Annotated in this window: 49 protein-coding genes, 1 tRNA gene and 1 pseudogene (1 of these 51 running past the window's edge); 26 read left to right on the top strand and 25 right to left on the bottom strand. The window is 69.9% G+C overall.

What is annotated here, in order from left to right; all coding sequences use genetic code 11:
- From AAW14_RS29555 to AAW14_RS29545, 3 genes are all read right to left on the bottom strand, one after another.
- A protein-coding gene (locus AAW14_RS29555; protein ID WP_265567229.1) for a hypothetical protein crosses the window boundary here: on the bottom strand, positions 1-846 show its 5' portion. 186 nt of this gene lie to the left of the window's left edge; only the first 846 of its 1,032 coding nucleotides appear in the window; its start codon is at positions 844-846; the stop codon falls past the left edge of the window.
- Positions 847-1,733: 887 nt separating this feature from the next.
- Positions 1,734-2,528, bottom strand: coding sequence for a hypothetical protein (locus AAW14_RS29550; protein ID WP_265567228.1), 795 nt, complete (start codon positions 2,526-2,528; stop codon positions 1,734-1,736).
- 414 nt (positions 2,529-2,942) lie between these two features.
- Positions 2,943-3,014, bottom strand: a tRNA-Val gene (locus tag AAW14_RS29545).
- 211 nt (positions 3,015-3,225) lie between these two features.
- On the opposite strand from AAW14_RS29545, the gene AAW14_RS29540 reads away from it, so the two are divergent.
- A complete protein-coding gene (locus AAW14_RS29540) occupies positions 3,226-4,032 on the top strand; it encodes a DUF4097 family beta strand repeat-containing protein (protein WP_265567226.1) in 807 nt (268 codons plus the stop codon).
- A gap of 572 nt (positions 4,033-4,604) precedes the next feature.
- Positions 4,605-5,963 carry a hypothetical protein gene (locus AAW14_RS29535; protein WP_265567261.1) on the top strand — a complete coding sequence of 453 codons (1,359 nt, stop codon included), beginning with the start codon at positions 4,605-4,607 and terminating at the stop codon, positions 5,961-5,963.
- Between the two features lie 30 nt (positions 5,964-5,993).
- Here AAW14_RS29535 and AAW14_RS29530 read toward each other — a convergent pair whose 3' ends face one another.
- The 3 genes and pseudogenes from AAW14_RS29530 to AAW14_RS29520 form a co-directional block, all read right to left on the bottom strand.
- The gene (locus tag AAW14_RS29530; protein WP_265567260.1) at positions 5,994-7,139 is read right to left on the bottom strand and encodes an amidase domain-containing protein; all 1,146 of its coding nucleotides are present in this window, start codon (positions 7,137-7,139) and stop codon (positions 5,994-5,996) included.
- Between the two features lie 161 nt (positions 7,140-7,300).
- Positions 7,301-8,593: a hypothetical protein gene (locus tag AAW14_RS29525; protein ID WP_265567224.1), complete on the bottom strand. Its 1,293-nt coding sequence runs from the start codon at positions 8,591-8,593 to the stop codon at positions 7,301-7,303.
- A gap of 54 nt (positions 8,594-8,647) precedes the next feature.
- Positions 8,648-10,733 (bottom strand): annotated as a pseudogene (locus AAW14_RS29520) (transglycosylase domain-containing protein).
- A gap of 568 nt (positions 10,734-11,301) precedes the next feature.
- Here AAW14_RS29520 and AAW14_RS29515 point away from each other — a divergent pair.
- Positions 11,302-11,535, top strand: a complete 234-nt coding sequence (locus AAW14_RS29515) for an FmdB family zinc ribbon protein (protein WP_265567223.1) — start codon at positions 11,302-11,304, stop codon at positions 11,533-11,535.
- Positions 11,536-11,696: 161 nt separating this feature from the next.
- Here AAW14_RS29515 and AAW14_RS29510 read toward each other — a convergent pair whose 3' ends face one another.
- From AAW14_RS29510 to AAW14_RS29500, 3 genes are read right to left on the bottom strand one after another with little or no spacing between them, the layout of a single operon-like run.
- Complete coding sequence (locus AAW14_RS29510) at positions 11,697-12,509, bottom strand: HAD family hydrolase (RefSeq protein ID WP_265567220.1); 813 nt, start codon at positions 12,507-12,509, stop codon at positions 11,697-11,699.
- Positions 12,506-15,028, bottom strand: coding sequence for a phosphoribosyltransferase (locus AAW14_RS29505; protein WP_265567218.1), 2,523 nt, complete (start codon positions 15,026-15,028; stop codon positions 12,506-12,508). The genes AAW14_RS29510 and AAW14_RS29505 overlap by 4 nt, the downstream gene beginning before the upstream one ends.
- 39 nt (positions 15,029-15,067) lie before the next feature.
- Complete coding sequence (locus AAW14_RS29500; protein WP_265567216.1) at positions 15,068-16,237, bottom strand: HpcH/HpaI aldolase/citrate lyase family protein; 1,170 nt, start codon at positions 16,235-16,237, stop codon at positions 15,068-15,070.
- Positions 16,238-16,422: 185 nt separating this feature from the next.
- Between AAW14_RS29500 and AAW14_RS29495 the strand changes: the two genes are divergently transcribed.
- The gene (locus tag AAW14_RS29495; RefSeq protein ID WP_265567213.1) at positions 16,423-17,352 is read left to right on the top strand and encodes a TerD family protein; all 930 of its coding nucleotides are present in this window, start codon (positions 16,423-16,425) and stop codon (positions 17,350-17,352) included.
- Between the two features lie 24 nt (positions 17,353-17,376).
- Here AAW14_RS29495 and AAW14_RS29490 read toward each other — a convergent pair whose 3' ends face one another.
- The 6 genes from AAW14_RS29490 to AAW14_RS29465 all read right to left on the bottom strand — a co-directional run bounded on the left by AAW14_RS29490 (position 17,377) and on the right by AAW14_RS29465 (position 22,425).
- Complete coding sequence (locus AAW14_RS29490) at positions 17,377-18,111, bottom strand: TerD family protein (protein WP_265567211.1); 735 nt, start codon at positions 18,109-18,111, stop codon at positions 17,377-17,379.
- Between the two features lie 100 nt (positions 18,112-18,211).
- Entirely contained in the window at positions 18,212-19,360 is a 1,149-nt protein-coding gene (locus AAW14_RS29485; protein ID WP_265567210.1) for a DUF475 domain-containing protein, read from the bottom strand.
- Between the two features lie 173 nt (positions 19,361-19,533).
- Entirely contained in the window at positions 19,534-20,109 is a 576-nt protein-coding gene (locus AAW14_RS29480) for a TerD family protein (RefSeq protein ID WP_265567207.1), read from the bottom strand.
- Positions 20,110-20,601: 492 nt separating this feature from the next.
- Complete coding sequence (locus AAW14_RS29475; protein WP_265567206.1) at positions 20,602-21,177, bottom strand: TerD family protein; 576 nt, start codon at positions 21,175-21,177, stop codon at positions 20,602-20,604.
- Between the two features lie 113 nt (positions 21,178-21,290).
- Positions 21,291-21,749: a peroxiredoxin gene (locus AAW14_RS29470; protein WP_265567204.1), complete on the bottom strand. Its 459-nt coding sequence runs from the start codon at positions 21,747-21,749 to the stop codon at positions 21,291-21,293.
- 238 nt (positions 21,750-21,987) lie between these two features.
- Complete coding sequence (locus tag AAW14_RS29465) at positions 21,988-22,425, bottom strand: DUF3052 domain-containing protein (RefSeq protein ID WP_234512879.1); 438 nt, start codon at positions 22,423-22,425, stop codon at positions 21,988-21,990.
- A 426-nt stretch (positions 22,426-22,851) separates the two neighbouring features.
- On the opposite strand from AAW14_RS29465, the gene aceE reads away from it, so the two are divergent.
- Positions 22,852-25,599 (top strand): pyruvate dehydrogenase (acetyl-transferring), homodimeric type, encoded by a 2,748-nt coding sequence (aceE, locus tag AAW14_RS29460; protein WP_265567202.1) that lies wholly within the window; start codon positions 22,852-22,854, stop codon positions 25,597-25,599.
- A gap of 136 nt (positions 25,600-25,735) precedes the next feature.
- Here aceE and AAW14_RS29455 read toward each other — a convergent pair whose 3' ends face one another.
- Positions 25,736-26,035, bottom strand: a complete 300-nt coding sequence (locus AAW14_RS29455; RefSeq protein ID WP_265567201.1) for a small hydrophobic protein — start codon at positions 26,033-26,035, stop codon at positions 25,736-25,738.
- Positions 26,036-26,286: 251 nt separating this feature from the next.
- Positions 26,287-27,915 (bottom strand): MFS transporter, encoded by a 1,629-nt coding sequence (locus AAW14_RS29450; RefSeq protein WP_265567200.1) that lies wholly within the window; start codon positions 27,913-27,915, stop codon positions 26,287-26,289.
- Positions 27,916-28,027: 112 nt separating this feature from the next.
- Here AAW14_RS29450 and AAW14_RS29445 point away from each other — a divergent pair, with 112 nt between their 5' ends.
- From AAW14_RS29445 to AAW14_RS29435, 3 genes are all read left to right on the top strand, one after another.
- Positions 28,028-28,669, top strand: a complete 642-nt coding sequence (locus tag AAW14_RS29445) for a TetR family transcriptional regulator (RefSeq protein ID WP_265567199.1) — start codon at positions 28,028-28,030, stop codon at positions 28,667-28,669.
- A 230-nt stretch (positions 28,670-28,899) separates the two neighbouring features.
- Positions 28,900-30,117, top strand: coding sequence for an alpha/beta hydrolase (locus tag AAW14_RS29440; RefSeq protein WP_265567198.1), 1,218 nt, complete (start codon positions 28,900-28,902; stop codon positions 30,115-30,117).
- A gap of 66 nt (positions 30,118-30,183) precedes the next feature.
- The gene (locus AAW14_RS29435; protein ID WP_265567195.1) at positions 30,184-31,041 is read left to right on the top strand and encodes a DUF4429 domain-containing protein; all 858 of its coding nucleotides are present in this window, start codon (positions 30,184-30,186) and stop codon (positions 31,039-31,041) included.
- 78 nt (positions 31,042-31,119) lie between these two features.
- On the opposite strand, the gene AAW14_RS29430 is transcribed toward AAW14_RS29435, so the two are convergent.
- Positions 31,120-32,136 (bottom strand): aldo/keto reductase, encoded by a 1,017-nt coding sequence (locus AAW14_RS29430; RefSeq protein ID WP_265567193.1) that lies wholly within the window; start codon positions 32,134-32,136, stop codon positions 31,120-31,122.
- On the bottom strand, positions 32,133-32,609 hold the full coding sequence (locus AAW14_RS29425; protein ID WP_265567192.1) for a MerR family transcriptional regulator: 477 nt from the start codon (positions 32,607-32,609) through the stop codon (positions 32,133-32,135). The genes AAW14_RS29430 and AAW14_RS29425 overlap by 4 nt, the downstream gene beginning before the upstream one ends.
- Before the next feature lie 96 nt (positions 32,610-32,705).
- On the opposite strand from AAW14_RS29425, the gene AAW14_RS29420 reads away from it, so the two are divergent.
- The gene (locus AAW14_RS29420; RefSeq protein ID WP_265567189.1) at positions 32,706-33,176 is read left to right on the top strand and encodes a GNAT family N-acetyltransferase; all 471 of its coding nucleotides are present in this window, start codon (positions 32,706-32,708) and stop codon (positions 33,174-33,176) included.
- A 19-nt stretch (positions 33,177-33,195) separates the two neighbouring features.
- Positions 33,196-34,017: a serine hydrolase domain-containing protein gene (locus AAW14_RS29415; RefSeq protein ID WP_265567187.1), complete on the top strand. Its 822-nt coding sequence runs from the start codon at positions 33,196-33,198 to the stop codon at positions 34,015-34,017.
- A 10-nt stretch (positions 34,018-34,027) separates the two neighbouring features.
- Here the strand turns inward: AAW14_RS29415 and AAW14_RS29410 are convergent, their stop codons facing one another.
- Positions 34,028-34,696 (bottom strand): pirin family protein, encoded by a 669-nt coding sequence (locus tag AAW14_RS29410; RefSeq protein WP_265567259.1) that lies wholly within the window; start codon positions 34,694-34,696, stop codon positions 34,028-34,030.
- Positions 34,697-34,779: 83 nt separating this feature from the next.
- Between AAW14_RS29410 and AAW14_RS29405 the strand changes: the two genes are divergently transcribed.
- The 5 genes from AAW14_RS29405 to fabF all read left to right on the top strand — a co-directional run bounded on the left by AAW14_RS29405 (position 34,780) and on the right by fabF (position 39,783).
- The gene (locus AAW14_RS29405) at positions 34,780-35,985 is read left to right on the top strand and encodes a PucR family transcriptional regulator (protein WP_265567185.1); all 1,206 of its coding nucleotides are present in this window, start codon (positions 34,780-34,782) and stop codon (positions 35,983-35,985) included.
- 89 nt (positions 35,986-36,074) lie between these two features.
- Positions 36,075-36,989 (top strand): ACP S-malonyltransferase, encoded by a 915-nt coding sequence (locus tag AAW14_RS29400; protein ID WP_265567183.1) that lies wholly within the window; start codon positions 36,075-36,077, stop codon positions 36,987-36,989.
- Between the two features lie 17 nt (positions 36,990-37,006).
- Entirely contained in the window at positions 37,007-38,038 is a 1,032-nt protein-coding gene (locus tag AAW14_RS29395; RefSeq protein ID WP_265567181.1) for a ketoacyl-ACP synthase III, read from the top strand.
- 103 nt (positions 38,039-38,141) lie between these two features.
- Entirely contained in the window at positions 38,142-38,390 is a 249-nt protein-coding gene (locus AAW14_RS29390; protein ID WP_043440034.1) for an acyl carrier protein, read from the top strand.
- A 121-nt stretch (positions 38,391-38,511) separates the two neighbouring features.
- Positions 38,512-39,783, top strand: a complete 1,272-nt coding sequence (fabF, locus tag AAW14_RS29385; protein ID WP_265567172.1) for a beta-ketoacyl-ACP synthase II — start codon at positions 38,512-38,514, stop codon at positions 39,781-39,783.
- Positions 39,784-39,928: 145 nt separating this feature from the next.
- On the opposite strand, the gene AAW14_RS29380 is transcribed toward fabF, so the two are convergent.
- Entirely contained in the window at positions 39,929-40,423 is a 495-nt protein-coding gene (locus AAW14_RS29380) for a DUF3145 domain-containing protein (RefSeq protein ID WP_265567170.1), read from the bottom strand.
- Positions 40,424-40,664: 241 nt separating this feature from the next.
- On the opposite strand from AAW14_RS29380, the gene AAW14_RS29375 reads away from it, so the two are divergent.
- The 3 genes from AAW14_RS29375 to AAW14_RS29365 all read left to right on the top strand — a co-directional run bounded on the left by AAW14_RS29375 (position 40,665) and on the right by AAW14_RS29365 (position 44,125).
- Complete coding sequence (locus AAW14_RS29375) at positions 40,665-41,561, top strand: SGNH/GDSL hydrolase family protein (RefSeq protein WP_265567168.1); 897 nt, start codon at positions 40,665-40,667, stop codon at positions 41,559-41,561.
- A gap of 10 nt (positions 41,562-41,571) precedes the next feature.
- The gene (locus tag AAW14_RS29370) at positions 41,572-42,543 is read left to right on the top strand and encodes an aldose epimerase family protein (RefSeq protein ID WP_265567167.1); all 972 of its coding nucleotides are present in this window, start codon (positions 41,572-41,574) and stop codon (positions 42,541-42,543) included.
- A 331-nt stretch (positions 42,544-42,874) separates the two neighbouring features.
- Entirely contained in the window at positions 42,875-44,125 is a 1,251-nt protein-coding gene (locus AAW14_RS29365) for a pyroglutamyl peptidase (protein WP_265567165.1), read from the top strand.
- A 131-nt stretch (positions 44,126-44,256) separates the two neighbouring features.
- Here the strand turns inward: AAW14_RS29365 and AAW14_RS29360 are convergent, their stop codons facing one another.
- The 3 genes from AAW14_RS29360 to AAW14_RS29350 all read right to left on the bottom strand — a co-directional run bounded on the left by AAW14_RS29360 (position 44,257) and on the right by AAW14_RS29350 (position 47,143).
- Positions 44,257-45,060, bottom strand: coding sequence for an EI24 domain-containing protein (locus AAW14_RS29360; RefSeq protein WP_265567163.1), 804 nt, complete (start codon positions 45,058-45,060; stop codon positions 44,257-44,259).
- 34 nt (positions 45,061-45,094) lie between these two features.
- A complete protein-coding gene (locus tag AAW14_RS29355; protein WP_265567161.1) occupies positions 45,095-45,958 on the bottom strand; it encodes a hypothetical protein in 864 nt (287 codons plus the stop codon).
- Between the two features lie 162 nt (positions 45,959-46,120).
- Entirely contained in the window at positions 46,121-47,143 is a 1,023-nt protein-coding gene (locus tag AAW14_RS29350; protein WP_265567160.1) for an NADP-dependent oxidoreductase, read from the bottom strand.
- A gap of 104 nt (positions 47,144-47,247) precedes the next feature.
- On the opposite strand from AAW14_RS29350, the gene AAW14_RS29345 reads away from it, so the two are divergent.
- Positions 47,248-47,682: a MarR family winged helix-turn-helix transcriptional regulator gene (locus AAW14_RS29345; protein ID WP_265567158.1), complete on the top strand. Its 435-nt coding sequence runs from the start codon at positions 47,248-47,250 to the stop codon at positions 47,680-47,682.
- A 116-nt stretch (positions 47,683-47,798) separates the two neighbouring features.
- Here AAW14_RS29345 and AAW14_RS29340 read toward each other — a convergent pair whose 3' ends face one another.
- Entirely contained in the window at positions 47,799-48,611 is an 813-nt protein-coding gene (locus tag AAW14_RS29340) for an SCO2400 family protein (RefSeq protein WP_265567156.1), read from the bottom strand.
- A 269-nt stretch (positions 48,612-48,880) separates the two neighbouring features.
- On the opposite strand from AAW14_RS29340, the gene AAW14_RS29335 reads away from it, so the two are divergent.
- The 7 genes from AAW14_RS29335 to AAW14_RS29305 form a co-directional block, all read left to right on the top strand.
- Entirely contained in the window at positions 48,881-50,038 is a 1,158-nt protein-coding gene (locus tag AAW14_RS29335) for a mandelate racemase/muconate lactonizing enzyme family protein (protein ID WP_265567154.1), read from the top strand.
- 28 nt (positions 50,039-50,066) lie between these two features.
- Complete coding sequence (locus AAW14_RS29330; RefSeq protein ID WP_265567153.1) at positions 50,067-51,071, top strand: zinc-dependent alcohol dehydrogenase; 1,005 nt, start codon at positions 50,067-50,069, stop codon at positions 51,069-51,071.
- Between the two features lie 122 nt (positions 51,072-51,193).
- Entirely contained in the window at positions 51,194-52,159 is a 966-nt protein-coding gene (locus AAW14_RS29325) for a hypothetical protein (protein WP_265567151.1), read from the top strand.
- Between the two features lie 48 nt (positions 52,160-52,207).
- Positions 52,208-53,314: a multiple monosaccharide ABC transporter substrate-binding protein gene (gene chvE, locus AAW14_RS29320; protein ID WP_265567149.1), complete on the top strand. Its 1,107-nt coding sequence runs from the start codon at positions 52,208-52,210 to the stop codon at positions 53,312-53,314.
- Between the two features lie 39 nt (positions 53,315-53,353).
- Positions 53,354-54,913: a multiple monosaccharide ABC transporter ATP-binding protein gene (mmsA, locus tag AAW14_RS29315; protein ID WP_265567147.1), complete on the top strand. Its 1,560-nt coding sequence runs from the start codon at positions 53,354-53,356 to the stop codon at positions 54,911-54,913.
- Positions 54,910-56,154: a multiple monosaccharide ABC transporter permease gene (gene mmsB / locus AAW14_RS29310; RefSeq protein ID WP_265567145.1), complete on the top strand. Its 1,245-nt coding sequence runs from the start codon at positions 54,910-54,912 to the stop codon at positions 56,152-56,154. Before mmsA ends, mmsB begins: the two co-directional genes overlap by 4 nt.
- Before the next feature lie 136 nt (positions 56,155-56,290).
- The coding region (locus AAW14_RS29305) for a pyridoxal phosphate-dependent aminotransferase (protein WP_265567143.1) at positions 56,291-57,671 on the top strand (1,381 nt) is incomplete at its 3' end.

Raw genomic sequence — 57,671 nt, 5'->3', positions numbered from 1 at the left:
GCCGTTGCGCCCCGCGATGTTGCGGATCACGGTGGATTCCTTCAGCGTAGTTTTGCCGCGATTGAAGATGCCGGCGCCATCGGTCCCTGCAATGTTGTCGAGGACTTGCGATCGGTACAGCGTCGCTGTTGTACCAGGCGTAACGAGGATGCCTCCGGAGTCTGTTCCCGAGGAGTTCTTGCTCACTGTTGAGTGGTCCAGCGTCAAGTTGGTGGGAACAGAGGTGTCGATGCCGCCAACTTCACCAGAACTGTTGTTGCCCACTGTGGAGTAGAGCAGTTTCAACGTGGTATGGGGGCCATTTTCGAAGCCGCCGCCGATTTCGGTCGCGAAGTTGTTGCTTACTGTGGAGCGGTTCAGTGTCACGGTGCTGCTGTTTTCGTTGTCGAAGCCACCTCCGAATCCGTGCGCGCCAGGGGCGGTGTTATTGCGCACCGTCGAATTGTTCAGCGTCATGATGCCGTGGTTGTTTTCAATGCCGCCCCCGCCGCCGAAGGAGGCAGTGGCCGTGTTGTTGCGCACCGTGGAGTTGTTCAGCGTCACCGTGCCGCCGTTGTTGATGATGCCGCCGCCCGAGGTGGTGCTGTTGGCGCCGTGGGTGATGATCAGGTTGTTCAGCTTGACTCGGAAGGCCCCATTGATCGTAACGGTGGTGCCTGTGTCATGGCCGTCGAGAACTGCACCGTCCACGCCGATCAAGGTCAGATCGGTGTGGATGACGAAGTTGCCGAAGCATACGCCTTTGATCCGCAGCGTCGATCCCGGCTGGGGATTGCTGAGAGCGAGTAGCAGGGCGTTGGGGTTTTTGTTGCAATCAACCAAGATGCCATGGTCGATGGCCGCCACCGATCCTGCCTCAGCCAGGCAAATTGCCCCCGCTGCCACTACTCCTGCTACTACTGCTACGACGGCTTTCCCCCACCGTGGGCGGACTCCCATGACGACTCGCATATACATCCCGTTCTCCCGTGCCGGAGGGACGCGAGCAAGATCGGCGCCCACTCCGTTTCCGTCGGGGATGCACCCGAGGCACAGCCCGCTGAAGGAGCGTGCTCTCAGCCGAGCGACAGGGGTACGGGACAGGCCGCGACATCCATCCAATGGCCGTGAGGAGTGACCGGCGCGGCCTACAAGTGGCAGCCGAAGGGACGAACCGGGCGACCGAGCGGTCAACGGCTGTCAGCTGTGGTCGTCGCCTCGAGCCCTGGGGCGGCCCTGGCTTCACCAGACACAGTCCATGGAACCTCAGGACGATCTCGTGGTAGAGCCGTTCATCCTGTGCCGGCCGTCCCACGCACGTGACGACGCGATTGGTGTCGAGAGCTGTGGCCTCTCGATCGCCGGAGACGTTGCGGATCTCCTCCAGAGTCCACCCTGCCGGTAGCTGCCCGCCTGCCATCCAATGATGAAGACAGCGACGCAGCAGCCGAGTTGCGGCCCACATGCCCACTCCGAGCACCGCTTTGGGAGAGAGGCCGGTGCGTCCTGCCGATGACCTGCTGCTTCCCTGACCGGGCCGGCTGGCACGGATGTGCCTGGTGGCCACCCTTGTTGACCGCGGCCGACCCTGCATCTGGCACGGCCGTGGCACGCGGTGCTCGTCATCGGGACGTGCGGCGACCTTCTGGCCCGTAACTCCATGTGGAACGGTCATCGAAGGTTGGAGAGCCGCCGCCTGGCACTGGGGGTTGCTGGCGCGAGCACCGCTTGACCACGTGGCGTGGAGCTCAGAGTCAATGCTCGCTCTCGTAGCGAGCGACGTTCTTCGAGACCTTCGTGAGCAGCGGCTCCAGACGGTCGGCGAGCCGCTGATAGTCGCGGGCCCGGCCGTCCGACCACTGGGCCAGCCCGACCACCATGGCCCGGCCCTGTCCCGTGAAGGACTGCACCATTCCGCTGTCGGCCGGCAGGGTGCGCAGGCCCGATCCGGGCGGTGGGGCTTGCGCGGCCACCTGGTAGTCATCGAAGGCCATGGACAGCCGGGTCACCAGCTTCACCGTGTCCTGCGGATCCTTCATCGTGAAGACGGCCAGGTTGAACTGGTTGTTCCGCGCGTCCTTGTAGAGCGCGATCTCCTCGCCGACGCATCCCTTGCTTCCGGCGATCATGGCGGCCAGGGTCGGTCCCACTGAATCGGGCTCGGTGCAGGACTTCAACATGGCCGCACCCAGTTTGGTGAAGGCGCCGGTACCGCCTACCACATGAGCCGGGAACGCCTCAGCCGGCGGGATCACCGGCCGCGCCGCGGCAGTGCTCATCGGGGAGACCCTGGGTGCGGGGGCGGAGGCTGTCGACACAGGCGCGGCAGCTTCGTCGGACGAGGAGCTCGTGGGCCTCAGCAGGAGGAAAGCCGCTGCTGCCGCCGCCAATACCGCCGGCGCGGCAACCCACGGCCACACCCGCTTCCGCGCGGGGGCAGGGGCTTCCTTCACAGTGGCGCCCCGGACGAAGTCGTGGTTCAGGACCACGTTCCACTTGTCGTCGTCGAGGCTGTCGTGACCCGGGGGCACATCGTCGTTCATCGGCACGGTGGAACCGTAGTGATCATCGCCTCCGAGCTGAGTACAGCCAGGTCACAGCATGATTGCTATCCGGCTGACCCGGTTTCCCAGCGGCAGCATTTGTCAGTCGTTGATGCGATCCGTTTCCGTCCACCGTCGTTGATGACACAGTGCTGGGGGTCAGGTACAGCTCGATGCGAACTATGGGCTGCCCTGGACGCGACCGTGCGGGCCGCGCTGATCCATCAGCGCCTCGTCAATGGCCGTGACCACCAGATCGCCGACTACGTCGACGGCCGGATCAGGAGAGTGAAACGGCCCCCGCGCGGTCCGTCTGGCACGCAAGTGGCACGACGGCTCCGGGCAGCCGGAAATGATCAAGGCCCAGGCCTCCGGGTTCTCACCCGCCGGCCTGGGCCTTCATCGCGTCCTGAGACTGGGTGGGCGCGGACGGTTTCGAACCGCCGACATCCGCCTTGTAAGGGCGGCGCTCTACCGCTGAGCTACGCGCCCGGGACGAGTCGACAGCCTACATTGCCGGACGGCGTGCCTCGCAAACCCCTGGACCTGTGACCGTGGGAGGAGCGGCCACCGGGGGTTAACCCCACCCGGCATCCGGGAGCGCGCCGGATACTCCCACGGGCCCTGACCGCATACGGTCGGAATTCGCCGGGGGCTTGGGGCTTCCGGCTTTGTGACTTCACGTTCCCAGGGGGAGATCGTCATGGATCGTACGGCTGCGCGTGCCGGACGTACTCGGCGCGGTGGACGCACTCGGTGTGCTCGCGCGGTCGCCGTCACCGGAGTCGTCGCGGCGCTCGTCGCGATGGCCACGGCGTGCGGAGGCGGCGATGCCGCGGACGACCCGCATCCGGACCATCTGTCCTTCGCGCTGCACAGCCGTACGCTCACCGTCGACTCCGATGACTCGGCGCTGGAGATCGTCCCGGCGGATGTGGAGAAGGTCCAGGTCACGCGGTGGTTCAGGGGGACCGTCGTGGTCGGCGGGGACCCCCGGGCGACCTGGAGCGTGAAGGACGACCGGCTCGTGCTGCGGATGCGGTGCTCGGGCCTGCTCGCCGACTGCTCCGCCAGGCACCGGGTCGAGGTGCCGCGCGGGGTCGCCGTCAAGGTGGAGAACAACGACGGCAGCGTGCGTGCGCAGGGTTTCAAGGAGGCGCTGAGCATTCGTACGCGCGACGGTTCGGTGCAGGTGACCGACTCCACGGGGCCGCTGACGCTCGGCAGCGACGACGGATCGATCAGCGCCACGGGGGTGGGTTCACGTCGTGTGCACGCCACGACGCTCGACGGCTCGGTGCACCTGGAACTCGGCGCCGTCCCCGACCTGGTGGAGTCCAGCAGCGAGGACGGCTCCGTCTCGATCGCCCTGCCGCACGCCACCTACCGGGTGAGCACCCACTCCGAGGACGGCCCGGTCCATGTGTCCGTCCCCAGGGACGGCACCAGCTCCCATGTGGTCGACGCACGGACGACGGACGGGTCCGTCACCATACGCACGGCGGGGTAGGTCACCCGGGCGGGGCGGGAACGGTCACGGTCACGGTCACGGTCACGGCGCACCGTGAACCGACCGCCCCGTGTGTTCGTCCTCAACCGGTGGGAGAATGACTCCGGGCAGGGCGGATGACAGCACGGGAGAGGGATGTGACGGCGACACCACCACAGCCGTGCACGCCGTTTGCGCCGTGCGCGCATCGCCGATCGCCGAGCCCCCGGCCCGGCCCCTTGAACGCCTCGCCTCCGGCCCATGCCGGGCGCGACGGCCGGCACGTCACCCAGGAAACGGTCGGCGGCGCCGCGCCGGAAACGCGCGGCGACTCCGCGCCGGAAACGGTCGGCAGCGCCGCGCCGTACACGTGCAGCGACCCCGCCGAGCGGGGCGCCGAAGGGCCGGAGCTCACGGGCCACACCCTGCTCGGCCACACCGCCGGACCGCGGCCGGACCGCGGCCCCGGACGGGACGCCACCACACGCACCCCGGCCCCGGCCCGCTCCCCCCGCACAGCCGCAAACCCGACCCGCTCCGTTCCCCCCGCCGCGACCGGCCACCAGCTCACGCCGGCCGGCGCCGGGACCCCGCTGCCCGCGCCCCGGCGTTCCGGCCGCCGGGGTCGGCCCTCCCCCGCCCGGGACGCGCTCGCTCTCCTCGCGATCCCGCTCGTCGCGGCCCTGGTGCTTCCTGCGGCGTTCGCCGGAGGCGGGACGCGGCGGTGGTTCGGTGGGCGGGCCGAGGGGCAGCGCGCCGAGGCGCAGGCCGCCAAGGACGCCGCCGCGGCCGCGTTCTACGAGCTCGACACCGCGCAGCGCGATCTGAGGATCTCGATCGAGACCATCGCCGCCGTCGACGACTCCCCCGCCGCCGGCCGGGCGGTCGCCGACTTCGAGGCGTTCGGGCGGCGCATCGACGAGGTCAGCCACCGGTACATCGCCGCCGTCGACGCTCAGGACCTCGACCGGGCCGATCTCGAGGCCTCCGCCGCTTCCCGCGCCCGCGCCGAACTCACCGCCGCCAAGGACGAACTGACCCGGGTCAAGCAGGAGCTGGATCGTTTCGCCGCGGGACTCGGGCCACTGCTCGGCAAGGCCGAGACCCGGCTCGCCAGGCTCGCCCCCGCCGTGGAGCGCGCCCGCCAGGCCCTGCGTGCCGCCGGCGACGCCTTGGACGGGGTCCGGTCCCTGGGCCTCAAGGCCGACGACCTGGCGGCCCGGCTGGCCGCGCTGGCCCCGGAGCTGACCAAGCTCAACCAGGGCGCAGGACAGCACGGCGTGGAAGGGACCCTGGAGCGCGCGGAGCGGGTCGCACGGGAGGCGGAGGCCGTGCGCAGCCAGGCCGAGCGGCTGCCGGAGCGGGCCGCCGAGATCGACCACCGGCTGGCGTCCCTGCGCACCCGGGCGCAGGCGCTCACCACCCGTGCGGGACAGGTCTCCCCCGTGCTGAGCGAGCTACGGCGGCGGTTCGCGGCCGCCTGCTGGCAGGACCTCCAGCAGGTGCCCGAGCAGGCCGCCGAGACCGTACGGCAGGCCGAGTCGAAGCTGAAGGAGGCGCAGGCCGCGCGGGACGCCCAGCGCTGGCCGGACGCCACCTCGCAGCTGTCGACCGTACGGGCGCTGCTGAACACGACGGACGAGGCCGTGTCCGCGGCCGGGGACCGGCTGCGGCGGCTCAACGCGGTGCAGAAGGACCCGCAGCAGGAGATCGAGCGTGCGCGGTTCGCGATCCGTGACGCCCAGCGGCTGGCGATGTCGGGGCGTACGACGCCCGATCCGCGGCACGCCGGCCCGCTCGACGAGTCCGTAGCCCGTCTCGACCGGGCGATCGCCACGCTGGAGGGCCGCCACCCCGACTACTGGCACTTCCTTACGGAGACCGAGGCGGTACGGCAGGCGGCGGCCCGGGTGGTCGCGCAGATCCGCCAGGAGCGGGGAGCCGGTCACTGAGTCCCGGCCCCCGCCCGGGAACACATGCGCTCAGGTGCGGTAGGCGTAGTAGGCCGCGGTCGGGTACGACGCGACGATGCTCGCCACCGACCTGTTGTAGGTGTTGGTGGAGTGGTACGTCACGTACGGCACGCCCTGCGGGCTGCGGTAGGTGACGATCATGGAGTGGTCCTTGGAGCCGTCCCTGTTGAAGTCCATCTGCAGCACGTCACCCACGTCCAGCTGGAAGACGTTGGCGAGGCTGGTGACCCGCTTGGAGGACAGGGCGAACCACGAGAACTCGTTGACGCCGACGAACGAGTCCGACTGGATCTCGGAGTTGCCGAACCACTTGTGGAAGTCCGAGGCCGAGCCGGGGACGTGCTTCCAGCCGCCCGCCTTCAGGGTCTGGCTGACGAAGTTGGTGCAGTCGCCGCCGTCCGCCTCCCCGTTGTAGTTCGGGTAGGCCGGGTTGTAGTGGTTCCAGTACTTGGCCGCGTACGCCGCCATGGCCTTGTAGTCGTAGCCGGTGGCGGAGAAGTTCTTCGGCTTGGCCGAAGCGGGCCACGTGGTGGCCGAGCGGGCCGCCTCCGGCGGGCCGTCGTCGGCGGCGGTGTCCGGTGCGGCGACGGCAGGCTTGGCCACCTGGTTCACCGCGAGATAGCCGTCGTCGGTGTCGCGGATACCGGTCAGCTGCCAGTTGCCCTGACGGTCGGCCCGGAACGTCAGCTCGTGGTGGGCCTGGAAGCCGGTGGTCTTCGGCTCGTTGCCGTGGACCTTCGCATACGTCAGCGTCGTGGTCTCGGTGACGTCGACGGTGGCGCGCCGGCCCTTCACCTGCGTGGCGTCCAGCGTGACGCTCGTGCTGCCCGCGCTGTACTTCTCACCCAGCTTCGCGAGGCGGGACTTGCGGCCGCGCAGCTCGGACAGGGCGGAGCTTTCCTGACGCGACTGCGTGCCGGACAGGCGCACCTTGCCGGAGAAGCCGGACGTCAGCTGGTGGTCTCCCTGCTGCCCGCTCCTGGCGCCGTCCACCAGGGCGTTCGTGCGGTCACTGAACACGGCGTCGGCCAGCCGCTGGAAGGTGGCCTTGGTCGCAGGGTCCACCGTCGGGTCGTCGGTGACCGCCGCGCCCGCGCTCCAGTTGGGCAGCAGTGCCGCGCCCGCCACGACCGAGGCGGCCGCCGCCGTGACTATGGTCGCGCGACGCCGCTTACGGCTCAATTTCCTTGATTTCAATGATGTTCCCCTCTACGCCGGTACTCCCGTACCGGGAGACGGCATCTTCGCACGCCATGTGTGGCTCGTGTGAAGGGGGTTGCCGCAAGAGACATCGGAGAAGGTCAGCGGGCGACCCGTCAGTGCACCACGGACGACCAGTCGGGCGACTGCGCCGGATCAAGGGTGCGCAGCTGCGCGAGGGTCGCGGGCTTCTGCACGTCGAGCCAGTCGGCCAGCTCCTTGAAGGACACGCACTGAACACCCTTCTTCGAGCACACATTCTTCACAACCTGGTCGATGGCCTTCATATAGATGCCACCGTTCCAGTCCTCGAAGTGGTTGCCGATGAACAGGGGCGCCCGGCTGCCGTAGTAGACACGGTTGAAACCGGCCATGTAGGAGTCGACGGTCTGCTGCTGCCACAAGGCGTACTTGCCGGGGTCGCCGTGGGTCTCGCCGCCGGACTGGTTGTAGAGGAAGTTGAAGTCCATCGACAGACCCTGGAACTTGCCGTTCTCGTACGGGAGCATCTGCAACGGGAAGTCCCAGATGCCGTTCTTCTTGGCCGGCCATATCTGGAAGTCGCCCGGGGAGCTGGCGTCGTAGCGCCAGCCGTAGCTCGCGAGGGCCTTCAGCAGGTTCGGCTGGCCCTCGAGGCAGGGCGCGCGCCCGCCGGTGACCTCCTTCTTGAAGTCGAAGGGCAGCGGGGCGATGTCCTTGAAGCCGGTGTTGGTCTTCCAGTTCTCCACGAAGGAGTAGAACTGGTCGATCTCGCTCTTCCACTCGTCGACGCTCCAGTCGCCGCCGCCCTTGGCGCCGCAGAAGTGGCCGTTGAAGTGGGTGCCTACCTCGTTGCCCTCGTCGTACGCCTTGCGGAGCTGCTCCAGCGTGTCGCGGATGTGGTCGTCGGTGGCGTAGTCGATCGCCGCGGAGCCCACCGGGTGCTGCGGCGGGTGGTAGAGGTCCTTCTTGCTCTTGGGCAGCAGATAGATGCCCGTGAGGAAGAACGTCATATGGGCGTTGTACTCCTTGGCCATCTCACGGTAGTGCGAGAAGAGCTGGTCGGAGCCCTGGAGCGCGCCGTCCCAGGAGAACACGACGAACTGGGGCGGCTTCTCGCCCGGCTTGAGCGGCTTCGGCTTCAACTCGCCCTTCTGCGGGCCTGTGTACGAGGTGGAGCCGTCGCCGATGATCCTCGTCCTGCCGTCCCACTTCGGCTCCGGGGTCGGCTTGGTGGCGTAGTTCTTGCCCTTCCCGGCGTCATCGGAAGCGGTCGGCGCGGTCTTGTCCGGCCGCGTCAGCGCCAGGAAGGTCGCCGTCACCGAGGCGACGACGAGGAGGGCCGCCAGGGTGACGAACCCGGGGCGGCTGCTCAGCAGGGCAGTGCGGGGAGCGCGGGCACGGCGGCGGCGGCCGTTACTCGTTGTCATGGGCGGCTCGTTCTGCAGGAGGAGGGTGGGTACGTGCGGTGTCGGTCGCCGGCGTCAGCCGAGCGGGCTCATGGCCTTCGACCAGATGCCGTAAGGGACGCCGTTCGCGGCGGTGCCGGCAACTCCCTTGAGCGGCAGTGGGTCGAGGCTCTTGGACAGGTCCATGCGGTAGACGACGACCGCGGTCGACACGGAGGTGGCCGTCCCCACGTACCAGGAGGCGAGGTCGTCCTGCGTGGTGCCGGTCTTCCCGGCCACCTGAGCGGTGGTGGAGACCCCGTTCGGGTGGCCGGTGCGGAAGGACTCCGTGAGCGCCTCGGTGACCTGGCGGGCCACCGTGGCGGCGATGGCCCGCTGGGGCCGGGTGGTGTCCAGGGTGACCGCGGCACCGTTGCGAGTGATGCGGCGCACCGAGTACGGCTCTGTGTGCGTCCCGTCGGCGGCGAACGTGGCGTATCCGCTCGCCATCCGGATCGCACTGGGCGTGGAGTTGCCCAGGGACAGCGCGGGCACCTGCGGCCCCATGCTGGAGGAGAGCAGCCCGGCCGCCTCCGCCGTCTCGCGCACCGTGGCCAGACCGGTGTCCATGCCGAGCTGCATGAACGGCGTGTTCACCGACTGGGCGAGAGCCTGGTGAAGGGTGATCTGCCCGTAGGACCTCTTGCCGTCGTTGTGGGCGGCGACCTTCTTGCCGCTGCGGTCCCAGTAGGGCCCCTCGGGTGTGGTCACGGGGACGCCGTCGTCGCCGTTGTAGACCGAGTCGGGGGTCACCGGGGCGGCGGGCCCGACCCGGGTCTTGTGGACGCCGTGCTCCAGAGCGGCGGCGTAGACGAACGGCAGGGAAGGCCGAACCGGCCGGGACACTGGCCGAGTTGGACTCGTTGTAGCCCTGGGTACGGTGGTCGGGGCCGCCGTAGACGGCAAGGATGCGGCCGTCGGCGGTCACCGAGGCGGCTCCGTAGTGCACGGTCTTCGCCACGCCGGGGTGGCCCTGCGCCGCCTGCTTGCGGGCCTTGGTCACGGCGTCGGTCAGCGCGGTCTCCCGCTTGCGGTCGAAGGTCGTATAGATCTGGTAGCCGCCCAGGTCGAACTCCTTGTCCGAGATGTGCCCGGCCTTCTTGGCGTACTGGGCCGCCAACTCCACCAGGTAGTCACTCTGCTGACCGGTGTCGTACAGCGGGTTCTGCTTGAGCGGCTCGGGGAAGGCCCGGTACTTCGCGCGCTCGGACGGCGACAGCTTGCCGATCTTGACCATCCGGTCGAGGATCCAGGTCCAGCGCTCCACGGCCCGATGGCGGTTGGCGGGGTTGAGCGTGGGGTCGTAGAGCCCGGCGCCCTTCAGCAGGGAGGCGAGGAACGCGGCCTCGCTGGCGTTGAGCTTGCTGACGTCCTTGCCGTAATAGGCCTGGGCCGCGCGCTGAATGCCGTAGGTGCCGCGGCCGAACCAGCTGGTGTTGAGGTAACCCTCGAGGATCTGGTCCTTGCTCATCCTGTTGTCGAGCTTGAGGGCGATCATCGCCTCGGTGAACTTGCGGCTCACCGTCTGGTTCTGCGACAGGTAGACGTTCTTCACGTACTGCTGGGTGATGGTCGAGCCGCCCTGGGTGTCCCCCTCGCCGACCGTGCGCCACAGGGCGCGGGTGATGCCTTTGACGGATATGCCCGGGTCGGTGTAGAAGCTCTCGTTCTCCGCCGCCAGCACGGCCCAGCGCACCTGCTCGGGTATGTCCTTCAGCGGCATCGCCTGCCGCTGCACCCATCCGGTGCGGGCCATGGGCGTGCCGTCGGACCAGAAGTAGACGTTGTCCTGCTGGGTGGCGTACGAGTTCAGGTTCTCCGGTATGTCCGTGGCGGCGTACGCGACGACGAGGAACGCACTGGTGAGACCCATGGAGGTCAGCACGGCCCCCAGCCACTGGCGCCAGGAGGGCATCCAGCGCCGCCAGCCGGTGCGGCCCGGCCGTGGGTACACCGGTTTGAGCCTGTGGGCGTAGGGCGCGATCTTCTGGGCATAGGGCGCGATCTTGTGGGTATACGGTGCCAGGTACGCGGTGACACGCGCGAGGACCGAGGGCGGTGCGGCCTTTTTGCGGCTGCCGCGCCGGCCGGAGACCTTCGGCCGGAACACCCGCAGTTGCATGGTGGCGTCCGGCCTCGGCTGCGTGTCGCCGTCCGGCTCCGGGGGCCCCACGGTCTTCAACTGCATGGTGGTGTCCGGAGGCAGCGGGGCCCCTGCCTTCAACTGCATCGTGGTGTCCGGATCGAAGCGCGTCTCGGCCCGGGCCTCCCCGTCCGCCGGACGCTGCCCGGACTGCTTCGGCGTCGTCCGTCGGCGGTTCGGACGGCCGTCATTCTCGCTAGCCACGGTGGGCTCCGGTGTACATGCGGCCCTGGCGGGGCCGCCCCCCTATTCGCTCTGTTCGCTGCCGTGCCTCGGTCACCACTGCGTCTCCCTCCGCACTCGGTGTTGCGCGCGCGGGTAGTGCAGCTGCCACGCATGTGGCTGCGAGCCCCCCTCACGACGTTGCGGCTCATCGCGACTCACATAAATTATCAGCGGCCTCTGTGGTCTCCCGGGTCAGGAGGGGCACAGAAGTGGCCATGTGAAGAAAATTGAGGAGATCTTAAGGAGGCGCCGGGGTCACCGCATGGGGCGCGGGTTGCCCGCAGTCCTGGGTTCGCCGGTGGACGCCCGTTAGTCTGTGTCCATGCCTCGCTACGAGTACCGCTGCCGTACCTGCGGCGACACCTTCGAACTGAGCCGCCCGATGGCGGAGTCCTCCGCCCCCGCGACCTGCCCGTCGGGCCACGACGACACGGTGAAGCTCCTGTCGACGGTCGCGGTGGGCGGCACGGCATCCACCCCGGCGTCCGCCCCGGCGCCGGCCCCGCGGGCGGGGGGCGGCGGGGGCGGGTGCTGCGGCGGGGGCTGCTGCGGCTGAACCAGGCGGCACGCGCGTACGCAGAACGCTGCAGGCGCGTACGCAGAACGAGGCACGCGCCTACGCAGAACGCCGTACGCGCGACACGCCACACCCGCAGCACGCCACACCCGCCACCCGCCACCCGCCAGTCGCGCCCCCAACCTCTCAGGGCAATACAACTAGGCCTCGCGTGCCGCCTTCAGGAACTCCCGTAGGATCCGTTCCCCGGCCATCACGCCCCGCTCCGGCAGGGCGCTGAGCCCGGGGGCCGTCCAGTCGGTGTCCGCCAGTTCGCCGTGGCCCGGGCGCCAGCCGCGGTCCGCGGCGAGCAGCAGGTCCGCGTCGAGCAAGGAGTCCCCGGCGGCCAGGGTGAGCGCGGCGCCGGTGCGACGGGCGATCTCGCGCACGGCCGCGCTCTTGGTGAGCGGCTTCGGCACGGCGTAGATCTTGCGGCCCTGAAGCGACACGGTCCAGCCGCGGTTCTCCGCCCAGACGGCCAGTTCCTTCACCCATTCCTCGGGCAACAGCTCACGCTCCACCACCAGATAGGCGAAGAGGTCCTCCGCGACCCGGTGCTTGCGCACCCAGGACGGGTCCGCGGTGGCAGCGAGGTGTTCCCTCACCTCGGCCAGCGGCGCGCACTCGTCCGCCAGCCGCGCGAGCACGCCCGCGTGCCAGTCGAGGTCACAGACACCGTCGACGAGCAGATGGCCGCCGTTGGCGCAGATCGCGTACGTCGGCGTGGGGCCCGGCAGGTTGATGCGCTGGTACTGCTTGCGGGTGCGGGTGGTGGTCGGCACGAACACCGCCCGGTCACCGAGGTCGGTGAGCAGCCCGGCCGCGGTCTCGGTCATGTACGACAGCGGCCTGCTCTCGTGGACCTCGACGCACAGCAGCCGTGGCGCCCGCGCGTCCGGCATGGTCAGGGCGAGCGCGGCGGACGAGTAGATGAGCGTACGGTCGAGGTCGCTGGCGACCAGCACGGGGGTCATACGGCCACCGCCCTGCCGTCGGTGCCGGTGGCGCCCCGCGTGTAATGGGGGTGGATCAACCCCACGCAGGTGTACGGGAGGTCGGCGACCTCCTCCACGGGCACGCCGCGCTGCTCGGCCAGCAGGCGTACATGGTCGAGGTCGGCGCCCGCCCCCGAGCTCTCGGCTCCGCTCGAGCAGGGGGCGCCCCCATCGGACCGCGCCAGGATCTTCCAGGGCACCCGGCGCAGCAGGACACGCGTGGTCTCGCCGACGCCCGGTTTGACCAGGTTCACGTCGTGGATGCCGTACTCCTCGCTGATGCGTTCCACCGCCGACCAGCCCTCCCAGGTCGGGGTGCGGTCGCCGGAGAGCAGTTCCTTCGCCTGCGCGCAGGCCGTCTCCTCGACCTCGGCGAAGCGGGCGGACACGGCGTCGAGGAAGGCGGCCGACACATCCGCACCGGCGAGTTCGCGGTAGAACTTCGCGCCGTGGTAGTCGTTCGGGCCGACCAGGTCGGCGCGCAGCACCGTGCGCGAGATCAGCCCGGAGACCGTCGAGTTGAGGCAGGCGGAGGGGATGAGGAAGTCCTCGCGGGTGCCGTACGTCCGTACGCACGATCCCGGGTCGGCGAGCACCGCGATCTCCGGGTCGAAGCCGGTGATGCCGTCGGACGCCTCGAACTCCCTGATGGCTTCGGCGAGTTCGCGGGTGATGGCGCCCTTGCCGGTCCAGCCGTCGACGAAGACTATGTCCGAGGGGTCGTACCGGTCGGCCAGATAGCGCAGAGCGTTGGCGTCGATGCCGCGTCCGCGCACGATGGACACCGCGTAGTGCGGCAGGTCGAGTCCGTGGCGGTGACGGGCCCAGCGGCGCATCAGGACGCCGACCGGGGTGCCGGCGCGGGCGAGCGAGACGAGGACCGGGCGCGGCGACCGCTCGGCGAGAACGGTCTCGGTGACGACGCCGACCGCCTGCGCAAGCCGCTCCGCCGAGGCCTCGAGCGCCGAGTGGAACAGCTCCTGGTACCGCTCGCTCGGCTGGTACTCCACCGGCAGCGACTCGGCGTAGTGCGCGCCGCCGCTCTGGATCGCCTCCTCGCGCTCCTCGGTCGGCGCCTCCAGGGTGACGTCCGAGAGGTCCCGCAGCAGCCAGCCGACCTCCTCGGGCGCGTACGACGAGAAGGCGGGGCCGCGGAGGGGCTCGGGCAGCATGGCGGATCTTTCTCCGGAAAAGGCGGGGACGTGCGGGGGCGCGGGGACGTGGCTGGGGACCACCGCGAGCAGAACGTGCGGGGTGTGGGCGGCGAGCCGGTCCAGCAGGCCGCCGGGGGCGTGCAGTTCGGGCGTGTCGGCCACGGAGTCCACGATCGTGACAACGGCGTCGAAGCCGGCGCCGGCCACGTTGTAGGCATAGCGCTCGCCGGGGCCGTCGGCCGGGTCGTCGTGGGCGGGGAAGACGAGCCGGCTGCGTATGGCGTAACCGGGGTCGTCGACCGCGAGGACCGGCGAGCGGGTGGTCGTGGAGTAGCGGACCTCGGCGGCCACGATCCGCTCCAGCTCGCGGGCGAGCCTGAGCGGCGCGTACATCAACTCCTCGCAGCCGAGCACGAGGACGCGTCCGGCCCCGGCGGGCAGCGCCTCGGCGAGCCGCGTGGCCATGGCGGGCAGCGCCTGCTCGAGCCGGGCCCGGTGTCCGGGCGTGAAGCCGTGCCGTCCGCCGTCGGGCACTCCGTCGGGCCAGCCGAGCGCGACGCGGGTGATGGTCCCGTGCGCCGGGTGGTCGGGGACCGGCGACTCGTGCCGGGCGACCAGTTCCTGCCCCTTCGCAAGGACGTCCTCCGGCAGCCGTACGGTCCCCGCGGCCGCCGTCACCAGGTCGATCCGGGCGCCGATCCGGCGCCCGAAGTCCGTGAGGCGCCCGAGGTCGGCGGCCGAGCGCAGGTCGACCAGCGCGACGACGACGTACCGCTTCCTGGGGTGGCGCCCATGGAGATCGCGGATGGTGTTCATGACCGTGTTGCCGGTCGAGAACTCGTCGTCGACCAGGACCAGCGGGCCGTCTCCCGCCAGCAGCGCCGGGTCCTCCGGGAGCAGCAGGTGGGAGGTGGCGTGGGAGTGGGACTCCTCGAAGCCGCCGGCGCGTGCGACGCCCTCGACGGGCCGGCGGGTGGAGTGGAGGTAGGGCGCGAGACCGAGGCCGTCGGCGACGGAGTGGCCGAGGCCGGTGGCCGTCTCGGCGTACCCGAGGACGACCGCGCGGGCGCCCCCCGAGCTCTCGGCTTCGCTCGAGCTGGGGGGACCCCCACCGTCGGCGCTCAGCAGGTCCCGCACCCGGCGGCCCAGGGCGAACCCGTGGCCGTAGACGACCGAGGGGGACTGCGGGACGTGCTTGCCCAGCACGTTGGAGACGAGCAGATGCGCCCGCTTGGGGTTGCGCCGCAGCGCGAGCCCCAGCAGTTCGGTGAGCTTCTGGTCGCCCACGAGTTCGACTCCGAGTCGCTCGGCGACCCAAGTCCCGGTCCAGACCACGTTCTTCATCGGTTCCTTGTCAGCACGACGGCAGGACGGCTTCGGCCCTCAGCCGGGGAGCCCGGCGGCCAGCAGGTCCACGAAGCCGATGTCCTCGTTCGCCACGCCGAAGACCTCGGCGCGCTGGAGGGTGCGCTCGGCCCAGGCGCGGTGCGGCTTCACCTCGTTCATCTTGTTCGTGTACGCGGAGCGAAGCACGCCCCCGCCGAGGCGTTCGGGCCGCAGGATGTCCTGGGCGTCGCTGAACTCCTCGTGGCTGACCACCGACAGCGCGTGCACCGGCATCACATGCGTGGGGTGGATGCAGGTCTTGCCGAGCAGGCCGTTGGCCCGGTCCAGGGAGATCTCGCGCAGCAGCCCGTCCAGGTCGTGCTCGATGAGCGACTCGCGCAGTTCCTCGACCTCGCCCTCGAGGAAGGGGCTGCGCCGCAGCTGCGGCTTGAACATCCGCTCCTGGACCCGGAAGTACTCCCATACGGGTCCGGTCACCGTGAAGCCGGTGCCGTCGGCACGCCCGAGGACGTTGACGACGTCGGCGATCACCGAGGCGACGATCTGGACGTCGTAGGCGGTCATGTCGGGTGCCCGGCGCAGGCCGTACGAGGAGCAGAAGTCGGTGACGCCGAGACGCAGCGCGAGGACGCGGTCACGGTACTTGTCGACCGCGCGGAAGATGCCCTCCAGGGTCTCCCGGCGCGTCTCCAGGTAGAGCAGGTCGGGCGACTCCAGCACGGGCATGGCGAACAGCCTGCGCCCGCTCGCGGCCTCGGCCGCGGTCAGCGCCTCGAGGAAGGGGACCCCCCGCTCCTCGGTGAACTTCGGCAGCACGAAGCCGGACAGCAGCCGCACGGCCGGGCCGAGCCGGGCCACGAGGTCCGGGATCTGTCCCGGGAGGCGTACACGGACGAAGAGCAGTGGAAGCTCGATGTCCGTGGGGAGGGACGCGAGGTCGGTGAACTGCCGGACCAGGTTCTCCTCGGCGTCCACGACGTCCGCGTCGTCGATGGAGTCCTCCAGGCACAGCACCATGGAGACCACCCCGCGGCCCGCCTGCTTGACCACGTCGTCGGCGAGACGCGGCCGGGTCGCCGGGCTGTACAGGGTGGCGCCGAGGGCCGCCGCGAGCACGCGGGCCGGGGAGTCGGCGGTGAAGGCGGCCGGCTCCCGGTGGAAGAGGCGCTGCCGCTCCTCGGGGGCGACGTGCCCGAAATGACGCATGAGACTCCCGCGTGATGCTGGACGACCCGAAATGATGTGGCCGGTAATAGTACGTAGAACTCCGTGTCATGGGTTCCCATCCGGCATGAAGTTCCGGTAACCCAGCTGTGTCGGCGGCAGGTCGGGGCCACGCCGCCAGCCGCCCCGCGTTGTCGTGACCAGGACCGAGAAGGCAGGATGACGCCATGACGCACGCGATGGTGAAGGGGTCGAACGTACCGCTCGAGGCCACAGCGGTACGGGCGGTGCTGCGCTGGTCCCCCGGGCAGGGTGTCCCGGAGGTCGACGCCTCGGCACTGCTCCTCGGCCCTGGCGGGCGTGTGCGGTCCGACGAGGACTTCGTCTTCTACAACCAGCCGCGGCATCCCTGCGGGAAGGTCCGGCTGCTCGGCAAGAAGCGGGAAGCGGACGGGCTGGCCGACACGATCCAGACGGACCTGGCGGGGATCGAGCCCGACGTGGGCCGGATCCTGCTGGTCGCCTCGGCGGACGACGTCACCTTCGACCGGGTACGGTCGCTCCGCATCCTGCTGTACGACGCGGCTGTCGCGGAGGGGGAGCCGCTGGCGTACTTCGACATCAAGCCGGAGACGGGTGCGGAGACGGCGCTGATCTGCGGGGAGCTGTACCGGCGCGGCGAGGGCTGGAAGTTCCGGGCGCTCGGCGAGGGCTACTCGAACGGGCTGAAGGGCCTGGCAAACGACTTCGGCATCTCGGTGGACGACGCGGAAGCCCCGTCGGCCGGTGCGGGAGAGGGTCCGGTCCCCTTGACGGGTACGGCGTCGGTCGCCACGGCGGGCACGGCACCCGTGCCCGGGGCGGTCACTGCGTCGGTGCCCGCCCCGCCGGAGGTGTCGGCACCGCTGCCGCCGGAGCAGCCGGTGCCGCGGCAGCCGGCGTACGGCTATCCGCCGGAGCCCGCGCAGCCGGCGGCAGCCACCGCGCAGCCCGCGTACGGGTATCCGCAGCCGGCGAGCCGGCCGGCGTACGGCTATCCGCAGCCGGGGACGGCCGGGGCGCCCGCACCGGCTTACGGCTACCCGCCCACGGCCGCCCCGGCGGCGGACCCGAACTTCAGACTGCCGCCGCAGGGGCCGCAGTTCATCGGGCGGTAGTCCGGCCCGGCGGGGCCGCGAGGGTCAGGCCTTCGTCTTGTAACCCCGGCCCCACTGCAGGCCCCACCCGTAGAGCCGGTCCAGTTCCGCCTGGAAGCCGTAGACGAACTTCACCTCGCGGCGGACCACGAGCTCGCCCTTGATGTTCTTCTCGATCATGACCACCGCGCAGGAGCGGGCCTGCGGATGACGTTCGTCGAGGCCGATCTCGATGCGCGGGCCGTTGCTGGGGTAGAGCGTGACCACGGCGTGCGTACGGTCGAACGCCGGCGTCTGGTCGTAGATGTAGACGAAGATCAGCAGCCGCTTGAAGTCGTCCCGGTGGTCGAGGTTGACGAAGATGGTCTCGCCGGAGCCGGAGCCGAACCGGTCGTCCCCGCTGAGCTTGATGTAGGGCGGGTCGTTGAGCTCTCCGAAGAAGCTGCCCAACGGCTGCACCACGCCCTTGGTGCCGTCGCTCAGCTCGTACATGCATCCCAGGTCGAGGTCCACGTTGACCATGCTCTGGGTGTGCGCCTGGACGACCTCAGGGGTGAACAGCCGCAGCGGGCGGCGCAGCAGACTGCCCCGTTCGGGTCCGCCGATGTCCGAGGTCCGCATCCGCCACGACAGGTTGATGCGCAGATTGCCGGTCGCCGCGCCCTGCTTGGTGAGTGACACCCGCTGGTGCCGCTTGTTCAGCTCGATCGAGTTGGTCGCCGCGCTGCCCGAGTCGAACTCCGTCGCGCGCCCGCGCCACACGCTTTCCCAAAAGCCCATGCCCGCCCCCTGTACATACGGTTCAACAGCCGCGGGGCGGCCGCCGGGGACGAGTCCTCGGCGGCCGCCCCGAACAGAGCGTTCCTCACCCCGGTGTCCGTCACACCCTGGACGAGACCTCAGTCTTCTCGTCCGAGCTCGTGCCTTTTCCCTCGGCCTGTGCGAGTGCCCGGTTGCGGCGCACCGAGGACCAGAAGGACCAGGCGATCAGGATCACGCCGACGAGGCCGGTGATCACCTCGTTGATCTCGTACTGAATGGTGACGAGGAGGATCACGGCGAGCGCGCCGATCGCGTAGTGCGCGCCGTGCTCCAGGTAGACGTAGTCGTCGAGGGTGCCCTGGCGGACCAGGTAGACCGTCAGGGATCGGACGTACATCGCGCCGATGCCGAGGCCGAGCGCCATCAGGACGATGTCGTTGGTGATGGCGAAGGCGCCGATCACACCGTCGAAGGAGAAGGACGCGTCCAGGACCTCCAGGTAGAGGAACATGAAGAACGCCGCCTTGCCGGCGAGGGCGACCGCCGAGCGCTGCTTGCCGCTGCGCCTGGCCTCTTCCTCCTGCTCCAGCTCGCGCTCCTCCTCTTCCTCCAGCCGGTCCTCGAAGAAGCCGGAGAGACCGCCGACGACCATGTACGTGACCAGGCCGGCGATACCGGAGATCAGAACCGTCTGCGCCTTGTCGACGTGCGCGCCGCCGTGCTGGTGGGCGTGGGCGGCGAAGGTCATGGAGGCGATCAGCAGGACGATCAGCGAGATGCAGACCGACAGCATGTCGACCTTGCCGAGCTTGGCGAGCGGGCGCTCGATCCAGCGCAGCCACTGGATGTCCCGGTCCTCGAAGATGAAGTCCAGGAAGATCATCAGCAGGAACATGCCGCCGAAGGCCGCGATCGCCGGGTGGGCGTCGGTGACGAGCTGCTGGTACTGGTCCTTGTCGGTCAGCGCCAGGTTGACCGCGTCTATCGGGCTCTTCTTCGCGGTGACAGCGACGATCACGACGGGGAAGACCAGTCGCATACCGAAGACCGCGATCAGCACGCCCACCGTGAGGAAGATTTTCTGCCAGAAGGCATTCATCTTCTTCAGGATTCCGGCGTTCACCACCGCGTTGTCGAAGGACAGCGAGATCTCGAGGACGGACAGGATCGCCACGATACCGAAGGCGGTCCACCCCCCATAGAGGACCGCTAGGGCCAAGCCGAACGCGGTGACCACGAACGACCAGCCGAAGGTTTTCAGAAGCACTGGCTACCCAATCCGTATGTGTACGGGGCTCCCCGTCGCCGTATCCGGCTTTACTCAACGTTGACCACGAGTCTAGAGGGATACCTCTCCCGCCGGGACACACAGGTTGGTCACGACGGGAGAGCCACTGTGGTTCCCGTGTCCTGAGGGGTCCGCCACCGCCACACCCGGATTTACGAAACGTTGACCCCGAAGTCCAGGGCGATCCCGCGGAGACCGGACGCGTACCCCTGTCCCACCGCGCGGAACTTCCACTCGCCGCCGTAGCGGTAGACCTCGCCGAAGATCATGGCCGTTTCGGTGGAGGCGTCCTCGCTGAGGTCGTAACGCGCCAGCTCCTGGCCGTCGGCCTGGTTGACGACCCTGATGAAGGCGTTGCTGACCTGCCCGAACGTCTGGCCTCGCTCATCGGCCAGATGGATGGAGACCGGAAAGACGATCTTGTCGCACTGGGGCGGCACCTTCTCGAGGTCGACCAGGATCGACTCGTCGTCGCCCTCGCCCTCACCCGTGAGGTTGTCGCCGGTGTGCTCGACCGAGCCGTCCGGGCTCTTGAGCTGGTTGTAGAAGACGAACCATTCGTCACCGAGGACGCGGCCCCCGCTGCACAGCAGCGCGCTGGCGTCCAGGTCGAAGGGGGCTCCGGTGGTGGAGCGCGCGTCCCAGCCGAGCCCGATCATCACATGCGTGAGGTTGGGTGCGGCCTTGGAGAGGGAGACGTTGCCTCCCTTGGCGAGCGTGACGCCCATGATGCTGGTCCTCCCCGAGATACGACGTCGTCCCGGGAGCGGAGACCCCCGGTGGCGGGGGCTTGCCCCCATGGCCGGGGGCTTGTCCCCCGGTGGTCCGGAGCTTGTCCTCCGGTGGTCGGGGTTTGTCCCCGCGTGGCCGGGCGCGGAAACCCAGCGGACCCGGGGGCGCGCCCCCCGGCGATCCGAGAGCGGCAAGCCCCGGTGGGCCGGGGCGTAACTCCCGGCGGCCGGCGGTGCGGTCCTCAACGGCCGCAGGCGCGTCCCTCCAGTTCTCGGGCGCGTCCTTCCGGCTCCCGCCCAGGTCCGCCCGGACGGCATCCCCGCCGTCCCGAGGACCGAGGCCTCTGGATCCCTCTGGATCCCTCTGGATCCCTCTGGATCCCTCTGGACGTCAACGTCCCGGCGGACCTCGGTGGCCCCGTGCGTCCGGCGCCGCGCTCGAGGGCGAGTGCGGCGCCGGACGGTGACGAGCCGTGTCTGCTGCTCGGCTCAGACGTTCACGCCGAAGTCCTGCGCGATGCCGCGCAGCCCCGAGGCGTAACCCTGGCCGATCGCGCGGAACTTCCACTCGCTGCCGTGCCGGTACAGCTCACCGAAGACCATGGCGGTCTCGGTGGAGGCGTCCTCGCTCAGGTCGTAGCGCGCGATCTCCTGCTGATTGGCCTGGTTGACCACACGGATGAAAGCGTTGCGCACCTGGCCGAAGGACTGCTGACGGTTCTCGGCGTCGTAGATCGAAACCGGGAAGACGATCTTTTCGACGTCGGCCGGCACCGCGGCGAGGTTGACCTTGATCGCCTCGTCGTCGCCCTCGCCCTCACCCGTGAGGTTGTCGCCGGTGTGCTCGACCGACCCGTCCGGGCTCTTGAGGTTGTTGAAGAACACGAAGTTCTGGTCGCTGCCGACCTTCCCCGACGTGTTCAGCAGCAGGGCGCTGGCGTCCAGGTCGAAGTCGGTGCCGGTCGTGGTGCGGACGTCCCAGCCCAGACCGACGAGGACAGCGGTCAGGCCCGGGGCCTCCTTGGTCAGCGATACGTTGCCGCCCTTGCTGAGGCTGACTCCCACGAGTCCTCCCATTGATGTCCGGGGGCGGGGAGCCCCGTCGTGCGTTGGTATCGGATCAACGTGTCGATCCTAGTGACGGGTTCCCGCGCCCTGCAGGCCTTGGGGCCGAAGAATCACAGGGTGTCGAGCGCCTTCACGTACTCGTTCAGGTCACGCGCGTCCGGCAGGCCGTTGACGACGGTCCACCGCACCACGCCCTCCTTGTCGATGATGAAGGTCCCGCGCACCGCGCAACCCTTGTCCTCGTCGAAGACGCCGTACGCGCGCGAAGTGTTGCCGTGCGGCCAGAAGTCGGACAGCAGGGGGTACTCCAGGCCCTCCTGCTCCGCGAAGACGCGCAGGGTGTGGATGGAGTCGTTGGAAACGGCGAGCAGCTGGGTGTCGTCGTTGACGAACTTCGGCAGGTTGTCGCGCAGCGCGCACAGCTCGCCGGTGCACACGCCGGTGAAGGCGAACGGGTAGAAGAGCAGCACCACGTTCTTGCGGCCGCGGAAGTCCGACAGCTGCACGGTCGCGCCGTGGTTGTCCTTGAGCTCGAAGTCGGGGGCCTTGTCGCCGACCTGGATCGCCATGGGTCCTGCATCCTTCCGGTGGAGCTGTTCGGGTGGGACCACCCTACGCAGCGATCACGGCAAGCCGATGGACGGGCTGGACAAGTCGGCGGAGCCGAGCACGAACCAGCCCGTCCTGGGGGTCCCCCGCTCATGGGGGTGCGGTTTGAGACAAGGCCGTCAGGCCGATGGCGGAGGCCCGGGGGCGGCCGGCCTCGGGGACGGCCGCCCCGGTCGTGGGGCACCGCTCAGCGGACGGTCACCGCTTCGACTTCGCGGCCTTCGGCGTCACCAGACGCGACCCGCTCCAGTCCTTGCCCACGCTGACACTCTTGGACGCCGACAGACCCGCCGTCGTCGCGGCTTCAGAGATGTCGCTCGGCTCCACATAGCCCGTACGGCCGGTCTTCGGCGTGAGGAGCAGGATCGAACCGCCTTCTTCGATGTACGTGATGGCGTCCACCAGCACATCCGTCAGGTCGCCGTCCTCGTCGCGGAACCACAGCACCACGGCATCGGCGACGTCGTCGTACTCCTCGTCCACGAGCTCGCTGCCGATGACTTCCTCGATGGCCTCGCGGAGCTCCTGGTCGACGTCGTCGTCGTAGCCGATCTCCTGGACCACCTGCTCGGGCTGGAACCCCAGCCTCGCGGCAGGGTTCGTCCGCTCCTCCGCGTGGTCCGCGGTCGCGCTCACGGGTTGCCTCCTGATCATGTCTTGGTGAGTATCTCAGCCACGCGCGTACGCGAAGCATTGGCCGTAGTCCACACGGGCGGGACGGATCGCGCAAGTACCCGGCGGTTCAGACCGCCGAAACGGTGACGATCCTGGCCGTGTCGTCGCAACTCCAGGCACGGTATCGCGCCGGAGGGTGATCCACACCACACCGTTCTGCCCGGTTTGCGCATTCTGGAATCCTTCGGGGGTACGAGAGTCGAATGACTTTGCGGGACGCGTCACGGGCTGGGCGTATCGTTACGTTTTGGCCGGGCCCGTCCCCCGAAGACCCCTCCGCCCTCGTGGTTACCTCACGGTAGAGATGACGTTTCGCTTCCCCGAGGTACACGATGGGGATCGGTGCAGGCACATGGAAAAGTGGCCCTCTGACAGGTAAGGAACAGCGTGGCTTCCGGATCCGATCGCAATCCGATCATCATTGGCGGCCTTCCGAGTCAGGTTCCTGACTTCGACCCCGAGGAAACCCAGGAGTGGCTCGACTCCCTCGACGCCGCCGTGGACGAGCGCGGCCGTGAGCGGGCCCGCTACCTGATGCTGCGTCTGATCGAGCGGGCCCGTGAGCGGCGCGTGGCCGTGCCCGAGATGCGCAGCACGGACTACGTGAACACCATCGCGACCAAGGACGAGCCGTTCTTCCCCGGCAACGAGGAGATCGAGCGCAAGATCCTGAACGCCACGCGGTGGAACGCCGCCGTCATGGTCTCCCGCGCACAGCGGCCCGGCATCGGGGTCGGCGGTCACATCGCCACCTTCGCCTCCTCCGCCTCGCTGTACGACGTGGGCTTCAACCACTTCTTCCGCGGCAAGGACGAGGGCGACGGCGGCGACCAGGTCTTCTTCCAGGGCCACGCCTCGCCGGGCATCTACGCGCGCGCGTACCTGCTGGACCGGCTGTCCGAACAGCAGATGGACGGATTCCGCCAGGAGAAGTCCAAGGCCCCCTTCGGCCTGTCCAGCTACCCGCATCCGCGGTCCATGCCGGACTTCTGGGAGTTCCCGACGGTCTCCATGGGCCTCGGCCCGATCGGCGCGATCTACCAGGCGCGCATGAACCGCTACATGGAGGCGCGCGGCATCGCGGACACCTCCCGGTCGCATGTGTGGGCGTTCCTCGGCGACGGTGAGATGGACGAGCCGGAGTCGCTCGGTCAGCTGACCCTCGCCGCCCGCGAGGGGCTCGACAACCTGACCTTCGTGGTCAACTGCAACCTTCAGCGCCTGGACGGTCCGGTCCGGGGCAACGGCAAGATCATCCAGGAGCTGGAGTCCGTATTCCGGGGCGCCGGCTGGAACGTGATCAAGCTGATCTGGGACCGCTCCTGGGACCCGCTGCTGGCGCAGGACCGCGACGGGCTCCTGGTCAACAAGATGAACACCACGCCGGACGGCCAGTTCCAGACGTACGCGACCGAGTCCGGCGCCTACATCCGCGAGCACTTCTTCGGCAACGACCAACGGCTGCGCGCAATGGTCGAGAACATGACCGACGCCCAGATCCTGCACCTCGGCCGTGGCGGTCACGACCACCGCAAGATCTTCGCGGCCTTCTCGGCGGCCAAGGCGCACAAGGGCCAGCCGACGGTGATCCTGGCCAAGACCATCAAGGGCTGGACGCTGGGCCCGAACTTCGAGGGCCGCAACGCCACCCACCAGATGAAGAAGCTGACGGTCAACGACCTCAAGGGGTTCCGGGACCGTCTGCACCTGCCGATCTCCGACAAGGAGCTGGAGTCCGGGCTGCCGCCCTACTACCACCCGGGCCGGGACTCGGAGGAGCTCCAGTACATGCACGACCGCCGCAAGGCGCTCGGCGGGTACGTCCCGACCCGCGTCGTGCGGTCGAAGCCGCTCCGGCTGCCGGACGACCAGACGTACGCGTCCGTGAAGAAGGGCTCCGGTCAGCAGTCGATCGCCACGACCATGGCGTTCGTACGGCTGCTGAAGGACCTCATGCGGGACAAGGAGCTCGGCAGGCGATTCGTGCTGATCGCGCCCGACGAGTACCGCACGTTCGGCATGGACTCGTTCTTCCCGAGTGCGAAGATCTACAATCCGCTCGGCCAGCAGTACGAAGCCGTGGACCGGGACCTGCTGCTCGCTTACAAGGAGTCGCCGACCGGGCAGATGCTGCACGACGGCATCTCGGAGGCGGGCTGCACGGCGTCGCTGATCGCGGCGGGTTCGGCGTACGCCACCCACGGCGAGCCGCTCATCCCGGTGTACGTCTTCTACTCGATGTTCGGTTTCCAGCGCACCGGCGACCAGTTCTGGCAGATGGCCGACCAGCTGGCGCGCGGATTCGTTCTGGGCGCGACCGCCGGCCGTACGACGCTGACCGGTGAGGGCCTGCAGCACGCGGACGGCCACTCGCAGCTGCTCGCCTCGACCAACCCGGGGTGCGTGGCGTACGACCCGGCGTACGGCTACGAGATCGCGCACATCGTGCAGGACGGTCTGCGGCGGATGTACGGCTCCTCGCCCGAGCACCCGCAGGGCGAGGACGTCTTCTACTACCTCACCGTCTACAACGAGCCCATCCAGCACCCGGCCGAGCCGGCGGACGTGGACGTCGAGGGCATCCTCAGGGGCATCCACCGCATCGGCGAGGGCACGTCCGGCACCGTTCCGGCGCAGATCATGGCCTCCGGCGTCGCCGTGCCGTGGGCGCTGGAGGCACAGAGGCTCCTCGCCGAGGAGTGGAACGTACGGGCCGACGTCTGGTCGGCGACGTCCTGGAACGAGCTGCGCCGCGAGGCCGTCGAGGTCGAGCGGCACAATCTGCTCCACCCGGAGGAGGAGCAGCGCGTCCCGTACGTGACGCAGAAGCTGAGCGGCGCCGAGGGTCCCTTCGTGGCCGTGTCCGACTGGATGCGCTCGGTTCCCGACCAGATCGCGCGCTGGGTGCCGGGGGCCTACCAGTCGCTGGGCGCGGACGGCTTCGGCTTCGCGGACACGCGCGGTGCGGCCCGCCGCTTCTTCCACATCGACGCGCAGTCGATCGTCGTCGCGGTCCTCACCGAGCTGGCCACGGCGGGCAGGATCGACCGCTCGGTCCTGAAGCAGGCGATCGACCGCTACCAGCTGCTGGACGTGGCGGCTGCCGACCCGGGAGCGGCGGGCGGCGACGCTTAGCGCGTACGCGGCTGGAGCTGCTGAACGGCGGTGGGACCTCGGGTCCCACCGCCCGCCGCTTCGGGAGGTACGGGCTCTGCGGGCCGAGGTGGCCGCGTCGGCAGGGGATCGGCAGAGGCAAGGTCAGCGACAGCCCTTAGGCGGGCCAGGGGGCCGCGCCGGACAGCCAGAGGAGAGCCAGGAGCGTGTCTATCGCTCCGAGGACCGTGGCGACCAGGGCCGGGACCGGACGGGAGCCCGCCCAGGTGCGGCCCATGGCCAGCCAGCCGCACACGACCGCGACCGGTCCCAGGATGATGCCGAGGACGAAGAATCCCGCGACCGCACAGATGACTCCGACGATCCCGAGCGTTTCGCGATCCGGCCTGCTCCTGAACCACGTCCGGCCCCGTGAGCGGGGGTACCTGCGCGTGCCGTGTCCATAGCCCGTCATCATCAACTCCCTTGAGCCAGTCCTCACTTCGGGCGTGATGAGCGGGTACCCCCGTTTCCCGCGCCAAGGCCTGCCTGCGCGCTGCCCCCCTCCGGCAGCGCGCCGCAGTCCGGCCGTCCTCCGCGGCACGACCATGTCGTACGGAGGACGTGACCCACTGTGACCTGCGGCATGTGCCGGGCGGGAGGGATCTTGAGCGTCTTCACCCGGATAGGCGATCTCGGCGCGCCGGGCGAACGCCGCGCCGGGCGCCCTCAGATGTGCGCGGCCCCCGTGCCCGCCTCCGCGTTCTCGCCGCGCTTGGTGAGCAGCGCGACCACTACCGCGACCGCCGCGACACCCGCGGCGACCAGACAGGCCAGGCTCATGCCGGAGACGAACGTGTCGTGCGCGACGCCCGTGATCTTCGCGGCGATCGGGGCCGGCACGCCCTTCGGCACAGGTGCGACGCCCTGCTGGACTGCCTGCGAGGCCAGGTCGAGCTGGGCGGGGGTGAGCGGCGGCAGCTTGGCTGCGGCCCAGTTGCCCGGCAGGTCGCTGTCGACGCGGGAGGCCATCACCGCGCCCAGGACCGCCGTGCCGAGGCTGCCACCGATCTGCATCGCGGCCTGCTGGAGACCGCCGGCGACACCGGAGAGCTCCATCGGGGCGTTGCCGACGATGACCTCGGTGGCTCCGACCATGACCGGGGCGAGGCCGAGGCCGAGCAGCGCGAACCAGACCGACATGACGGCGCTGCCCGTGCCCGCCTCCAGCTTCGACATGCCGAACATGGCGACCGCCGTGAGGACCATGCCGCCGGCCAGCGGGATGCGCGGGCCCGCCTTGGTGATCAGGGCGCCCGCGAGCGGGGAGCCGACGATCATCATGCCGGTCAGCGGCAGCAGGTGCAGGCCCGCGTCGACCGGGGTCATGCCGTGCACGTTCTGCAGGTAGAAGGTGACGAAGAACAGACCGCCCATGAAGGCGATCGCCATCAGGACCATCAGGACGACACCCGCCGACAGCGGGACCGAGCGGAACAGCGCCAGCGGGATCAGCGGCTCCTTCACCCGCGTCTCCCAGACGGAGAAGAGGGCGAAGCCGAGCACGGACGCGCCGATGAAGAGCAAGGTCCTGGTGTCGCCCCAGCCCCAGGCCGGGGCCTTGATGAGCGCCCAGACCAGGCAGAACATGGCGCCCGACAGCAGCGCGATGCCGAGCAGGTCGAAGGAGCGCGGTGCGTTCTCGGCCCGGTGGTCCCTGAGGATCAGCAGGCCGAGGACCAGGGCGAGCGCGCCGACCGGCACATTGATGAAGAAGACCGACTGCCAGCTGACGTGCTGGACGAGCAGACCCCCGAGGATCGGGCCGCCCGCGGTGGAGGCTCCGATGACCATGCCCCAGATGCCGATCGCCATGTTGAGCTTCTCGGCCGGGAAGGTGGCCCGCAGCAGTCCCAGTGCGGCCGGCATCAGCAGCGCGCCGAACAGGCCCTGGAAGACGCGGAAGGTCACGACGAGGGCGATGCTGTTCGACAGACCGATGGCCCCGGAGGCGGTGGCGAAGCCGACCACGCCTATGAGGAAGGTCTGCCGGTGGCCGAAGCGGTCGCCCAGCTTGCCCGCGGTGATCAGGGTGACCGCGAGGGCGAGGAAGTAGGCGTTGGTGATCCACTGGACGTCGGCGAAGCTGGCACCGAGGTCCTTGGCGATGGCCGGGTTGGCGATGGCCACGATGGTGCCGTCGAGGGCGACCATCATCACGCCGATGGCGACCGAGACGAGGGTGAACCACGGGTGCCCCCGCAACCCGCGCTCCGACGCCTGAGCGGGCGGGGCCGTCGACGTTCTGGACGTCCTGTCCCCCGGTTCCGTCGCGTCGACGGTGGTCCGACTAGTCATGCGTTCGAGGCTAGTGACAGTCGCTGACAATTGACAAACCAATTCACAAGTCGGTGACTGTCACACTTCTCGCCTCTAGGCTGAACCGGGCGGATGAACGAAATGAGGACCCATGGAGACGGAGCCGCGAACAGGGCTGCGTGAGCGCAAGAAGCGGGACACCCGCGACGCACTGCTGCGCGCCGCCCTGGAGCTCTTCCTCGCCCAGGGGTACGAACGGACGACCGTCGACGAGATCGCCGAGGCCGTGGACGTGTCGCAGCGCACCTTCTTCCGGTACTTCGCCGGCAAGGAGGAGGCCGTCTTCTTCGCCCATTCCGTCGCCGAGTCGCAGTTCGTGGAAGCGGTCCGGGGGCGACCGCCCCACGAGGCACCGCTGGAGGCACTGCGGCAGGCGGTCCTGGAGGGCTGGGACGGTATCGGCGAGGCCGTCGAAAGGATCATTCCGCTCGAACTCCACCTGCGTACCTACCGGTTGATCGAGTCGACCCCCGTCCTGTTCGCCACCCATCTGCGCCGCTCGGCGGAGCTGGAGGAGGAGATCGCCCGTGTGATCGCCGACCGCGAGGGCCTCGACGTGGACGCGGATCCGCGGCCGCGTGTCGCGGTGGCCGCACTCGGGGGAGTGATCCGCGTCACAGAGCGGCTGTGGTGCGCGCGCGAGGACGTGGGCGTGGCCGCGATCCGCGAGCTGACCGCCTCGTATCTGGATGCGGTACGCCCCGCGTTGGCGGAGCGGTGGCGTACGGAGTGACACCGTGTCGGCCGCGGGGGCGTCAAGTGAATTCCCGGTGCATCCGGCCCTGACGCGACCGCGGGGGTCGTAGTCACCTCACGCGGCGTGTCAAGTGACGTGCGACTCATCGACTTACCGTGACGTCGAACACAAGCCCCATCCGATTTGCCGGAATTGACCCGAGGGAAACGTGAGACGCGTCACTCAGTTAACGCGAGACACTCTCGTTCTCCTAGTGTGTCCTTTCAGTGACTTCCTTCGACACCTCCCCGCAACTCAACGTCTGGCGCGCCCTGCTCGCGCTGGCCGTCGTCTTCGTGATGCTCGCGACGACCGGCTGGACCGCCGTGCACACCGCCCGTGGCGCGACGCCCCTCGAGGCGTCGCGTGCCGCGTGGAAGCACGGCCGGATGGACGGGCACACGCTGCCGGACTCCGAGGGCTCCCCGGTCCGGCTCACCCGCTTCTTCGCCTCGCTCAGCGCCCAGCAGCGCTCCCGGCTCGCCCACCTGTACCCGCTCGCGGTCGGCAACATGAACGGGGCGCCCGTACGGCTGCGCTACGAGGCCAACCACATCGCCCTCGACCAGCAGCGGAAGGTCGAGGCCGCCCGGATGCACGACGACCGGCTGTCCGCCGCCGGCCAGCAGGACGCGGGCCGCCTCATGAACCGCTTCGAGGCGCTGATGGACCAGGGCCGGCAGATCCTCGCCTTCGACCCTGAGGGCACGGGCCGCATCGCCGAGGTCTTCGGAAACCTGGACCGGGCCCAGCGAGTCTCGGTCGTCGTCCCCGGCGTCGACACCGACCTGCTCACCTTCCAGCGCAGCTTCCGCAGCTACTCCGCACCGGTCGGTATGGCCCAGTCGCTGTACCGGGCCGAACACGCGGCCGCCCCCGGCACCCGTACGGCCGTGATCGCCTGGGCCGACTACACCGCGCCCGGCGGGCTCGGCGTGGAGGCGGCGACGGCCATGCGCGCCAAGGAGGGCGCCGTCCGGCTGAACGCTCTGGTGCGCGCCCTGCCCGGCCGCTCGCCCGTGCAGTTGTACTGCCACAGCTACGGCTCGGTGCTGTGCGGGGTCGCCGCGCGCGAGCTGCCGTCGCGGGTGTCCGACATCGCCGTGGCGGGCAGCCCCGGCATGCGGGCCGAGACGGCCGCCGGGCTGCACACCACGGCCCGCGTATGGGCCATGCGGGACGCCGACGACTGGATCCAGGACGTGCCGTACCTCGAGCTCGGAGGCCTCGGCCACGGCGCCGACCCGGTCTCCCACGCCTTCGGGGCACGGGTGCTGTCCGCTCAGGGGGCGAAGGGCCACGCCGGCTATTTCGAGCCGGGCACCGAGAGCCTGCGCAACTTCGCCGAGATCGGCGTCGGCGCGTACCACGGGGTCGACTGCGCCCGCGACGATGACGCGTGCGGGACGGGTTTGTCCGGTGTGCCGTCTGTCGGACGCGCGTAGAGAACCAGGAATTGCGGTCTGCCCGGGGAGGCGACGGAGGAGCGCGTGCCGCATACGATGAGCCGCATGGGTGACGTACTGGCCGGATTTCATGCCACCTGGGAGTTCGAGTCCGACTCCGTGCGCATCCGCTTCGAACGGGGGATTCGTACACCGAAGCTGTTCCAGTCGCTCGGTGAACGCCGTGTCCCCCTGGAGGCGATCGCGGGGGTGACGCTGACCCCGGGAAGGCGCGGGACCGTCGTCCTTCGCGCGGTGCCGAGGCCCGGCGCGGACCCTCTGATGGAGGCGGCGGCCGGGCAGCTCAAGGAGGCGTCCGACCCCTATCGACTGGTGCTGCCCGCCGATCGCGAGACCCTCGCCGAGTACTACGCGGACGAACTGAGCGGGCTGCTGACCGGGGACGGCGACCCCGCCGAGCGGTTTCTGGTCGCACCGCCCGAGACTCCGCGGCAGTTCAAGGCCTACGACGGGAAGGCGTCCTTCGACGGCAAGGCGGTGTCCTTCCGCTGGTTCTGGACGGGCGCGTCGTCCGCCAAGTGGAAGGCCGGCGACCAGAGTTTCCCGGTCACCGGCCTCAGCGGGGTGGCGTGGCGCTCCCCCGAGGTGTTCGACGACGGGCATCTGCGGCTGCTGCGGCGGGAAGCGGCCGGTGAGCAGCCGTCGCAGCCGGACCAGGATCCGGCCGCTGTTGTCTTCGGGCTCGGGTACGGGCCCGTGCACGAGTCGCTGCCGTTCGCCGCGGCAGTGCTTGCCGCGGTACGGGCGGCGGGGGCCGCGCCCGTGACGTCGGTGCCGGCACCCCTCCGTGATCCGGCCGACATCGCCGAGCGGATCCGGCACCTCGGGGAACTGCACCGGGCGGGGCTGGTCACGGATGAGGAGTTCTCCAGCAAGAAAGCGGAGTTGCTGGCGGAGCTCTAGCGTCTGCCGGGCCCGGCCCGTGCTCGGCTGCGGGTCTTGTGCGGCTGGTCACGCCCACGCGGCGGGGCCGCTGTACTGCTACTCCCGGCCCGCCGCCGCGAACGTCATGTCCGGGTAGCGGTCGCCCGCTACCTTGGCCGCGATCGGCTCGAGCAGGGCCAGCTCGTCGTCCGTCAGGACGATCCCCGTCGCCGCCACGTTCTCCTCGACGCGCGAGCGCTTGGTCGTGCCCGGGATCGGGACGACCGGGAGGCCGTGCACCATGGCCTGCTGCTGCACCCATGCCAGCGCGATCTGCGCCGGAGAGGCGCCGTGAGCCTCGGCGACGGACCGGATCGGTTCCAGGAGTGTCACATTGGCGGCCGCGTTCTCGCCCGTGAAGCGGGGCATCGTACGGCGGAAGTCCTGGTCCGTGAGGTCCGTGTCCGCGTTGGAGAAGGAGCCCGTGAGGAAACCCCGGCCCAGGGGCGAGTACGGCACCAGGGCCACGCCGAGCTCCTTGGCGGCCGGCACCACGTGCGCCTCGATGTCGCGGCTGAACAGCGACCACTCCGACTGCACGGCGGCGATCGGGTGGACGGTCCCTGCCGCGCGCAGTTCGCCGGCCGTGACCTCGCTCAGACCGAGGTGCCTGACCTTGCCCTCGCGCACCAGCTCCGCCATGGCGGCGACGGTCTCCTCGATCGGCACGTTCACATCACGGCGGTGCATGTAGTAGAGGTCGATCACGTCGATGTCCAGACGCCGCAGGCTCGCCTCGACGCACTGCCGAATGTACGGCGGGTCGTTGCGGATCATCCGCTTGTACGGGTCGTCCGGCGGGGTGGAGATCGCAAACTTCGTGGCGACGACCACCTTGTCCCGGTGTGCCTTGAAGAACGGCGACAGGAACTTCTCGTTCTCCCCGGCGCCGTACGCGTCCGCCGTGTCGTAGAGCGTGACACCCACCTCCAGCGCACGCTCCAGGGCGGCTCGCGACTCCCCGGCGTCCGCCGGACCGTACGCCCAGCTCATTCCCATGCAGCCAAGGCCCTGTACCCCCACCTCGGGGCCGTCGCCGCCCAGCCGCACCTTCGTGATCCTGCTGTCCGTCATCGGGGCCTCTCCGACGCCGGGGCGTGCCCGGCATCCGCATAGAAATCGATCTTGCGGTTGAGCACCGCGAGCGTGTCCTGGAGCTCCGCGATCCGGGCGAGCACGTCCCGGCGGGTCGCTTCCAGGAGTTCGTAGCGTTCGGAGTATGTGTGGTCTCCGGCGCGCACCATTTCCGCGTAGCGCACCATGTCGGCGACCGGCATGCCGGTCAGCCGGAGCTTGCCGACGAGGTCGAGCCAGTCCAGGTCGGCGTTGCAGTAGCGGCGCTGGCCGGTGTGCGAGCGGTCGACGTGGGGCATCAGCCCGATCCGCTCGTACCAGCGCAGGGTGTGCGCCGTCAGGCCGGTGAAGGCGACGACCTCGCTGATCGTGTAACTGTCCTGCCCGTCGGGACGGGGGTGCCGCAGGGGCGGCACGGAGCAGACGTCGGTCCCGTGGTCGGCCGCATCGGCCAAGGTCTCCATCACCGTCATGAGATCCACGCTAAAACGTTGGAGTGCACTCCAAGCAAGCGGAATCCGGTTCGAATGCCGGGATCCGAGGGGGCGCTCGTGGGTAGCGTGCGTGCCATGAGTCTCGTACGCCGGGCCGTGCCCGAGGACGCCGAAGAACTGCTGCGGCTTCGCCAGGTGATGATCGATTCCGTTTTCTCCGCCGACTCCTCGACCCAGTGGCACACGGAGTCCCTGCCGACCGTAAGCCGTCGGCTCGGCGATCCGGACGGCGGTTTCGCGGCGTTCGTGATCGACCATCCCGAGCGTCCGGGGGCGCTTGCGGCGCTGGTGGCCGGGACGATCGAGTACCGGATCGGACGCAGCGGCAATCCGCACGGGCGGGTGGGGCACGTCTTCAGCGTGGCCACCGACCCCGACGCGCGCCGCCGCGGCTACGCCCGCGCCTGCATGGAGTCCCTGCTGGACTGGTTCCGTGAGCAGGACGTCCCTCACGTCGATCTGAACGCGTCCGCCGAGGCCGAGCCGCTGTACGCCTCGCTGGGCTTCGTCCGCAAGCCGGACCCCTCGATGCGCCTGCAGCTGTGAGCCGCATAGGCTCGTGCACATGTCCCTGCAGAGCCTGGCGCTGATCGAGAACTGGCCCGTCCCCACCGCCGCCGCGGCGGTCGTCCGCGCGGACGGCACCGTACTCGGCACCCACGGTCCGGCCGGCCACCGCTTCCCGCTGGCCTCGGTCACCAAGCCGCTCGCCGCGTACGCCGCGCTCGTCGCCCACGAGGAGGGCGCGATCGAGCTGGACGAGCCCGCCGGGCCGCCCGGCTCGACGGTCCGGCATCTCCTCGCGCACACCTCGGGGCTCGCCTTCGACGAACACCGGGTGACGTCGGCGCCCGGTGAGCGACGGCTGTACTCGAACGCCGGGTTCGAGGTGCTGGGCGACCATGTGGCGAAGGCGACGGACATCCCGTTCCCGGAGTACGCGCGGCAGGCGGTTCTCGGGCCGCTGGGCATGGCCTCGACGAGCCTGGACGGCTCCCCGGCCAAGGACGGCGTCTCGACGGTCGCGGACCTGGTGCGGTTCGCGGCGGAGGTGCAGGCGCCGAGGCTGCTGGATCCCCGGACGGTGGCCGAGGCGATGACCGTGCAGTACCCGGGTACGAAGGGTGTGCTGCCGGGGTACGGGCACCAGAATCCCAACGACTGGGGGCTCGGCTTCGAGATCCGCGACTCCAAGTCTCCGCACTGGACGGGGAGTTCTTCCTCGCCCAGGACCTTCGGTCACTTCGGGCAGTCCGGCACGTTCCTGTGGATCGACCCGGACGCGGGCCTGGCGTGCGTGGCGCTGACGGACCGGGCGTTCGGACCGTGGGCCATCGAGGCGTGGACGCCGTTCACCGATGCGGTGCTGACGGAGCTGCGGGGCTGAAGCACCGCGACTATCCGGACATTTCCCACATCAGCAGCTCCGCCCCCTTCGCCTCCGCCTCCACGGCCGCGACCGCCTCCACGTTCTTCGCGTCCGCGATCCGCGCGGCATCCCCCGGCCCCAACTCGACATCCCCCAGCCGCACTTCGCCGCGCACCACGTGGACGTATGCGTACGCCGCGTCGGGAACCGCCGTGCGCTCCCCCGGTGCCAGGCGCCGCACGTGCAGCATCGCGCCCGCCTGCGGGACCGCGTACGGCGTGGAGTCCGCGATGCCGTGGACCACCTCGTACGCGGGGTCGCCTCCCGGCAGCAGGGGCGCCAGCCACATCTGCACGAAGACCAGGGGGACGTCGGCGTCGTTGCGCTCGACATGACGGACACCGCCCGCCGCGCTCAGCCACTGGACGTCGCCCGGGCGGATCACCGAGGTGCGGCCGGTGGAGTCGCGGTGGGTCAACTCGCCCTCCACCACCCATGTGACGATCTCCGTGTGGCTGTGCGGGTGCTCGTCGAAGCCGGCGCCGGGTGCCAGCCGCTCCTCGTTGCAGGCGATCACCGCGCCGAAGCGGAGGTTGTCCGGGTCGTAATGGGGGCCGAAGCTGAAGGCGTGCAGGGACTCGATCCCGGCCGCCGGGTCCCCGCCGCGGTAGCGCTCGCCGGCGCGCCGTACGTCCATCACAGCCCCCACCGTAGTCCCGCGTCCGCCGCCCTCCGGGACCCCCGACGCACGGTCCCGGCCCGATAAGGCAGTCTTGTCCCGTGCCTGAACCCGAAGCCAGCAACGCCGAACACGCAGCGCATTCCCTCCATCCACACGCCGCGACACTCAAGCGGCTCGAGAAGTCGTCCGGCAGTCTCGCCGCGCAGGCCATCGCGCGCATGGACGAGACGCTGCCGTGGTACCGGGCGATGCCCCCGGAGAACCGCTCGTGGATCGGGCTGGTGGCCCAGGCCGGTATCGCCGCGTTCACCGAGTGGTTCCGGCACCCCGACGCGCCCCAGGCCATCTCCACCGATGTGTTCGGCACGGCCCCCCGCGAGCTCACCCGGGCCATCACCCTGCGCCAGACCGTGGAGATGGTGCGAACGACCATCGAGGTCATGGAGTCCGCCATCGACGAGGTGGCCGCTCCCGGTGACGAGTCCGTGCTGCGCGAGGCGCTCCTCGTGTACGCCCGCGAGATCGCCTTCGCCACCGCCCAGGTCTACGCGCAGGCCGCCGAGGCACGCGGCGCCTGGGACGCCCGGCTCGAGTCGCTCGTCGTCAACGCCGTCCTGAGCGGGGAGGCCGACGAGGGGGCCGTCAGCCGGGCCGCCGCGCTCGGCTGGAACTCGCCCGAACATGTGTGTGTGGTGCTGGGTACGGCGCCCGACGGTGACAGTGAGTTGACGGTCGAGGCCATCCGGCGGGCCGCCCGGCACGCCAAGCTCCAGGTCCTCACGGGCGTGCTCGGCGCCCGGCTGGTCGTGATCGCCGGAGGCAGCGACAACCCGCTCGCCGTCGCCAAGTCGCTCATCGGGCCGTTCGCCGCGGGAGCCGTCGTCGCCGGGCCGATCGTGCCCGATCTACTCGCCGCGACCCGGTCGGCACAGGCCGCCGCAGCGGGCCTGAAGGCGTGTTCTGCCTGGCAGGACGCACCGCGCCCGGTGCTGGCGGACGATCTGCTTCCGGAGCGCGCGATCGCCGGTGACCCCAGCGCGCGCGAGCAGCTGGTGGAGGAGATCTACAGACCGCTGGAGGAGGCCGGCTCGGCTCTCCTGGAGACCCTCAGCGTGTATCTGGAGCAGGCGTCCAGTCTCGAGGGTGCGGCCCGGATGCTCTTCGTTCACCCGAACACCGTGCGCTACCGGCTCCGACGTGTGACTGACGTCACCGGATGGTCGCCCTCTGATGTACGCTCCGCGTTCACGTTGCGGATCGCACTGATCCTTGGGCGGCTGACCGAGGGGGATCTCCAGGCCTAGTCTTTTGTCGGGGGCCCACAAAACCCCCTGCGGTTCTTCGTCCCTGTCCCCACGGGCGGCCTCGGCCGTCCCCAAGAGAGAGTGTGAGAGTGCTCGTACTCGTCGCTCCCGGCCAGGGCGCCCAGACGCCCGGCTTCCTGACCCCCTGGCTCGATCTTCCCGGTGCCACCGACCGCATCGCCGCCTGGTCGGACGCCATCGGGCTCGACCTCGCCCACTACGGCACACAGGCCGACGCCGACGCCATCCGCGACACCGCCGTCGCCCAGCCGCTCCTGGTCGCCGCGGGCCTGCTCTCCGCCGCGGCACTCGGTGACATCGTCCCCGGCGCCGTCGCCGGTCACAGCGTCGGCGAGATCACCGCGGCCGCGTTCGCGGGCGTCCTCGACCCCACCGCCGCGCTGACCCTCGTCCGCCGGCGCGGACTGGCCATGGCCGACGCCGCCGACGTCACGCCCACGGGCATGTCGGCGCTGCTCGGCGGCGACCCCGCGACGACCATCCCGCACCTGGAGAAGCTGGGCCTGACGCCGGCGAACGTGAACGGCGCCGGGCAGATCGTCGCCGCCGGCACCCTGGAGCAGCTCGCCGCCCTGGACGCGGACAAGCCCGAGGGCGTGCGCCGCGTGGTCGCGCTGAAGGTGGCCGGTGCGTTCCACACGCACCACATGGCCCCCGCGGTCGACACCCTCGCCCAGGCCGCCGAGGCGCTGACGCCCGCCGACCCGCGCGTCACCTACGTCTCGAACAAGGACGGGCAGACCGTGGCCACAGGCACCGAGGTGCTGCAGCGCCTGGTCGGCCAGGTCGCCAACCCGGTCCGCTGGGACCTGTGCATGGAGACCTTCGAGAAGCTGGGCGCGACCGCGCTGATCGAGGTGTGCCCCGGCGGCACCCTCACCGGCATCGCCAAGCGCGCGCTGCCCGGCGTCAGGACCCTGGCCCTGAAGACCCCCGACGACCTCGACGCGGCTCGCGACCTCATCGCCGAGCACAGCGCCTGAATTAGGAGCCCCAGAACATGTCGAAGATCAAGGCACGGAAAGGCGCTCCCTACGCACGCATCCTGGGCGTCGGCGGCTACCGCCCGGTCCGTGTGGTGCCCAACGACGTGATCCTGGAGAAGATCGACTCCTCCGACGAGTGGATCCGCTCCCGATCGGGCATCGAGACCCGGCACTGGGCCAACGACGAGGAGACCGTCGCCGCGATGTCCATCGAGGCGTCGGGCAAGGCGATCGCCGACGCGGGCATCACCGCCGAGCAGATCGGCGCGGTCGTCGTCTCCACCGTCTCGCACTTCAGCCAGACCCCGGCCGTCGCGACCGAGATCGCCGACAAGCTCGGGACCGCCAAGGCCGCGGCCTTCGACATCTCGGCCGGCTGCGCGGGCTTCGGCTACGGCCTCACGCTCGCCAAGGGCATGATCGTCGAGGGGTCCGCCGAGTACGTCCTCGTCATCGGCGTGGAGCGCCTGTCGGATCTGACCGACCTGGAGGACCGGGCCACCGCCTTCCTGTTCGGCGACGGCGCGGGCGCGGTCGTCGTGGGCCCCGCCGAGGAGCCGCACATCGGCCCGACCGTCTGGGGCTCGGAGGGCGACAAGTCCGAGACCATCAAGCAAACGGTGCCGTGGGACCGCTTCAGGACCGGCGACGTCTCCGAACTCCCGCTCGACAGCGAAGGAAACGTCAAGTTCCCCGCGATCACGCAGGAGGGCCAGGCGGTGTTCCGCTGGGCCGTGTTCGAGATGGCGAAGGTCGCCCAGCAGGCCCTGGACGCGGCCGGGATCACCGCGAACGAACTGGACGTCTTCATCCCGCACCAGGCGAACATGCGGATCATCGACTCGATGGTGAAGACTCTCAAGCTGCCGGAGCATGTCACGGTCGCCCGCGACGTCCGCATCACCGGCAACACATCGGCCGCCTCGATCCCGCTCGCGATGGAGCGGCTCCTGGCGACCGGCGAGGCGAAGAGCGGCGACACCGCGCTCGTCATCGGTTTCGGGGCGGGTCTCGTGTACGCCGCGACGGTCGTTACCCTCCCCTAGGCACTCCGTGCCGGATCACGCGGTCCGGCGCGGGAGCTGCAAACACCTGCCGCTGACGCGGCGGGCGCCACACCCTCTGGATATCAACGAAGGAGCGCCTGACATGGCCGCCACTCAGGAAGAGATCGTCGCCGGTCTCGCCGAGATCGTGAACGAGATCGCCGGGATCCCCACCGAGGACGTCCAGCTGGACAAGTCCTTCACCGACGACCTGGACGTCGACTCGCTGTCCATGGTCGAGGTCGTCGTCGCCGCCGAGGAGCGCTTCGACGTCAAGATCCCCGACGACGACGTCAAGAACCTCAAGACCGTCGGTGACGCCGCCGAGTACATCCTCAAGCACCAGGCCTGATCGACCGATCAACCTGGGCAGACAGCCCAACACCGGGCCCTAGGCCCGGTCATGGGGCCGTTGCCCCGCCACCCGGCGGTGGCGCCGCTTAATCCTCGTATCCGTTGGAGAAAGAATTCCCGTGAGCTCGACCAATCGCACCGTGGTCGTCACCGGTATCGGCGCAACCACACCGCTGGGTGGCGACGCGGCCTCTACCTGGGAGGGTCTGATCGCCGGCAAGTCCGGTGTCGGCCCCTTGGAGCAGGACTGGGCCGCCGAGCAGGCGGTCCGCATCGCCGCGCAGATCGCCGTGGAGCCGTCCGAGGTCATCCCGCGGCCGCAGGCCCGCCGGCTGGACCGCTCGGCACAGTTCGCGCTGATCGCGGCCAAGGAGGCCTGGGCGGACGCCGGTTTCACCGACAAGGCGGGCGAGGACCCGGCCGTCGATCCCGACCGCCTCGGCGCGGTCATCGCCTCCGGCATCGGCGGTGTGACGACCCTCCTCGACCAGTACGACGTGCTCAAGGAGAAGGGCGTCCGCCGTGTCTCCCCGCACACCGTGCCGATGCTGATGCCGAACGGCCCGTCCGCCAACGTGGGCCTGGCCGTGGGCGCCCGTGCCGGTGTGCACACCCCGGTCTCCGCCTGCGCGTCGGGCGCCGAGGCCATCGGCTATGCCATCGAGATGATCCGCACCGGCCGTGCGGACGTCGTCGTCGCGGGCGGCACCGAGGCGGCGATCCACCCGCTGCCGATCGCCGCGTTCGGCAACATGATGGCGATGTCCAAGAACAACGAGGACCCGCAGGGCGCCTCGCGTCCCTACGACACGGCCCGCGACGGCTTCGTCCTCGGCGAGGGCGCGGGCGTCCTGGTCCTGGAGTCGGCCGAGCACGCCGCCAAGCGCGGCGCCCGTGTCTACGCGGAGGCGGTCGGCCAGGGCATCTCCGCCGACGGTCACGACATCGTGCAGCCGGAGCCCGAGGGCCGAGGCATCTCGCACGCCCTGCAGAACCTGCTCGACAACACCGACCTGAACCCGGCGGAGATCGTGCACGTGAACGCGCACGCCACCTCCACGCCGGCCGGTGACGTGGCCGAGCTGAAGGCGCTGCGCAAGATCTTCGGCGACGACACCGACCACATCTCGGTCTCGGCGACCAAGTCGATGACGGGTCATCTGCTCGGTGGCGCGGGCGGCGTGGAGTCGGTGGCGACCGTGCTCGCGCTGTACCACCGGCTCGCCCCGCCGACGATCAACGTCGACAACATCGACCCGGAGGCCGAGGCCAGCGCCGACATCGTGCGCGGCGAGGCCCGCAAGCTGCCGGTCGAGGGCCGGATCGCGGCGCTGAACGACTCGTTCGGATTCGGCGGGCACAACGTGGTGCTTGCGTTCCGCTCGGTCTGATTTCGGCCGTAGTTGTACTGAACGGCGTGTGGCCCGGACTCCCTGCCGGAGTCCGGGCCACACGCCGTTCCGCTTTCTGCGGGCGGCCGGGGACGGGCGGCGGTGGGCCGGTCGCGCAGTTCCGCGCGCCCCTTCGGGGCGCGTTTCAGACCACCTGATGCAACCAGCGCACCGGGGCCCCCTCACCCGCGTACCGGAAGGGTTCCAGCTCGTCGTCCCAGGGCTTGCCCAGCAGCTTGGCGAGCTCGGCCTCCAGTTCCGTCTCACCGCGCTGGGAGCGCATCAGGGCGGCGCGCAGCCGGTCCTCCGGGATCAGGATGTCGCCGTGGATGCCGGTGACCGCGTGGAAGATGCCGAGGTCGGGGGTGCAGCTGTAGCGCTCGCCCTCGGCGGACGGGGACGGTTCCGCGGTGACCTCGAAGCGCAGCAGCTGCCAGCCGCGCAGCGCGGAGGCGAGCTTGGAGGCGGTGCCGGCCTCGCCCTGCCAGGAGAACTCGGATCTCCAGGTGCCGGGGGCGGCGGGCTGCCGGATCCAGTCGAGGTTGACGCGCGTGCCGAGCACGCCCGCGACTGCCCACTCGACGTGCGGGCACAGTGCGCGTGGCGCGGAGTGCACGTACAGGACTCCACGTGTCGTCACCTGAACCTCCGGGCAGACCGCGACATCTTGTAACTTTACGGAACGGGCGTGGCAGGGCGGCCACGGGGCGAGGCTACCGTGCGGCGGCGCAAGGAGTGTGACGTACCGTCGGTCCCGCCGCCTGTAAACGCCGAGGTTTCACCCAAGGGGACGCGGGGCTGACCCAGCGTGTTCGAATGCGCTGCCGAACGACTGCTCACACGGACCGACCAGCCGTGTACGACGAACAGGGGATCAGGGAATGCGGAAGCGACACCGATCGCGGGCCGCCGTCGCGTTCGCGGCGGCGGCCGTGCTGGGGCTCGCCGGATGCGACGCCTCCGGTGGCAACGAGGCGGCTCCACAGGGCACCACCGCGTCGCGGCCGTCTCCGAGGCCCACCCCGGTGTGGAACCGCTCCCCCGGCTCGATCGCCGCCGTGGGCGACTCCATCACACGCGGCTTCGACGCCTGCACCGTGCTGTCCGACTGTCCCGAGGCGTCGTGGGCGACGGGCAGTGACACCGGGGTCGACAGCCTCGCCGTACGGCTGCTGGGGGTGACCGGAGCCGCGGAGCGCAGCTGGAACTACGCGGTGAGCGGGTCCCGGATGTCGGACCTGGCCGGGCAGATCGCGCGGACGGTGCAGCGCAAGCCGGAGCTGGTGACGGTGATGTCCGGCGCCAATGACGCCTGCCGCTCCTCCGTCTCGGCGATGACCCCGGTCGCCGACTTCCGGGCCCAGTTCCAGGACGCGCTGGACACCCTGCGGGCGTCGCTGCCCAGGACGCAGGTGTATGTGTCGAGCGTGCCGAACCTGCAACGGCTGTGGTCGCAGGGGCGCACCAGCCCGCTCGGCAAGCAGGTGTGGAAGCTGGGCCTCTGCCCGTCGATGCTGGGTGACGCCGACGCGCTGGACGCCGAGGCGACCGCGCGGCGTGCCGCGGTGCAGGCCCGTGTGGAGGCGTACAACCAGGTCCTGAAGGAGGTGTGCGCCAAGGACCGGCGGTGCCGCTTCGACGGCAACGCGGTCTTCGACTACAGCTTCGGCACCGACCAGTTGAGCCATTGGGACTGGTTCCACCCGAGCCGCAACGGGCAGTCGCGACTCGCCGAGATCGCCTACCGCGCCATCACGGCGAAGGACCCCGTGACCTAGGGTTTCTCACATGAGTGAACTTTTCGGCACACTTTCCGACGGCACGGCGGTCCACCGCTGGACGCTGCAGCGGGGCGGGGTGCGGGTGCGCGTCCTGTCGTACGGCGGGATCGTGCAGTCGGCCGAGGTCCCGGACCGGGACGGACGCCTGTCGGACGTGGTGCTGGGCCTCCCCGCCCTGGACGGCTATGTGCGCCACCCGGGGCCGTATCTGGGAGCGCTGGTCGGGCGGTACGCCAACCGCATCGCGGGCGCCCGTTTCCCGCTCGACGGCCGGATCTATGCACTGGAGCCGAACGACGGGCCGAATTCGCTGCACGGCGGCGCGCGGGGCTTCGACAAGCGGGTGTGGGACGTGGAGCCGGTCGAGCACGGCGTACGGCTGTTCCGGGTGAGCCCGCACGGCGAGGAGGGGTTCCCCGGCCGTCTCGACGTGTCGGCCACATACACCCTGGACGAGGAGGGCGCGCTGCGGATCGCGTACGAGGCGATCACGGACGCGCCGACCGTGGTGAACCTGACGAACCACTCGTACTGGAACCTGGCGGGTTCGGGGAACGCGGGCGGGCACGAACTGCGGATCGCCGCCTCCCGGTTCACTCCGGTGGACGGGAACCTGATCCCGACCGGGGCGACGGAGGACGTGGCGGGCACGCGCTTCGACTTCCGCGCGGAGCGGAAGGCCGGCTCGGGGTACGACCACAACTTCGTGCTCGACAAGGGCGTGACGAAGACGCCGGCCGAGGTGGCCGAGCTGCACGATCCGGCGTCCGGGCGGGTCCTGACCGTGGCGACGACCGAGCCCGGCCTCCAGCTCTACACCGCGGACCATCTCGGGGACCCGTTCGCCCCCGGCGACGGGATCGCCCTGGAGACGCAGCACTTCCCCGACTCCCCGAACCGTCCGGAGTTCCCGAGCACCGAGCTGCTGCCGGGTGTGGTGTTCCGCTCGGAGACGGTCTACGGATTCTCGGTGCGCTGACGGCGGTGCGACGAGCCCCGGTCCGACGGTCAGGTGCCGGACCGGGGCTGCCCGGTGGGGAACTCGTCCCGGATCAGACGTTAACCCTCGCCGTGACCGCGCGGACCGCGAGGAAGCGGCCCGCCTGAATCTCGTACGAACCCTTCACAAACGACCGCGCGGTCGCGTTCTCGTACCGACTCCGGGCGGCGCGGCGCGGCCGGCCGACGAACGCTTGGACCGCCAAAGTGGCCGGTCCACGTCACGCATCATGGCCCACGTCCCATCCGTCACGCATACTTCCGGCGTCCGGCAGCACGATCCGCACGGCGACGGAAGGACCTGAACTCCCTTGACCTCCATACGTGTTCGGACAGGAATCCTCGGGCTGACCCTGCTCGCGGGGCTCGCCGCACCACGGACCGCGACGGCGGAACCGGTCCCCGTCGCGACCGTCGAGGAGCAGCGGCTCGACCAGGCCGTCCCGCAGGAGATACTCGAACGCTCCGGATTCGCCTCCGTGACACCGGAGTTCGCACGGGCCCTGGCGGAGACCCACTCGTACGCGCAGGCCCGGCGTGTCGTCGTCCGGCAGGGGTCCCGGCTGTGGCGGCGGGCCGTCGACCGGGCCCAGGGGCGAGGGCCGGAGGGCGGGGGCCTCAGCAGGGACGACGACCGGCCGTTGTACTGGGCGCGGCTCGGAATGACCCGGCAGCTGCGGGCCTGGGAGCCGGAGTTCGGGCTGTCGGGGACCCAACGCGCCGACCTGCTGTCGAAGTTGGATGTGACTTCGCGTGGCGAGGACACCGTCCGCTACCCGCTCGGCGGGGGCGTGAAGCGGATCCTGGTCACCGGGTTCGATCCGTTCACGCTGGACCGGGACATACGGATCTCCAATCCGTCCGGGGCGACCGCGCTCGCACTGGACGGCACCACCATCCGTACGGCGCACGGGCCGGCGCGTATCGAGACCGTCATCCTCCCGGTGCGCTGGCAGGATTTTGCGGACGGAACCGTCGAGCGGGCGCTGCGCCGGCAGCTGCCGCGGGTGGACCTCTTCACGACGGTGAGCCAGGGACGGGTCGGCCGCTTCGACATCGAGCGGACCAACGGGGCTTGGCGGGGCGGCTTCCCCGACAACGACAACATCAGCCGAACCGGCACGATCCCGGTCACGGACCCGGCCACACAGCCGCAGTGGACGTCGACGACCCTTCCGTACGGGGCGATCGTGGCCGCGCACACCGGGCGCTTCCCCGTGTACGACCACACCGAGGTGACCGAGATCCCGGCGGGCGGCACCGATCCCGTCGTACGGCCGGACGGGCCGACCGCGGGGTCGACGGCGCGGGCCGGGGGCGGCGGCGACTACCTCTCCAACGAGATCGCCTACCGGGCGACGCTGCTGCGGGACCGGCTCGGACTGCACGCGACGCTGCCGGGCGGGCACGTGCACACGCCGGTCCTGCAGTTCGGCAAGGGGAACACCGATCCGGCGACCGGGACGATCACCGATCCGGAGTTCGTACGGAACCGGCTGGACATCATCGCGCAGGTCCGGTCGATCGTGACGGTGGCATGTGAGGCGACGTCGACCGAGTAGCCACCCGCCGGTTCAGAAGCCGCGGCCGGTGCCGGACGGGGGCGACCCCCGTCCGGTTTGGGCGACCCACATCCGGGGTGGGCAGCCCCCATCACGGGTGGGTGATCCCCATCACGGGTGGGTGATCCCCATCACGGGTGGGTGACCTGCTCGTCGTCCGAGTCCTCCGGGTCGTCCGCGTCCTCGCTGTTCTCCTCGCCCAGCAGCTCCCGGGTCAGCAGCGTGGCGCCCGCGACCGCGCCCGGCATCAGGAAGACGGCGACGAACGGGACCAGGAAGGCGAGGCCGAGGGGCGTGCCGAAGCCCCAGACGAGGAGTCTGCGGGAGCGCAGCAGGGTGAGGCGCTCGCGAAGTTCGACGCCGCGCCGCTGGAGAGCCACGGCCGTCAGTTCCTCGGTGAGGAAGAAGCCGGTGACGAGGAAGCCGATCACCGGCACGACGGTCTGGCCGACGAAAGGGAGGAAGCCCAGCCCGAAGAGGAGGACGCCCCAGAGCATGGCGCGGACGAGGATGCGCAGGCTGTCGCGGGCGGATATCCACAGTTCGCGGTGGAGGGGAAGCCCCGACCGGGGCGCCGTGCCGTCCGGGCAGACGTCGCGGTCGACCTTCTCCGACAGGCTCTCGTAGAAGGGCTGACCCACGAGGAGCGTGACGGCCGTGAAGGTGAGGACCGCGAGGAGCAGGGCGAGCGCGAAGAGGACGGCGGTCAGGAAGCCGCGGAAGAGGCCGAGCCATGGACTCGGCCAGGCGTCGGCGAAGGGAGTGGCCCAGGTGACGGCGTCCTCGCCCCACAGGGCCAGGGCGACAAGCGCCGCCGCGTACAGGACGAGGGTGATCAGGCCCGGCACGAGCCCGAATCCGTACTGCTTGCCGTGCCGGGCCACCCATTGCTGGCCCTTCAGCAGATGGCCGAATCCCGCCCCGAGATCACGCATGTGGAAAATTTTAAGGTGTCGCTGCGCGGCACCGTCACGCCGGTGTCACCGCCACCACCACCCCCTGGTCCGCCGCCGGGTTCACCGCCGCCGAGACCCGTACCGCCGCCGCCCTCGCGAAGCGGCCCGCGCGGGAAGCGGAGGCCAGGAGAAGCGGCTGGATCTGTTCCAGGGCGGCCACCAGGATCTCCTCGCTCGCCAGCAGCATCGGGCGGGCCGCCTCCGTCGTGGCCGCCGCCGCTTCCGTGAGGTCGGCCAGGGGCGGCAGGGCCGCCCGGGCCACCGTGGCTCCCGCTGCCGCCGCCCGCTCCACGAGGCCCACCTGGAGCGGCATCAGGGGTGCCAGCGCCGCCGTCAGCGCGTCGGCGATACGGCCGAGTTCGGGCGCCGAGTCCCGCAGCACCTCGGCCGCGGCCCGGATCAGCGGCGTCAGGGCGAGGAGCACGCCCGCGGCGAGGCCGGCCGCCGTGGGCAGCAGCGGCGAGGTGGCCTCCACCAGTTCCCCCAGGACCGCCACGACCTCCTGCAAGGCCGGTTCCACCGCGTCGAGCACCGGCAGCAGAGTGTCGCCCAGCGCGGTCAGCAGCGCCTGCGCCGGTTCGCTCACCGGGTGCACCGCAAGCGGCGCACCGGTGGTGCCGAGCCGGGTCAGCGTGTCGACGATCCGGTAGAACGCCTCCTGCGCCTGCGGTGACGCGCTCGCCTCCGCCAGCTCCGCAGTGGTCTGCCGCAGCACGCGTAATGCCTCGGCGCCCGAACCGTCCCTGGGATCCAGGGTGTTGACGGCGATCCTCGTGATGTTCCCGGCCGTGTCCAGGAGTTGGCCGGCGATCACGGTGGTGCTGCGCGCCACGCGCACCACATCGCCCCTGCTGGGGAGCGACGGAATCGGGGACATGGAGCCCTCCTCGCCTCGCACGGAGCGTCACGGGGCCTCGAACGGACCGAGGCAGCCGCCTCCAGCATGCCCCCTGCTGCCCGCCGTGGATGCGCCGTTCGCCGCGAAAGGGCCCGCACAGCGACGCAGGCGACGCAGGTCAGGCGTGCGTCACGGTGATGGTCAGAGCTTGACGATCATCTTGCCGATGTTGTCGCCACGCAGTACGCCGAAGAACGCCTCGAGGTTGTTCTCGATGCCCTCGACAACGGTCTCGCGGTACTTCAGCTCGCCGGAGCGGACCCAGGCGCCGACCTCCTGGACGAACTGCGGCTGGAGGTCGTAGTGGTCACCGACCAGGAAGCCCTCGATACGGCCACGGGTCTGGATGAGCCGGGCGAGGTTCTTCGGGCCGGGCGCGGGCTCGGTGTTGTTGTAGACCGAGATCATGCCGCAGACGGCGATGCGGCCGCCCTGGTTGAGGGAGCCGATGGCGGCCTCGAGGTGGTCGCCGCCGACGTTGTCGAAGTACACGTCGACGCCGTCCGGGGCGGCTTCGCGCAGTTGCTGGGCCACGGGGCCGTTCTTGTAGTTGAAGGCCGCGTCGAAGCCGTACTCCTCGACCAGGAGCTTGACCTTCTCGTCGGAGCCCGCCGAGCCGATGACCCGCGAGGCACCCTTCAGCTTGGCAATCTGCCCGACCTGGCTGCCCACGGCCCCCGCGGCGCCCGACACGAAGACGGAGTCGCCCTCCTTGAAGGCGGCGGTGCGCAGCAGACCGGCATAGGCGGTCAGACCGGTCATACCGAGAACGCCGAGGTACGTGGACAGGGGCGCGGCCTCGGGGTCGACCTTGACGGCGTTCCTGGCGTCCACGACCGCGTACTCACGCCAGCCGAAGAAGTGCAGGACGTGGTCGCCGGGCTCGATGCCCTCGGCGTTGGAGACGACGACCTCGCCGACCGCGCCGCCCTGCATCGGCTTGTCCAGCTCGAAGGGGGCGACGTAGGACTTGGCGGCGCTCATGCGGCCGCGCATGTAGGGGTCGACGGAGACGTATTCGTTCCGCACGAGGACCTGGCCCTCACCCGGCTGCGGTACCTCCGCCTCGACGAGGGCGAAGTCCTCGGGCTTGGGCCAGCCGACCGGGCGGCTGAGCAGGTGCCATTCGCGGCTGACGGCGGGGAGGGTGGGGGTGTCGGTCATGGCGCCTTTTTTCCTCACGTGCTGCTGGCCAAATACTTCAGAACCTGAAACAACCATGCTCCTTAATATTTAAGGATGTCAAGTAAGGGGGTAGCCTGGATGCCATGGCCACGCAGAAGACACCCCGAATCGACCCCCTCACCCTGGAGGTCGTGGACCTCATCGGCACGGTCGTGGCCCGCTACCACGAGGAGTACGAGGAGGCGGCGGCCGAGCACGCGCTGACCGGGGCGCAGGCGCGGCTGCTGAGCCTGCTGTCGCTGGAGCCGCTGCCGATGCGGCGGCTGGCGCAGCAGTTGAAGTGCGAGCCGTCCAATGTCACCGGGATCGTGGACCGGCTGGAGGCGCGAGGCCTGGTGGAGCGCCGCCCGGACCCGGCGGACCGCCGGGTGAAGCTGGCGGCGGCGACGGAGGAGGGCCGCCAGGTGGCCCGGAGCCTGCGGGACTCCCTGAACTTCGCCCGCGAGCCCCTGGCGGGACTGTCCGACGACGAACGCCTGTCCCTACGGGATCTCCTGCGCCGGATGCTGGAGGCCTAGCCACCGCCCGGGCCCGCGCCCCCGGACACCCGGCCGACCGGTCTCGCCCTCGCGGACCGCCCGCCCGCCAGCAGACCGCCCGCCCGCCAGCAGACCGCCCGCCCGCCAGCAGAGCGTCAGGTGCACCACCACAGGAAGCACGATTTCGTCGGTGACGGCTTCGGCACCGGGCTCGTGCGTGTCGGCGCCGTCGAGGGAGCCGCACTCGGTGCCGCGGTCTCCGTCGGGGCCGGCGCCGCGGCCGAGTGATCCGGGAGGCCGGTGGCGGCCGCCGACTGCGTGCCCGCGGCCTTCTTCTTCGCCTTGTCGGACTTCTTGTCCTTCGCGGAGACGGACGGAGACGCGGAGGCCGAGACCGGCACCCGGGACACACCGGCGGCGCCCCCGTCATCGGCCCCACCGGGCGGACCGGTCGTCTCGCTCGCGGAGGCCGCGCCGTCCGCCGTGGCACCTCCCGCACTCGCGGCGTTCGGGGTGGACCCCGGCGCCTCGATGCCGAGTTCGGCCAGACTCAGCGCGCCCGCCGCCAGCAACAGCCCGGCGCCCGCGAACAGGACCCGCCGCCGGCGTCTGCGATGCGCGGCGGCCTTGCGGTCGCGACGCCCGGCCCGGGTCCCGGGGCCGGGGTCGCGGTCAACGGCCGCTCCGCGCCCCTTCGCACGCCGTCGGTTCTGCGCCCGTCCGGGCCGGACGGCCTGCTGCCGTACGGGCTCCCGCCGTCCCGGCTCCTCCTCGTACGAGTGCTCGGCCCCGTCGGAGCCGGGGTACTCCCCCGCGCCGTCGAAGTCCCTTGAACCGTCGAAGCCGTCGTCGGCGGAGGGCGCGTCGCCCTCGCCGGCGTACGCATGCAGTTCTTCGACCGGCGTGCCGCAGCCCGGGCAGGCGAGGGCGCCGTTCAGGTGCCTTCGGCACGGGTGGCAGTAGTCCATGACGCCGGAAGACTAAATTCCGCACAGGTAACGTTCCTAGGGGCAGCGGTGAAAGTTGTGTGGACAACCGGCCGACAAGGTGTGGCGGGTTGAGCGCGCCGCGCGAAAGAGTTGTCGAAACGCTTGCCGAAACCGTTATGCGCCCGACCCATTGACACCCCCGCCATCCCGTCCCTACTGTCACGCCAGCATTTCGAACGTGTGCCGAAATTTCGAACATACGGTCTGAGCCGACGAAAGCACCGACGAAGCAGCGAGGGGCAACTGCCGTGCGCATCACCGGAATCAGCACACACGTGGTCGGGACGCCGTGGCGCAACCTGACGTACGTCCAGGTGCACACCGACGAGGGAATCACCGGAGTGGGCGAGACCCGGATGCTGGGCCGCACCGACGCGCTGATCGGCTACCTGCGGGAGGCGGAGGCGAATCACATCCTCGGCTCCGACCCGTTCGCGGTGGAAGACCTCGTACGCCGGATGAAGTACGGCGACTACGGGCGCGCCGGAGAGATCGTCATGTCCGGCATCGCGGTGGTCGAGACGGCCTGCTGGGACATCAAGGGCAAGGCCCTCGGCGTTCCCGTCTGGCAGCTCCTCGGCGGCGAGGTCACCGACAGGATCAAGGCGTACGCCAACGGGTGGTACACCACCGAGCGGACCCCGGAGGCGTACCACAAGGCCGCCCGGGAGGTGGTCGCCCGCGGCTACCGGGCCCTGAAGATCGACCCGTTCGGCACCGGGCACTTCGAGCTCGACCACGAGCGGACTCTGTACGCCGTCTCCCTCGTCGAGGCCGTGCGGGACGCCATCGGGCCCGAGGCCGAGCTGATGCTGGAGATGCACGGCCGCTTCTCCCCCGCCACCGCCGTCCGGCTCGCCCACGAGCTCGCGCCGTTCAAGCCGGCCTGGCTGGAGGAGCCGGTCCCGCCGGAGAACCTCAAGGCACTGGAGAAGGTCGCGGCCAAGGTCGACCTCCCGGTCGCCACGGGTGAGCGCATCCACGACCGGATCGAGTTCCGCGAGCTCTTCGAGAGCCAGGCCGTGGACATCATCCAGCCGGACGTCGGCCACATCGGCGGCATCTGGGAGACCCGGAAGCTGGCTGCCACCGCCGAGACCCACTACATGCTCGTCGCGCCGCACAACGTGGGCGGGTCCGTCCTCACCGCCGCCTCCCTCCAAGTCGGCTTCACCACCCCGAACTTCAAGATCCTCGAGCACTTCAACGACTTCGCGGACGCGGAGATCAAGAAGGTCGTGAAGGGCGGCCCGCAGGTCGTCGACGGCTACTTCCACCTCTCCGACGCGCCGGGCCTCGGTGTGGAGCTCGACGTCGACGCGGCAGCCGAGTTCCCGCAGCAGCAGGCCCGGTTCGACCTGTGGGCCGAGGGCTGGGAGCAGCGCAGGCCGAAGAGGACCAAGTGAGCGTCCGGCTCGATGTGAAGGAGACGCAGTGAGCACCGCCGTCGTCATCGAGGCGCCGGGCGCGTACCGCCTCGTCCCCCACGAACCGGTGGCGCCGGGTCCCGGCGAGGCGCTTCTCCGGGTCCACGCCGTGGGCATCTGCGGCAGCGACCGCGAGGTCTACCAGGGCAACCGGCCCGAGGGCTACGTCCGCTATCCGCTCATCCCCGGCCACGAGTGGTCCGGCACGGTACAGGCGGTCGGCGCCGGCGTGCCGGAATCGCTCGTCGGCCGCAAGGCCGTGGGCGAGGGCTTCCGCAACTGCCAGGTCTGCGACCGCTGTCACGCGGGCGAGACGACGCTGTGCACCTCGGGCTACGAGGAGACGGGCTTCACCCAGCCGGGCGCGATGGCCCACACCCTCACCCTCCCGGCCCGGCTGCTGCACGTCCTGCCGGACGACGCGGACCTGACCGCGGCGGCGCTCCTGGAGCCCGCCGCCTGTGTCGCGGCCGCCGCGCTGAAGGTGAACGCGCGGCCGGGCGAGCGGGTCGCCGTCGTCGGCACCGGGACGCTGGGCATGTTCGCCGTGCAGTTCCTGAAGGCCGTCTCGCCGGCCGAGCTGCTGGTGGTCGGCACCCGGGCCGACCGCGCGGCGCTGTCCCGGCGGTTCGGCGCCACCTGCTTCCGTACCACCGACCAATTTCTCCCCGGCGACTTCGACGTCGTCGTGGAGACCGCCGGGTCGGCGTCCGCCGCGCGCACTGCCGTACGTCTGCCAAGGCGCGGCGGACGCCTCGTCCTCACCGGCATCCCGGCACCCGGCGCGGACGGCCTCGACCCCACCGATCTGGTCGTACGGCAGCTGGAGGTGCGGACCGTGTTCGGGGCACCGCCGGACGCTTGGGCGCACACGGTGCGGGTGTTCGGCGCCGGGCTGCTCGATCCGCTGCCGCTTGTCACGCACGAGCTGCCGCTCGGCGAGTTCCCCCGGGCCATCGAGCTGGTCGGGGCCGGGGATCCGAAGGTCGGAAAGGTCCTGTTGCGTCCGTGAACCCCCTCGAGCCGTACGCCGGCGCGGAGTTACCTGACGGGCTTCGTACCGGCATACCCCCAAGCCTCTTTCACGCCCTGGGCTGCGAACACTGTCCGAAATATCGAACATAAGGACGCCTTGTGACCGACTCCGCCACGGCAGCACGCAGGCCAGGTGAGCAGGTGCTCGCCGCGCTCGGCCTGGGCGCGCCCGCTCTCTCCCCCGCCGACGCCTCGCCGCACGCCTTCCCCGGAGGCGGCCGCTGGCGCACCGAGATCCCCTCGTGTGAGGGACCCGAGGCGCTGGCAGTGGTCCTCAAGGAGTCCTCCCGGCTCGACGTGCCGATCCACCGCATCAGCCAGGGCAGCGGCGTATGGATGCTGACCGACGCCGAGATCACCGAGATGGTCGAGGCCACGGCCGAGCGTGACATCGAGCTGTGCCTGTTCACCGGCCCACGCGGCACCTGGGACATCGGCGGCTCCGTACGCTCCGACTCGCGCGGCGCCGGTCTCAGGGCGCGGGGCCACGACGCCGTCGCCGGATGCGTCGAGGACGCCGTCCGGGCCACCGAGCTGGGCGTCACGTGCCTGCTCGTCGCCGACGAGGGCGTGCTGTGGACCCTGCACCGGGCCAGGGAGCGGGGAATCGTCCCGGCCGACACCGCCCTCAAGGTGTCCGCGCTGATCGGGCCGGTCAACCCGGCGTCGTACGCCGTCTACGAGCGCCTGGGCGCCGACTCGGTCAATGTGCCCAGCGACCTGACGCTCGATCACATCACCGAGATCCGGCGGGTCTCCGCCGCACCCATGGACATGTACATCGAGGCCCCCGACGACCTCGGCGGGTACGTGCGGATGTACGAGGTCGCCGAGCTGATCCGGCGCGGCGCACCGCTCTATCTGAAGTTCGGCCTGTCCAAGGCGCCCGGGATCTACCCGTACGGCGGGCACCTGCGGGACGTGGCCCTGGACACCGCACGGGAGCGGGTACGGCGCGGCCGGCTCGCTCTCGACCTGCTCGCCCGGCACGGCGCGGACGGCCACATGGCGCCGCTCGGCTCCCGGCTGCCCGGCACGCTCAACCGCTTCCCCACCGGCGCCTGAACCGCCGACCGCCCCTGTCCACGACGAGAAGAACAAGGACTGATCACCATGCGCACTCGCAGAGCCGCTCTCGCCGCGATGGCCACGGCCGCGTCCCTCGCGCTCACCCTGACCGCCTGCGGCCGGAACAGCTCCGGCGGCAGCAAGGAGGACAAGGGCAGCGCCAAGGGCGGCACCATCGGCATCGCGATGCCGACCAAGTCCTCCGAGCGCTGGATCGCGGACGGCAAGAACGTGGTCAAGGACCTCGAGGCCAAGGGCTACAAGACCAAGCTGGTCTACGGCGAGGACGACCCGGACACCCAGGTCTCGCAGATCGAGAACCTGATCACCCAGGGCGTCAAGGGCCTGATCATCGCGGCCATCGACAACAAGTCCCTGAACAACGTCCTCCAGCAGGCCGCCGACGCGGGCATCCCGGTCATCTCCTACGACCGCCTCATCCTCGGCACCAAGAACGTCGACTACTACGCGTCCTTCGACAACGAGAAGGTCGGCGAGCTCCAGGCCGGCTACATCGTCGACAAGCTGGGCCTGAAGAACGGCAAGGGCCCGTTCAGCATCGAGCTGTTCGCCGGCTCCAACGACGACAACAACACCAAGTACTTCTTCAACGGCGCGATGAGTGTCCTCAAACCGTACCTGGACAGCAAGAAGCTGGTCGTCAAGTCCGGCCAGACCGCGCTCAACCAGGTCACGACGCTGCGCTGGGACGGCGCCACCGCGCAGAAACGCATGGACGACATCCTGACGTCGGCGTACAAGAGCGCCAAGATCGACGCCGTCCTGTCGCCGTACGACGGCATCTCCATCGGCATCCTGTCCTCGCTGAGGTCGGACGGCTACGGCTCGGGCAGCAAGCCGCTGCCGGTCATCACCGGCCAGGACGCCGAGCTCGCCTCGGTGAAGTCGATCATCGCCGGTCAGCAGACACAGACCGTCTACAAGGACATCCGCAAGCTGGCCGAGGTCGCCGCGACCATGGTCGACGACGTGCTCAACAAGAAGACACCGCAGGTCAACGACACGAAGACCTATGACAACGGCACCAAGGTCGTCCCGGCCTATCTGCTGCAGCCGGTGAGCGTCGACAAGTCCAACTACGAGGACGTGCTGGTCAAGGGCGGCTACTACACCGACGCCCAGCTCAAGTAACCGCATCCCACCGACCGCAACCGACCGGAAGGCACGACCATGGCGGGACCCGTCCTGGAAATGCGCTCGATCGTCAAGACCTTTCCCGGTGTCAAAGCGCTGTCGGACGTCGTACTGACGGTCCGGCAGGGCGAGGTCCACGCCATCTGCGGGGAGAACGGCGCCGGGAAGTCCACCTTGATGAAGGTGCTCTCCGGCGTCCATCCGCACGGCACCTACGAGGGCGAGATCCTCTTCGAGCAAGAGGTCTGCCGCTTCAAGGACATCCGGGCGAGTGAGCACCACGGCATCGTCATCATCCACCAGGAGCTGACGCTGGTGCCGTACCTCTCCATCGCGGAGAACATCTTCCTCGGCAACGAGCACGCCACGCGCGGCCTCATCAACTGGAACGACACCCTAAAGCACGCCGCCGAACTGCTCGGCCGCGTCGGCCTCGACGAGCACCCGCAGACCCGGGTCGCCGACATCGGTGTGGGCAAGCAGCAACTCGTGGAGATCGCGAAGGCGCTGTCCAAGTCGGTGAAGCTGCTCATCCTCGACGAGCCGACGGCGGCCCTGAACGACGAGGACAGCGGCAAACTCCTGGATCTCATCCTGGAGCTGAAGAACCAGGGCATCACCTCGATCATCATCTCCCACAAGCTGAACGAGATCCGCAAGGTCGCCGACTCGGTGACGATCCTTCGCGACGGACGCACCATCGAGACCCTCGACGTGAAGGCGCCGGAAACGACCGAGGAGCGGATCATCGCGGGCATGGTCGGCCGCGACCTCGACCACCGCTTCCCCGAGCGCACCCTGCACAAGGCTCATCAGGGCGCGGCCCCGGCCCTGGAGATCCGCAACTGGACCGTGCACCACCCGATCGACCAGCAGCGCAAGGTGGTCGACGACGTGTCGATCCAGGTGCGGCACGGGGAGATCGTCGGCATCGCGGGGCTGATGGGCGCCGGCCGAACCGAGCTGGTGATGAACGTCTTCGGGCGCGCCTACGGCCGCTACACGGGCGGCACGGTCCTCAAGGACGGCAGGGAGATCCGTACGAAGACCGTCGCCGAGGCGGTCGGGCACGGCATCGCGTATGTCACCGAGGACCGCAAGCACTACGGCCTCAACCTCATCGACACCATCAACCGGAACATCTCGCTGACCGCCCTGAAGAAGGTCTCCAGGCGCGGCGTGGTCGACGAGCACGAGGAGCGGCAGGTCTCCGAGGGCTTCCGCACGTCCATGAACATCAAGGCCCCGACCGTCTTCGAACCGGTGGGCAGACTGTCGGGCGGCAACCAGCAGAAGGTCGTCCTCAGCAAGTGGATCTTCGCGGGTCCGGACGTACTGATCCTGGACGAGCCCACGCGCGGCATCGACGTGGGCGCCAAGTACGAGATCTACACGGTCATCGACCGGCTGGCCGCCCAGGGCAAGGCGGTCGTCTTCATCTCCTCCGAGCTGCCGGAGCTGCTCGGCATGTGCGACCGCATCTACACGATGGCTGCGGGTCGGCTGACCGGAGAGGTACCGCGGGCCGAGGCCACACAGGAAGTGCTCATGCGCCGGATGACGAGGGACACACAGGACAAAGAGGTAACCCGATGAGTACGGACGTGACCGCCGGGACCCCGGCCCCCGCGCCGCCGGGCGGAAGCGGGCCGGCCGCAGGCGAGGGCCCGCTCCGGCTGATGCTGAACGGCCTGCGCCGGAACATGCGGCAGTACGGCATGCTGATCGCGCTCGGTCTGATCGTCGTCCTCTTTGCGGTCTGGACCGGCGGGGACCTGCTGCTGCCGCGCAACGTCTCCAACCTGGTGCTGCAGAACAGCTACATCCTGATCCTCGCGATCGGCATGATGCTGGTGATCGTCGCGGGCCACATCGACCTGTCGGTCGGCTCTCTCACTTCCTTTGTGGGCGCCGTGGCGGCCGTCCTGACGGTCAGCCACCATGTGGCGTGGCCGGTCGCCGTGGTGCTGTGCCTGCTGGTGGGCGCGGCGGCGGGGGCGCTGCAAGGGTTCATGATCGCGTATCTGGGCATTCCGTCGTTCATCGTCACCCTCGCCGGGATGCTGCTCTTCCGGGGCCTCACGGAGATCCTGCTCAAGGGGCAGACCCTCGGCCCGTTCCCGGACGGGCTGCAGAAGATGGGCAACGGCTTCCTGCCGGAGGTCGGACCGGACACCGACTACCACAACCCCACCCTGCTCCTCGGCCTGGTCCTCATCGCCGCCGTGGTGTGGCAGGAGGTGCGGGACCGGCGCCGGCAGCAGGAGTTCGCGCTCGCCGTTCTGCCCGGGCGGCTGTTCGCGCTGAAGCTGGTCGCCCTGGTCGCGGCGATCCTCGTCGCCACGATGCTGCTGGCCAGCTACAAGGGCGCGCCGATCGTGCTCCTCGTCCTCGGCGTCCTGGTGGTCGGATACGGCTATGTCATGCGCAACGCCGTCTTCGGCCGCCACATCTACGCGATCGGCGGCAACCTGCCCGCGGCGAGGCTCTCCGGCGTCAAGGACAAGAAAGTCACCTTCCAGGTCTTCCTGAACATGGGCGTGCTCGCGGCCCTGGCGGGTCTGGTGGTCGCCGCCCGCCTGAACGCGGCCTCACCGAAGGCGGGCGTGAACTTCGAACTCGAGGCGATCGCCTCGTCGTTCATCGGTGGTGCGTCCATGAGCGGCGGTGTCGGCACCGTCCTCGGCGCCATCATCGGCGGTCTCGTCCTCGGCGTGCTGAACAACGGCATGAACCTCCTCAGCGTAGGCACCGACTGGCAGCAGGTCATCAAGGGCCTGGCCCTGTTGATGGCGGTCGGCTTCGACGTGTGGAACAAGCGCAAGTCCGGTTCGTAAGTCGGTCCGGGCCCCGCCCATGTGATGCGTCCGAAGTCACACCCGACTCACACCAGTTGAACAACGCCACTTCCGTATCCGTATGAGTGGCTGGCCCGTGCTCCCCCGCACGGGCCACCCACCGACGGAGGTTCCCTTGGCAGACAGCGTCACCTCGCTCTTCCGCAGCACGGCGGCGCACAGCCCCTCGATGGCTGCGTTGACACGTGAGAGCGACGGCGTCGGCCCGGTGGACTTCTGCATTCCCTGCAATCCGTACTTCCCCACGCCCGCCATGTTCGACGAGATGGCGAGCAAACTCCGTGAGATCGTCTCCTACTATCCGAGCAGCGCCGACACGATCACGGCCGAGCTGTGCAGCCTGCTCCAGCTGCCGCCCCAGTGCGTGGTGATGGGCAATGGCTCGACCGAGCTGATCACCTGGATCGACCACCTGCTGGTCCGCGAGTCCCTCGCCGTCCCCGTCCCCACTTTCGGCCGCTGGACCGACCAGCCCATGGAGACCGGCAAACGCGTCGACATGTTCCCGCTCCAGGAGTCCAGTGGCTTCTCCCTGGACCTGGCCCAGTACGCCGAGTTCATCCGCAAGCGCGGCACCCGTGTCGCCGTCGTCTGCAACCCGAACAACCCCGACGGCGGATATGTCCACCGTCAGGCGCTGGTGCAGTTCATGGACGCAATGACGGATCTGGACCTCGTGGTGATCGACGAATCCTTCCTGGAATTCGCCGACGCGGAGAACGAGCCCAGCGTCGCCGAGGACGCGGTGATGCGGCCGAACGTCATCGTGCTGCGCAGCCTCGGCAAGAACTTCGGCCTGCACGGAATCCGCTTCGGCTATCTGGTCGCGAACCCCTCCCTCGCGGGCAAGGTCCGCTCGATGCTGCCGAAATGGAACCTCAACTCCTTCGCGGAGCACGTGGTGTTCATGCTGAAGGAGCACGGTGCCGAGTACATGGAGAGCCTGCACCAGATCCGCCGGGACCGGCTGGACATGGCCCGCCAGCTCTCCCAGCTCCCTGGTCTGACGGTCTACCCGTCGCAGGGCAACTTCCTCTTCGTGCGCCTCCCCCTGGGCGCCGAGGGCACCGTGGTCCGGGACCGGCTGCTCACCGAGCACCGGATCCTGGTCCGCGAGTGCGGCAACAAGATCGGTTCATCCAGTCGCTTCCTGAGACTCGTGGTGCGCCCCCAGGTGGACGTGCGTCGCCTGGTGTCCGCCCTGGAGCAGGTGCTCTACGGGACCAGGAGGGGAGCCGCCGTATCCGAGCTGGGCACCGGGACCAGCTACAGCTCGGGTACGGCGGCGGTGGACCGTCTCGTCAGCGAGACCAACGGGGCCGGCCTGCGGGAGCTGGCCTCCCAGGCCGCGGCGATGCCACTGGCCCCGGGCTCGGCCCCGGCTCCGGCGCCCGCGCCGGCCCCCGCCCCCGCCCCCGCACCGACACCGTTCCCGACCCCCGCACCGACGCCGTTCCCCACCCCCGCACCGACGCCGTTCCCCGCCCCGATGCCGG

The organism is Streptomyces hygroscopicus (genome assembly GCF_026168105.1).
Classification (GTDB): Bacteria; Actinomycetota; Actinomycetes; order Streptomycetales; family Streptomycetaceae; genus Streptomyces; species Streptomyces hygroscopicus_D.
The sequence above is the reverse complement of the archived record's forward strand: the minus strand, read 5'-3'. Positions and strand labels throughout refer to the sequence as shown.

What these genes read in the sequence shown, in the direction of transcription:
- AAW14_RS29450 (WP_265567200.1), bottom strand. Translation starts at nt 27,915, where the DNA reads ATGACTAGTCGGACCACCGTCGACGCGACGGAACCGGGGGACAGGACG.
- AAW14_RS29360 (WP_265567163.1), bottom strand. Translation starts at nt 45,060, where the DNA reads ATGCGTGATCTCGGGGCGGGATTCGGCCATCTGCTGAAGGGCCAGCAA.
- AAW14_RS29515 (WP_265567223.1), top strand. Translation starts at nt 11,302, where the DNA reads ATGCCTCGCTACGAGTACCGCTGCCGTACCTGCGGCGACACCTTCGAA.
- AAW14_RS29500 (WP_265567216.1), bottom strand. Translation starts at nt 16,237, where the DNA reads ATGCGTCATTTCGGGCACGTCGCCCCCGAGGAGCGGCAGCGCCTCTTC.
- AAW14_RS29505 (WP_265567218.1), bottom strand. Translation starts at nt 15,028, where the DNA reads ATGAAGAACGTGGTCTGGACCGGGACTTGGGTCGCCGAGCGACTCGGA.
- mmsA (WP_265567147.1), top strand. Translation starts at nt 53,354, where the DNA reads ATGGCGGGACCCGTCCTGGAAATGCGCTCGATCGTCAAGACCTTTCCC.
- AAW14_RS29490 (WP_265567211.1), bottom strand. Translation starts at nt 18,111, where the DNA reads ATGGGCTTTTGGGAAAGCGTGTGGCGCGGGCGCGCGACGGAGTTCGAC.
- AAW14_RS29430 (WP_265567193.1), bottom strand. Translation starts at nt 32,136, where the DNA reads ATGACGGACAGCAGGATCACGAAGGTGCGGCTGGGCGGCGACGGCCCC.
- mmsB (WP_265567145.1), top strand. Translation starts at nt 54,910, where the DNA reads ATGAGTACGGACGTGACCGCCGGGACCCCGGCCCCCGCGCCGCCGGGC.
- AAW14_RS29395 (WP_265567181.1), top strand. Translation starts at nt 37,007, where the DNA reads ATGTCGAAGATCAAGGCACGGAAAGGCGCTCCCTACGCACGCATCCTG.
- AAW14_RS29415 (WP_265567187.1), top strand. Translation starts at nt 33,196, where the DNA reads ATGTCCCTGCAGAGCCTGGCGCTGATCGAGAACTGGCCCGTCCCCACC.
- AAW14_RS29340 (WP_265567156.1), bottom strand. Translation starts at nt 48,611, where the DNA reads ATGGACTACTGCCACCCGTGCCGAAGGCACCTGAACGGCGCCCTCGCC.
- AAW14_RS29345 (WP_265567158.1), top strand. Translation starts at nt 47,248, where the DNA reads ATGGCCACGCAGAAGACACCCCGAATCGACCCCCTCACCCTGGAGGTC.
- AAW14_RS29445 (WP_265567199.1), top strand. Translation starts at nt 28,028, where the DNA reads ATGGAGACGGAGCCGCGAACAGGGCTGCGTGAGCGCAAGAAGCGGGAC.
- AAW14_RS29470 (WP_265567204.1), bottom strand. Translation starts at nt 21,749, where the DNA reads ATGGCGATCCAGGTCGGCGACAAGGCCCCCGACTTCGAGCTCAAGGAC.
- AAW14_RS29355 (WP_265567161.1), bottom strand. Translation starts at nt 45,958, where the DNA reads ATGTCCCCGATTCCGTCGCTCCCCAGCAGGGGCGATGTGGTGCGCGTG.
- AAW14_RS29510 (WP_265567220.1), bottom strand. Translation starts at nt 12,509, where the DNA reads ATGACCCCCGTGCTGGTCGCCAGCGACCTCGACCGTACGCTCATCTAC.
- AAW14_RS29420 (WP_265567189.1), top strand. Translation starts at nt 32,706, where the DNA reads ATGAGTCTCGTACGCCGGGCCGTGCCCGAGGACGCCGAAGAACTGCTG.
- AAW14_RS29425 (WP_265567192.1), bottom strand. Translation starts at nt 32,609, where the DNA reads ATGACGGTGATGGAGACCTTGGCCGATGCGGCCGACCACGGGACCGAC.
- AAW14_RS29435 (WP_265567195.1), top strand. Translation starts at nt 30,184, where the DNA reads ATGGGTGACGTACTGGCCGGATTTCATGCCACCTGGGAGTTCGAGTCC.
- AAW14_RS29390 (WP_043440034.1), top strand. Translation starts at nt 38,142, where the DNA reads ATGGCCGCCACTCAGGAAGAGATCGTCGCCGGTCTCGCCGAGATCGTG.
- AAW14_RS29350 (WP_265567160.1), bottom strand. Translation starts at nt 47,143, where the DNA reads ATGACCGACACCCCCACCCTCCCCGCCGTCAGCCGCGAATGGCACCTG.
- AAW14_RS29375 (WP_265567168.1), top strand. Translation starts at nt 40,665, where the DNA reads ATGCGGAAGCGACACCGATCGCGGGCCGCCGTCGCGTTCGCGGCGGCG.
- AAW14_RS29495 (WP_265567213.1), top strand. Translation starts at nt 16,423, where the DNA reads ATGACGCACGCGATGGTGAAGGGGTCGAACGTACCGCTCGAGGCCACA.
- chvE (WP_265567149.1), top strand. Translation starts at nt 52,208, where the DNA reads ATGCGCACTCGCAGAGCCGCTCTCGCCGCGATGGCCACGGCCGCGTCC.
- AAW14_RS29410 (WP_265567259.1), bottom strand. Translation starts at nt 34,696, where the DNA reads ATGGACGTACGGCGCGCCGGCGAGCGCTACCGCGGCGGGGACCCGGCG.
- AAW14_RS29540 (WP_265567226.1), top strand. Translation starts at nt 3,226, where the DNA reads ATGGATCGTACGGCTGCGCGTGCCGGACGTACTCGGCGCGGTGGACGC.
- AAW14_RS29480 (WP_265567207.1), bottom strand. Translation starts at nt 20,109, where the DNA reads ATGGGCGTCACGCTCGCCAAGGGAGGCAACGTCTCCCTCTCCAAGGCC.
- AAW14_RS29455 (WP_265567201.1), bottom strand. Translation starts at nt 26,035, where the DNA reads ATGATGACGGGCTATGGACACGGCACGCGCAGGTACCCCCGCTCACGG.
- AAW14_RS29370 (WP_265567167.1), top strand. Translation starts at nt 41,572, where the DNA reads ATGAGTGAACTTTTCGGCACACTTTCCGACGGCACGGCGGTCCACCGC.
- AAW14_RS29525 (WP_265567224.1), bottom strand. Translation starts at nt 8,593, where the DNA reads ATGACAACGAGTAACGGCCGCCGCCGCCGTGCCCGCGCTCCCCGCACT.